We start from the raw sequence: 55,031 nt of genomic DNA, 5'->3' as shown, positions 1-55,031 counted from the left end.
CGGTTCGGCCGCCGAGACGGTGGCCGCCGCGGCAACCGACCCGGCGGCGGCCCGGCGGTCGCTGGCCGGGTTCCTGGAGACCTACGGAGCGCTGGAGGAGAGCCTCGGCGCGCTGGACGACCGGGTGTTCGCGGAGGTGACCGCGGCCAGTGAGCGGGGCCGGGAGACCTCGGAGTCCAGCACGACGTTCATCCAATGGGCGGCCGGCGTGGCGAACCTGTTGACGGTGGTCGTATGCCTGCTGACCATCCGGGCGATCCGCCGGCCACTGCGCGGCATGCGGGAGACGCTGCGCACGCTGGCGAACCGGGATCTGACGGTACGGGCTCCGGTGGTCAACCGGGACGAGTTCGGCGAGATGGCGGAGGCGCTGAACGAGGCCATGACCGCGTTGCAGAGCACGGTCGCGGCGACCGCCGCCCGGGTCGACACGCTGAGTGAGGCGAGCGCCGAGTTGCAAACGCTCGCCGGGGAGCTGGACAGCTCCGCGGAGCGGACCTCGTCCCAGGCCCGTAGCGCCGACAGTTCGGCCGGTCACGTCTCCGGCTCGGTGAGCGACATGATGACCGCGACCGAGCAGCTCTCCGCCTCGATCCGGGAGATCGCGAAGCAGGCGTCGTCGGCCGCGTCCACGACGAACGAGGCCACGCAGAGCGCGAACCAGACCGCCGCGGCGGTGGCCCGGTTGAGCGAGGCGAGCCAGGAGGTCGGCGACATCGTCCGGATGATCACGAAAATCGCGGAGCAGACGAATCTGCTGGCGTTGAACGCCAGCATCGAGGCGGCCCGGGCCGGTCACGCCGGCGCGGGTTTCGCGGTGGTCGCCACCGAGGTGAAGGATCTGGCGCAGGAGACCGCGCAGGCGACCGGCGAGATCACCGCGAAGATCATGGCGATCCAGGAGATGACGACGGGCACCGCCGAGGCGATCCAGGCGATCGGTTCGATCATCAATCGGATCGACGACGGTCAGCGTGCGATCGCCGTCGCGGTCGCGGAGCAGGCAGCCACCACCGATCTGATGGCCCGCAACGTGGGTGCGGTCTCGGCGGCGGCCACCCAGATCAGTGGCACCGTCTCGCACATCACCGAGTCGAGCGCGTTCACCGCGGAGGGCGCGAACACCACCCGGCACTCGGCCGAGCTGGTGAGCGGCGCCGCGGACGACATCCGCTCACTCATCGGTCAGTTCCGCTATCAGGACTTGGAACCGAGCACGCAGAACTCGTTACCTTCGGGGTCGGCGAGTGTCACCCAGCTGACGTCGCCCTGACCGACGTCGACCGGGCGGGCGCCCATGTCTACCAGCCGCTCGACCTCGGACTCCTGGTCGTCCGGGCGCAGGTCGATGTGCAGCCGGTTCTTGACCACCTTGACGTCCGGCACCGGCGTGAACAACAGACCGGGCAGCTCGTCCGGGGTACGGCGGATCTCCACCTCGTCCGGCGCCTCGTTCACGATCACGTAGCCGAGCGCCTCGGCCCACCACCGCGCCAGCCGTGGCGGGTCCTGCGCGTCCACCACAATCTGCTCCCACCGGACGGGCATGAAACCTCCCAGATCGACATTTATGGCGGTCACGTTACGCGACCCGGGCGGGTGACCCGGAACCGAACAGCGCACCCGCCGTGCGACGACGAGTCTCGATGAAGCTCAGGATGACGTTCCGTGATTCCAGGTTCACCGGCGACCGCGTCGATGCGGCGCCTGCTCACCGAATTGGGCGAGTCTGGCCGTACCGGCGCCCTGCATGTCGGCGGCACCCCGGGTGGGGTGCTCTATCTGATCGCCGGGCGCATCACCTACGCCGAGACGCCGGCCCGTCCCGGCCTCGGTGAGCGGCTGGTGTCGTCCGGCCGGCTCGCCCCGCAGACGTGGCGAGCCGCGTACGCCGAGGGCCGGGGCGCCCACCAGGTCGGCCGGGTGCTGCTGCGGGACGGCCGTCTGGGACAGAACGAACTGAGCCTGCGGGTGGCGGCGGTGATCGCCGACGCCACCCACGAGTTGCTGCAACAGGCGCACGCACCGGCCCGGTTCGTGCCGGGTGAACGGCACTGGCTGGGTGAGGTCGCCGCGGTGGAGCTGGGCTCGATCGGGCACGTCACGGCCGTACGGCTGCGGACCGTCCCCGGTCCACGCCGGTCACGCCGCCGTCCACTCGCGAGGACCGGACCATGACGCACAAAACGTGCGACTTGTCGCCGCAGTGTCACCGGAGGATGGCCCACGGTGGCGGCGCGGGAGCACCCGGACGTCACCGGGGCAACGAAGGAGTGAAGTGCCCGGCGTCGACCACTGTCTACAGGAGGCGATGACGATCCCCGGCGCTGTCGGGGCCAGCATCGTCGACTACACCACGGGTTTCCCGGTAGCCACGACCGGAGCCGCCCCCAACTCGGATCACGAGGCCGCGGCAGCCGGTACGGCCGAGGTGGTCCAGGCCGCGAACAGCCGCTCGCTGTTCGTCTCGGCCATACCGCACGACCTGCTCGAAGATCTGATCATCACCACCGCCGGGGGCTACCACCTCCTACGGATCGTCCAGACCGAGTTCGACAGCCGGCTGGTGCTCTACGTGTGGCTGGACCGGGTGCGCGGCAACCTCGCCGTGGCCCGCCGCCAGATGCAACGCCTCGCCGACGAACTGGTAGCGACCTGAACAGGAGCAATCAGGTGACACCCACGAAGGCCGCATCGCTCGGAAGCCTGCTGACGCAGGTGGCCGGTGAGCGGCAGACCGGAGCGCTGGTGGTGGGTGGCCACCCCGGCGGCGCGGTCTACGTCTTCGAGGGCCGGATCATCTACGCCGAGTCACCGGCGGCGCCCGGCGTCGGGGCCATGCTGACCTCCTCCGGGCGGCTGGCCGGGCGTACCTGGCAGAACGCGCTGGACCTGGGCAGCTCCACGGCCCGGGTCGGGCGGCTCCTGGTCGAGCAGGGCCATCTCACGCAGGGCGAGATGGAGCTCTGCATACTCACCGCCACCTACGACGCGGCGTACTTCGTGCTCTGTTCCCCGTCCGCCCCGGTCAAGTTCATGCCCGGCGCGATGCACTGGCTGGGACCGGTAGTGCACATCGACGCGGCCGCGGTGGACCGGGAGGTGCACCGCCGGGTCCGGTTGCTCGACGAGATCCTGCCGAACCCGCGGATCGACAGCGCGGCGGTGATCCCGGTGACCCGGGCACCACGGGAGCGGGTCGTCCTGACCGCGTTCCAGTGGGAACTGCTGGTGCACGCCGACGGCCAGCGCACTCCAGCCGATCTGGCGCTGCTGCTGGGCCGCGCCGGGTTCGCGACCATCCAGGAGCTACGGCGCCTCGCGGCGCAGGGTCTGATCGAGGTGCCCGAGGTACGCGTGACCGACGGCCCCGGCTTCGTCCGGCTCCCCCAGCCGAGGGGCGTGTCGGTCCCGCTGGGCCGGCCGGTCGTGGAGATTCCGCCCGCGCTGCCCGTACCGGTCATCAACGGAGCGGAACCGGCGACGGCCCGGAACCCGCCGCCGAACAGTGAGCCACCGGCCGCCGCCGGCGACAACAACGCGGGGGTGTACCGGCCGCCCCGGCTGGCCCGCCGCAAACCGGGCGCCAAGCTGCCCAAGGAGATGGCGACCGATAACCCGCCGGTGCACCAGGGCACCGACGAAGTCTTGCTGAAGCGCATACGCACCGCGTTGAGGGCACTGCGGTGACGCGCGCACCCCCGACCAGCCGAAGGAGCGAGGAGAGGATGAGGGTCGATCCGGCGGTACTGGAGGAGCTCGGACGCCTGCGCAGCAAGGTGCCCGAACTTTCCGGCAGCGTCCTCGCCACCGCCGACGGGCTCGTCGTCGCGCACGATTCGCACGGCATGGAGCCGGACACCCTGGCCGCGCTCGCGGCGGCGCATCTCGCGCTGGCCAGGCGGTTCGCGCACGCGGTCGATCACGGCGAGCTGCGGGAGTCGGTGGTGGAGTGCGACGGCGGCTACATCACGTCGTACGCCGCCGGCCCGAACGCCCTGCTCACCGTGGTGACCTCGGGTGACGCCAACCTCGCCATGGTCCATCTCGAAGCGCGCCGCTGCGTACGCCGCCTGGTACGCATCCTGGCCCTGGAAGCCGCGCCGCAGGCGCGGCCGGAGATCCCCACGCAGTCCGGTCCATCGACGCCGCTGGCCCGGCGGACCCCGATGGCCACCCTGTCGAACGTCACCCGCCGCCGTCAGGCGGCCGGCTGACCGGCAGACAAACCGCGGCACAGCCGCATCAAGAAGGCGTGGCACCCGCCGCGCCGGATCCGGCGCCGCCGTCCGATCAGGACACGGCTCGCCATCCCACCGCAACGGAGGAACGAATCCCATGCCCGACATGGACACCGCACTCAAGGAAATCATGGAGATCGACGGCTGCATCGGCGTCGCTCTCGTCGATCACACCAGCGGCATGGCCCTGGGCACCCTCGGCGGCGGCAAGGAACTCGACCTGACCGTCGCGGCTGCCGGCAACACCGACGTGGTCCGGGCGAAGCTGCGGGCCATGGAGATGCTCAACCTCTCCGAGAAGATCGAGGACATCCTCATCACGCTGGATACCCAATACCACATGATCCGGCCGCTCACGAGCCGGTCAGGCAAGGGGCTCTTCCTCTACGTGGCGCTGCGCCGAGACCGCGCGAACCTCGCGATGTCCCGCCACCAGCTGCGCCGCATCGAGAACGACCTCGACGTCTAGAGCCCGGCGGCGTGATCGCCACCCCCGGCGGGGAGGGTCCGCACCGCCCTCCCCGCCCTCGCCGGGCCGGCTGAATCCCGACGTACCCCTTGCCGTTCGATCGAGGCGCGTGCATGCTGCTTTGCAGCGCTGCAAAGACCGCACGCACCCTGTGAGGACCCGAGTGAACCTGCCCGACAAACGCTGGTGGGCGGCCGCCCTCAGCGCGGTGCTGATGTCGCTGGTGCCGGCCGCACCGGCCCAGGCGGCGCCGCCGGAGAGTGCCGACCCGATCGCTCACGACCCGACACTGATCAAACAGGGGCGCTGGTACTACGAGATCATCACCGGGGACAGCGCCACCCGGACGTACCTGCCGATCCGCCGCTCCACCGACCTGGTGCACTGGACGTACGTCGGCACCGTCTTCGACACCGCGCCGGCGTGGGTGGTCGAGGAGCTGGGGGTGACCCCGGCCGACTTCTGGGCGCCGGACATCAACTACTTCGACGGCGAGTACCACCTCTACTACGCCGCCTCGTCGTTCGGCACCAACAACTCGGTGATCGGCCTGGCCACCACCGAGTCACTGGAGAACCCGCGGTGGGTGGACCGGGGCATGGTGCTGCGTACCAGGTCCGGGGTGGACGACGTCAACGCGATCGATCCGGACGTCAGCTTCGACCGCGGCGGCCGGGCGTGGCTGTCGTACGGCTCGTTCTGGGACGGCCTCCGGATGCGCCGCCTCGACACCCGCACCGGCCTGCTCGACACCGCGGACGCGACCGAGCATCGGATCGCCTCGCGCGGCGGCGGGGCCATCGAGGGACCGTCGATCACCTACCGCGGCGGCTGGTACTACCTCTTCGTCAGCTTCGACTTCTGCTGCCGGGGCGTGAACAGCGACTACCGCGTCATGGTCGGCCGGTCCCGGAGCATCACCGGCCCGTATCTGGACCGGGACGGCAAGCCGCTGCTCGAAGGCGGCGGCACGCAGATCCTGGCCGGCTACAACGGCTTCACCGGGCCCGGTCACGGCGACGTGTACGGCGACCTGTTCGTCCACCACTACTACGACGCGGCCGACGGCGGAGCACCCAAAGGCTCGGTCCGGCGGATCTCCTGGGTGAACGGCTGGCCGAAGCTCTCCGACCCGATGAGCGGCAACCGCGGCTACGGCCACGGACCGGCCTACGTCGAACTCGTGCACCGCGACAGCGGAGCCGTGCTGGCCAACGCGAGCTGCGGTTACGAGGGCGCGGACATCACCCTCGCGCCGGCCGGCCCGGCGAACCCGTGCCTGCAGTGGCGGCTCGACCCGCGCGGCGGCGGCTACGTGAGCCTGACCAACCGGCAGAGCAACAAGGTCGCCGAGGTGGCCGCCTGCGTCGACGCCGACGGCGCCCGGGTCGCGCAGTGGGGCTGGCTGGCCAACGACTGCCAGCGGTTCCGGCTGACCGCCACCGGCGACGAGGGCTGGTCGCGCATCGTCAACCCGCTCGCCGGCCGGGCGCTGCAACCGGCGGACTGCGCCGGCGCCGGCGCCGCGGTGCAGACCTGGGCGGTCCGCGCCTGTCAGGAGTTCCGCGTGCAGCCGGCCGGTGACGTGCTGATCACCGACCCGGCGAACACCCGGTTGATCGGCCGGAGCTGGCGGTTCACCCACATCGCCGACGGCTGGTACGACATTTCCGATAAATATGGATCAAGGCTCGGTCGTACCCAATGGCGGATCGAGGCCGCCGGAGACGCCTACGACCTGATCGCCCGGTCCGGCACCAGAAAGACGGTGCTGCTACTGACTCCGTGACTGTCCGGCCGCTCGGCGGTCACGGCGCCGGGGTCCTGGCCGGGAACCAGGACCCCGGCAACTACCATCTCCAGACATGGCGACCCGGGAGATCATCGACGGGGTGCGTACCGGGGCGCTGGACTACGAGACCGCCCTTGACGCACTCACCGGCGCTCCCGCCGCAGAGGTCGACGCGGTCCTGCGCGACGCGCTCACCGCGGAGTTCGACCGGCTCTTCGGCAACGGCTGGCAACCGCTCGAGCTGCACCGGGCGGTCGCCCGGCGCGGCAACCCGATCCAGGGCCGGCTGGTCGCCGACGCCGCCTCGGCGTTCCTGCACGGCAAGACGCCGGTGGACGAGCGCTGGCAGGCCCAGGTCACCATGGTCACCAGCCCGCAGACCCGACGACCGGACCGGATCGCCGTCCTGGACGCCTCGCTGGACCTGCTCACCGAGCTCCGCCGGCTCCCGGCGATCGAGATCCTGATCCCGCCACCCGGTACCCCGCTCACCACCGTGCCGCACCACTCGGACAAGCGCATCCTGGACCGGGTGCGTGCGCTGCTGGCCAAGGCGGAGGCCACCGACTTCCCGGCCGAGGCGGAGACGTACAGCGCCAAGGCCCAGGAGCTGATCACCCGCTACCGGATCCAGGAGGTCACCGCGCCGGCCGTGGACGTGACACCGTTCGCGCGACGGATCGGGGTGGACCATCCCTACGAGAGCGAGAAGGCGAGCCTGCTCGACGCGGTGGCCAGCGCCAACACCTGCCGGACCGTCTGGTCACCGGAGCTCGGCTTCAGCACGATCTTCGGCTTCGACACCGACATCGACGCGGTCGAACTGCTCTACACATCGCTGCTGGTCCAGGCCAACCGGGCGATGACCCGGGACGAACCGGCCAAGGGCAAGGCCCGGGTGAAGGCGTTCCGGCGGTCGTTCCTGGTGGCGTACGCGGTCCGGATCGGCGAACGGCTCCGCCAGACCGCCGAGCGCGAGTTCGCCGGCCACGGCGACCTGCTACCGGTGCTGCGCAAGCGGGAGATCCAGGTGCACGCGGCGATGGACAAGGTCTTCCCGCGCACCGTCCGGGCACGCGGCAGCCGGGTGGACAGCCGGGAGGGCTGGGAGTCCGGCCGGGCGGCCGCCGACGAAGCCCAGCTGAGCTGACTCTAAAACCGTGTTGACGGCTGCGGCAGACTGAGGGCATGCACCCGATTTGACGCTGACACCGGCTGTTTTACGTAGTGCGTGCCCTCGAGGAGGGCGTGCTCCTCTACCCGGTCTACGCACTGCTCTTCGCCGACACCGGGCTCACCACCGCGGAGATCTCGTCGCTGTTCGCGATCTGGTCGGTGGTCTCCTTCGCGTGCGAGATCCCGGCCGGCGCGCTCGCTGACGTCTGGTCACGCAAGCGGCTCTACGCGCTCGGCCAGGCCGTCACCGCGGCCGGTTTCGCCTGCTGGCTGATCTGGCCGTCCTATGCCGGGTTCGCACTGGGCTTCGTCCTCTGGGGCGTGGGCGGCGCGCTCGGCTCCGGCACGCTGGAAGCACTCGTCTACGACGAGCTCGGCGAATCCACCGCCTACGCCCGGCTGATCGGCCGGTCCGGCACCGTGGCGCTGCTCGCGATGCTCGCCGCCACCCTGCTCGCCGCACCCGCCTACCGCGCCGGCGGTTATCTCCTGGTCGGCATCGCCAGCATCGCGACGGTCACCCTGGGCGGCTTGCTCGCGCTTCGCCTCCCCGAGAAACCCCGTTTCGGTACGGGTGACGCCGCACCCAACCCCAAGCCCGACCGTCCCCAAACTGCCCGGTGGGACGACGCGTCCGCGAGCGGGCAAGCACCGCAAGCCGGACCGGGCGACCCGGCCGAAGCCGGTGGCGAGCAGGACGCCGTCCACGACGGTTACCTCGCCATGCTGCGGGCCGGAGTGCGGGAGGCGACCGGCAGCGGCCGCGTGGCCCGGGCGCTTCTCATCGCCGCCGCCGTGCCCGGGTTCAGCGCGCTCGACGAGTACCTGCCACTGCTCGCCCGGGACAAGGGTTCGCCGACTTCCGGCGTACCCCTGCTGTTCGCGCTGACCGCGCTCGCGATGGCGGCCGGAAGCGCGCTGGCCGGCCGGCTGCCGCCCACCACGCCGCGTCCGCTCGCCGGCGCTCTCGCCCTGGCGGCGGCGTTGCTGGCGGTGGGCTCGCTCGTCCCGCACCTGGCCGGCATGCTTGCCGTCTCGGCCGCGTTCGGCCTGCTCCAGTTCGCCATGGTGCACGCCGAGACCCGGCTTCAGGAGACCATCACCGGCCCGGCCCGCACCACGGTCCTGTCGATCAGCGGGTTCGCGGCCGAGGTGTGCGCGGTCGCCCTGTACGGCGCGTTCGCCCTGCCCGTGTCACTGCCCCTGCTGTTCGCCGCGGCGCTCGTCCCGCTTCTGGCCACCGCGCTGCTCGCCGCCCGTCGATAGCCGGAGCGATTTCTGTTGTCCCGGCCCGGCCGGCGCATCTACAGCTACGCCTGATCCCAGGTTTCCGGTGGCGCGCGAGCAACCTTTTCAGCGCTGCAAGACACCAATGGGCATCCCCCATCGAAAGGCGATCATCCCCATGCGAGCACGCCTCCGACGAACGCTCCTGGCCGGCATGACCGGTCTGCTGGCCGTGGCGGCCAGCGTGTACGGCTTCAAGATGGCCGACGCCGCGACCTACCCGAATCCCGGTGTGGTCACCGGTTCGACGTTCGCCCACGACCCCACCATGGTGAAGCGCCCAGCCGGCGGCTACCTGCTCGCCTACACGGCGCCGGGCATCGGGCTGAAGACCTCGACGGACCGGACCCGGTTCACCGACGCCGGCAAGGCGTTCCCGAACGGGACCCCGTGGGCCGACCCGTACACCAACGGCGACACGAACCTGTGGGCGCCGGACATCTCGTACCACGGCGGCAAGTACCTGATGTACTACTCGGCCTCGTCGTTCGGCTCCAGCAAGTCGGCGATCTTCCTGGCCGGCAGCACCACCGGCGCGGCCGGCACCTGGACCGACTACGGCAAGGTCGTCGAGAGCACCACGACCAGCGGATACAACGCGATCGACCCGAACCTGACGGTCACGCCGTCCGGCGACTGGTACCTGAGCTTCGGCTCGTTCTGGTCCGGCATCAAGATGATCAAGCTGAACCCGTCGACCGGTAAGCGGGCCGACAGCACGATCCACAACATCGCCGAGCGGCTCGTCAACAGCAAGTCGGTCGAGGCACCGCACATCTACTACCGCGGTGGCTACTACTACCTGTTCGTGGCGTTCGACTTCTGCTGCAAGGGCGCGTCCAGCACGTACCGCACGATGGTCGGCCGGTCCAAGTCGATCACCGGACCGTACGTCGACCGGGCCGGCACCGCGATGACCGCGGGCGGCGGCACCGAGATCCTCGCCTCGCACGACGCCGTCCACGGGCCCGGCCATCCGGCGGTCTTCGCCGACGGCGCCCAGGACGTGCTGGTCTACCACTACTACACCGCCGCCGGCGACGCCCGGCTCGGCATCAACCTGCTCCGCTGGGACTCGGCCGCGTGGCCGGTCGTCTACTGAAAGGGCCCGCCATGTTTCGTCTCCGCGCGGTACTCGCCGTGGTCCTGATGGCCGCGGCGACCTACGTCACGGTCGCCTTCCGCCCGCTCACCAGCGAGGCAGCCGTAGCTTTCACCAATCCGGTGGCGTCCGCTCCGTACGGGGCGGATCCGTGGATGGGGTACGACAACGGTTTCTACTATCTGGCCGCGACCACCTGGAACTCGCAGGTGGTGATCAAGAAGGCGAAGTCGGTGGCGGCGTTGCCGGGCGCGACCGAGTCGGTGGTCTACACCGGGACCGCGGCGGCGAGCTGCTGCAACGTGTGGGCGCCGTCGTTGCACAAGCTGGCCGGGCCGAACGGGACCCGCTGGTATCTGTACTACAGCGCCGGTACCACGGCCTGTTGTGACGGGCAGCGTTCGTTCGTGCTGGAGTCGTCGGGTTCCGATCCGATGGGGCCGTACACGTTCAAGGGCCAGTTGCAGGTGCAGGCGAACAACGGGTGGGCGATCGACGGCAGCGTGGCGACGATCGGCGGGAAGAACTACTTCCTGTACTCGTCGTGGGTAGGGGATCTGCAGTCGCTGTTCATCGCGCCGATGAGCAACCCGTGGACGGTGTCGGCGTACGGCACGCGGATCTCGTATCCGACCCATGACTGGGAGAAGCAGGGCGGCAACACCGAGGAGGGGCCGTACATCCTGCAGCGCAACGGGCAGACCTTCCTGACCTTCTCGGCGTCGTCCTGCAACACCCCGGACTACAAGATCGGCATGCTGACCCTGACCGGATCCAACCCGCTGTCCGCGTCGTCGTGGACGAAGAAGAGCACCCCGATCTTCCAGCGCTCGGATGCCAACAGCGTGTACGGGCCGGGGCACCACTCGTTCTTCACCTCGCCGGACGGTTCGGAGACGTGGATGGCGTACCACGCGAACGAGACCACCGGCCAGGGCTGCGGTGCGACTCGTACGACGCGGATCAAGAAGGTGAACTGGAACTCCGACGGCACCCCGAATCTGGGCGCCCCGGACAAACTGTCCAGTTCGCTCACCGCGCCGGCCGGTGATCCGGGTGGCAGCGTGTCGTTCCCGGTGTCCGGGACGAGGTATCGGCTGGTGAACCAGGCGTCCGGCAAAGTCCTGGACGCGCAGAACTGCGGGACGGCGAACGGCACCGCGATCCAGCAGTGGTCCGGTCTGGGCAACGCCTGCCAGCAGTGGACGTTCACCCGGACCAGCAGCGGCTACTACCGGATCAGCAACGTCAACAGCGGCACCGTGCTGGACTCGGTGAACTGCGGTGCGGCCAACGGCGCCGCGTTGAACCTGTGGGCCAGCCTGGGTAACGCCTGCCAGGAATGGAGCCTGACCCCGATCAACGGCGGCTACCTGATCGCCAACCGGGCCAACGGCCTGGTCCTGGACGTCACCAACTGCGGCACCACCGACGGCGTCGCCGTCCGGCAGTGGGCGTCCCTGGGCAACGCCTGCCAGCAGTGGAACATCACCGTCTGATCCGCATCATCCGAGGCCGAGGCCGCGGCGGGTCGCGTACCCGGCGGCCTCGGTCCGGTTCCGCGAGGTGATCCGGCAGAGAAGCCGTCAGCCGCCGGATTCGTCGGTCTCGGCGCCTTCCGGGACGGTGTCGTCGTCTCGGCTGTCCAGCCAGCCGTGCGGGAGCGAGACCTTGCCGGGAGCGTTCACCCGGCCCCGCGGCTGGCCCAGCGCGTCGGCCGGGAACGGCACCGCCGGGTCCAGCTTGGCGAGCAGGTCGTCCAGCTCGGTCAGCGAGGAGATCATCGCGAGGCTGCGGCGCAGGTCGCCGCCGACCGGGAAACCCTTCAGGTACCAGGCGACGTGCTTGCGGAAGTCGGCGCAGCCGTGCTTCTCGTCCTCCAGCGCCTCGACCAGCAGCTGCGCGTGCCGGGAGATGATCTTCGCAACCTCACCGAGGGTCGGCAGCACCGGCCGGTAGCCGGCGCCCTGGGTGAAAGCGGCCTCCAGGTCGGCGAAGAGCCACGGGCGGCCCAGGCAGCCGCGGCCGACGACCACCCCGTCGACGCCGGTGTGCTGGACCATGCGCAGCGCGTCCGAACCCTCCCAGATGTCGCCGTTGCCGAGCACCGGCACGTCCAGGGCCTGCTTCAGGGTGGCGATCGCATCCCAGTCGGCCTTGCCGGAGTAGCGCTGCTCGGCAGTGCGCGCGTGCAGGGCCACCGCGGCCACACCGGCGTCCTGGGCGGCGAGACCCGCTTCGACGTACGTCAGATGGTCCTCGTCGATGCCCTTGCGCATCTTGATCGTCACCGGAATGCCGTAGGGCTTCGCCGCCTCCACCGCCTGGCCGACGATCCGCGCGAACAGCCGGCGGCGCCACGGCAGAGCCGACCCGCCACCACGCCGCGTCACCTTCGGCACCGGGCATCCGAAGTTCAGGTCGATGTGATCCGCGAGGTTGTCCTCGCCGACCATCCGGACCGCGGCCGCGGTCACGTCCGGATCCACGCCGTAGAGCTGCAGGCTGCGGAAACCCTCGTCCTCGGCGAACGCGATCATCTTGAGCGTCTTGGGGATCCGCTCGACCAGCGCCCGTGTCGTGATCATCTCGCAGACGTAGACACCGCCGCCCTGCTCCCGGCAGAGCCGCCGGAACGCCACGTTGGTGATCCCCGCCATCGGAGCGAGCACGACGGGCGGGTTGACGGCGTGGTCGCCGAGCATGAGTGGTGCGGTCACGCGCTCCAGGGTGACACGCCCGGCCCGACGACCTCGAATCGACCGCGACCTTCTGGCAAAGTCGGGCGGATGAGTGACGCGCTGAGCCCCCGCCGGCTGGTCGCCGTGTTCGAGTCGCCGGTGGCCGAGGCGCTCCTGCGGTTCGGGTCGGAGCTGGGGTTCCAGACCGTGCTGGTGGAGCCGGACCCGACCCGGCTGGGCGGGACGCCGCGGCCGCACGGGGACACGTTCGTGGGTGACCTGGCCGCCGCCGAGCTGGACGAGCACACCGACGTGGTGCTGACCGACCACCACCGCGACGAGATCGGCACCGTGCTGCGGGAGGTCCTCGCCCGGCCGACCCGGTGGATCGGCATCGTGGGGAACCCGCGGCACGAGGGTCCGCACGTCGCGGCGCTGCGCGAGCTGGGCGTGCCGGACGAGGAGATCGCCCGGGTACACCGGCCGATCGGGCTGAACATCGGCAGCCGTACCGGTCCGGAGATCGCCGTCGCGGTGCTGGCCGGACTGATCGCCGATCGCAACCAGCGCCCCGGCGGATTTGAGTTCTGAAACGTAAATGCGCAACGCGTATTCGTTCATTATTGAATAGCCAATAGTCGATTACCCGGCGCATTCGCGCGGCCTACTGTATTCCCTATCAAGGAAATAAAAGAGTCGACAAAGGGGAATACATCATGAAACGAATCGCTCGCGCCGCCGTTCTGCTCGCCGGCCTCGGCACCCTCATCTACACGATCGGTGCGCCCTATCTCAGCGGCGGCTGAGCATGGCCGTCCTCATGCTGGCACCGCTGCTGCTCGCCGTGCCCGCCGGCTACCTCGCCGGCGGGCGGCTGCGGCACCTGATCCACGTCCCACTGCGGCACGCGTGGCTGCTCTGGCTGGCGGCCGTGCTGCAATTCCTGCAACTGCGTCACATCCGGCCCGGATTCTCGCTGCTGATTCCGGTGTTCGGTCTGGCCTTCGCGTTCCTGCTCGCCAACCTGCGCGGACGTGGCCGCGCTCTGCAACTGGCGGTCGGCGCGGTGCTCACCGGCGGAGCTCTCAACGCGGCCGCCATCGCCGTGAACGGCCGCATGCCGCACACCGCCGAGGCGGTTCAGGCAGCCGCCGCCCTGCCGGCCGATCCCGGCGCCGCCAAACACTTCGTCGCCGACGCCGGCACCCGGCTGCTCTGGCTCGGCGACGTGATCCCGGTCCCCGCCATCCACGGCGTCATCTCGATCGGCGACATCGCCCTGCTGCTGGGCGCCGCCGGCATCATCGCGGCCGGCATGCGGCCCAGCGGGGTACGCATTTCACCCGCCGATGACGAGAGTGCCGGAAACGACCGGTGCTCTCGTCATCGACTCAAAGGGTGAAGCAATCAGACGCCACAACCCGGCAGGCGCTTGATCAGGTAGTCCTCGATCTGGTCGAGGGAGACGCGCTCCTGCTTCATGGTGTCGCGGTCGCGGACCGTCACCGCGTTGTCGGTGAGGGTGTCGAAGTCGACCGTGACGCAGAACGGCGTACCGATCTCGTCCTGCCGCCGGTAGCGGCGCCCGATCGCCTGCGAGTCGTCGAACTCGACGATCCAGCGCTTACGCAGGTTCGCGGCCAGCTCACGGGCCTTCGGCGACAGCTCGGGGTTGCGCGACAGGGGCAGCACGGCGACCTTGACCGGCGCGAGCCGCGGGTCGAACCGCATGACCGTACGCTTGTCGACCCCGCCCTTGGTGTTCGGCGCCTCGTCCTCGTCGTACGCCTCCAGCAGGAAGGCCAGCACCGCGCGGGTGAGGCCGGCCGCCGGCTCGATGACGTACGGCACCCAGCGCTCCTGCTTCTCCTGGTCGAAGTAGGAGAGATCGACACCGGAGTGCTTGGAGTGCGTCGACAGATCGAAGTCGGTGCGGTTCGCGATGCCCTCGAGCTCGGCGAACTCGGTGCCGCCGAACTGGAAGCGGTACTCGATGTCGACGGTCCGCTTCGAGTAGTGCGAGAGCTTCTCCTTGGGGTGCTCGAAGAAGCGCAGGTTGCTCTCCGACAGACCCAGATCGCGGTACCAGTCCCAGCGCTGCTGGAGCCAGTACTCGTGCCATTCCTCGTCGCTGCCGGGCGCGACGAAGAATTCCATCTCCATCTGCTCGAACTCACGCGTACGGAAAATGAAGTTGCCCGGGGTGATCTCGTTGCGGAAGCTCTTGCCGACCTGCGCGATGCCGAACGGCGGCTTCTTGCGGGCCGCGGTCGCCACGTTGTTGTAGTTGACGAAGATGCCCTGAGCCGTTTCGGGCCGCAGATAGTGCAGGCCCTCCTGGCTCTCGGTCGGCCCGAGGTAGGTCTTCATCAGGCCGTTGAACATCTTCGGCTCGGTGAAGGTGCCCTTGTTGCCGCAGTTCGGGCAGTTCAGCTCCTGGAGCGAGGCGGGCAGCTTGCCGTGCTTGGCCTCGAACGCCTCCTCCAGGTGGTCGGCCCGGAAGCGCTTGTGGCAGGACTGGCACTCGGTCAGCGGGTCGACGAAGGCGTCGAGGTGACCGGAGGCGGCCCAGACGTCGCGGGCCAGGATGACGGCGGAGTCCAGGCCGACGATGTCGTCGCGCTGCTGGACCATGGTGCGCCACCACTGCCGGCGCACGTTCTCCTTCAGCTCCACGCCGAGCGGACCGTAGTCCCAGGCCGAACGGGTCCCTCCGTAGATCTCGCTGGAGGGGAAGACGAAGCCCCGGCGCTTGGCCAGGCTGACGACGCTGTCGATACGGTCGGCAGGCATGTGCGGTTTCCTCCTACGCCGGCTGGGTGTCGGCGGGGAAATCGTGAGTGACAGGGACGAAAAGTGAGGTTACTCCCCGAGTTCGCACACCTCGAAAGCGCCCGTCGAGGTGTTCTGCTGGATCCGTGCCCGCAGGTCACCGACATCGCCGTCGGTGTACGTCACCCGGACCGGGACGTTCCAGGTGAGCGCGTTGAAATCGCCGATCTGGTACGACTGGATCGGCTCGCTGGCGGACAACTCGGCCGTGTACTCGGACTGGCTCACGTCGTCCTTGGTGTCCTGGCACAACTGCCGGTACGCCTTGTCGAAGTCCCGCTTCTGCACCGCGTCCACATACCGGCTCACGACCACGGTGGCCTGCTCGTTCAGGGCGTCGTCGGCCGCCGAGAACACGCCGAACAGCGCGGCCGCGCCGCCACCGCAGACCAGCAGCAGCACACCGCCGCCGATGCCGAAGCCCAGGCCGATCCGCCGGCCCTTTCCCTCGACCGGGGGAGCCGGAAAGGGTGGGTGCACGCCCGGACCGGGTGGCGGTGGCGGGACGGACCCGTCGAAGGGCGGCGGTGCGTAGGGCGCCGAGCTCATGTTCAAAGCCTAGTGCTCAGCGCCAGGGCTCGGCCGCCCGGTCGCTGGCGGTGATCACCACCGGCTCGCCCGGCGCGGCGGCGGCGAGCGTCTCGAACGCGGACGGCTCGTCGAGGCATTCCGCGAGCAGCGGAGTGGCGTGCACCTTCACGTCGAACCCGCCGAGGGCACGCCGGTAGGCTCCGACCGACTCCCACTCGGTGGCCAGGGTCCAGGCGGACGGGTCCTCCAGGGCCCGGGCGAGCCGGCCGGACCGGTAGCCCGGACAGCGCGCCAGGGCGGCGAGCGCGGCATGCGCCCGCTCGAGGAATCCGTCCTGCGTGTCCGGTGGGACGTGGAAGCGGTTGAGCACGAGCATGTGACGAGAGTACGCACGCGACAGGGAGCCGCCAGTGACACCGTCCGACCGTGGTTTCAGCGAGCGCGGATTGCGCCGCCTGTCCCGGGTGAGCCCGACGGCGGCGTTCGTCGGTGCGCTCGTCCTGCTGCTGGCCGGGCTCTTCCTGCCGGGCATCATCGGGGCGCTGCTCCTCGGCATGCTCGCCGCCGGACTGGGCGCGCTCACCTTCACCACCTGGCCGGTGCAGTCGCCACCGACCCGGGTGGTCCGGGTGGTCCTGCTCACCCTCCTGCTCGTCGCGGCGGTGTCGAAGGCGCTGTGAAGGATCCATGCGCTTTTGACAATCATTGTCATTATCGACGACAGTTGCTGTCATGATGCGTCGCCTGCTTCCCGCCCTGCTCCTTCTGGTGGCCCTCAGCGGCTGTGGCGGGACGTCGAGCGCCGACGGCAAGCTCGCCGTCGTCACCGCCTTCTACCCGCTCCAGTTCGTCAGCGAGCGGGTCGGCGGGGACGTGGTGACCGTCACCAACCTGACCAAGCCCGGTGCCGAGCCGCACGACGTGGAGCTGAACGCACGCCAGGTCGGGGAGATCACCGAGGCCGGCCTGGTCGTCTACCTGAGCGGCTTTCAGCCCGCGGTGGACGACGCCGTGAAGCAGAACGGCGGTGACCACACCTTCGACGCCGGCACCGCGGTTCAGCTGCTGACCGCGCAGGCGGCCGACGCCCACGGGCACGAGGGTGAGGGCGAGGAGGAACACGCCGAGGAGAGCAGCGGCGGCACCGACCCGCACGTCTGGCTGGACCCGACCCGGCTCGCCACGATCGCGGACAAGCTCGCCGAGCGGCTCGGCCAGGCCGACCCGGACCACGCCGCCGACTACACCGCCCGTGCGGCCACCCTGCACACCGAGCTGACCAAGCTGGACGAGGAGTACCAGGCGGGGCTGAAGACCTGCGAGCGGCGCGAGCTGGTGACCAGCCACACGGCGTTCCACTACCTCGCCGACCGCTACGACCTCACCCAGATCGGCATCACCGGCATCGACCCGGAGGCCGAGCCGTCGCCGCAGCGGCTGGCCGCGGTGGCCGCCGAGGCCAAGGAGCACGGCACCACCACGATCTTCTTCGAGACGCTCGTCAGTCCGGCCGTCGCCGAGACCATCGCCCGCGAGGTGGGCGCACAGACCGCGGTGCTGGACCCGATCGAGGGCCTCACCGACACGAACGCGGATTATTTCTCGGTGATGCGCGCCAACCTGGCCGCGCTCACCAAGGCGTTGGGGTGTACGTCATGAGCATGAGTGTGGTTGAGGTCCGGCACCTGGCGGCCGGCTACGACGGCCGGGAGATCCTGCGCGACGTCTCGCTGAGCGTGTCCCCCGGCGACGTGGTGGCGGTGCTCGGCGCCAACGGCTCCGGCAAGTCCACCCTGATCCGGACCATCCTCGGCCTGGTGCCGCTGAGCCGCGGCGAGATCGAGCTGTTCGGCACCCCGCAGCCCCGGTTCCGGCAGTGGGCCCGGATCGGGTACGTGCCGCAGCGACTCGGCGCCGGCAGTGGCGTACCGGCCACGGTCGGCGAGGTGGTGGCGTCCGGGCGGCTGGCCCGGCGCGGCATCTTCCGGCTGCCCGGCGCGGCGGACCGGACCGCGGTCCGGGAAGCGCTGACCGACGTCGGCCTGCTCGACCGGATCAACGACCCGGTGGCCACCCTCTCCGGCGGCCAGCAGCAGCGCACCCTGATCGCCCGGGCGCTGGCCGGCAAGCCCGACCTGCTGGTGCTGGACGAGCCGAACGCCGGCGTGGACGCGGCCAGCCAGGAGGCCTTCGCCGCGGCGCTGACCCGGTTCGCCGGCAACGGTGGCACCATCGTGCTGGTCCTGCACGAGCTGGGGCCGCTGCGCCCGCTGATCGGCCGCACCGTGGTGGTGCACGACGGGCGGATCGCGCACGAGGGGCCACCGCCCGAGCCGGCCGGCCATCACGCCGAGCCGGACCACGACCACGTGCACCCGCACGCCGACGAGGTGAAGGCCGGCATCTGCGAGTGGGCGCCGACCGAGGGGGCCAAGTCCTACTAATGGAGCTGTTCGCGTACCCCTTCATGCTGCGTGCCTTGGCCGGCGCCTTGATCATCGGTCTCGCCGCGCCGGCGCTCGGCATCTACCTGGTGCAGCGGCGCCTTTCGCTGATCGGCGACGGGATCGGGCACGTCGCGCTCACCGGCGTCGGGGTGGGCCTGCTCACCAACAACTCGCCGGTGCTCACCGCGGTGGTGGTCGCCACGATCGGCGCGGTCGGCGTCGAGCTGATCCGCGAACGCGGGCGCACCTCCGGCGACCTGGCCCTGGCGCTGCTTTTCTACGGCGGGATCGCCGGCGGGGTGGTGCTGGTCGGGCTCTCCGACGACAAGGGCAACTCGAACCTGATGCAGTACCTGTTCGGCTCGCTGATCACCACGTCGCCGCAGGACATCGTGGTGATCGGCGGACTGGCCGCGGCGGTGCTGGCGGCCATGCTGCTGCTGCGGCCGGCGCTCTTCGCACTCTGCAACGACGAGGAGTACGCCCGGGTCAGCGGGCTTCCCGTGCGTACCCTCAACATCCTGCTCGCGGTGACCACCGCGGTGACCGTCACCATCGCGATGCGCACCGTCGGCCTGCTGCTGGTCTCCGCGCTGATGGTGGTCCCGGTCGCCGCCGCCCAGCAGGTCACCCGGGGCTTCCGCACCACCATGGCGGCGGCCATGCTGATCGGCCTGGCCTCCGCCGGCCTCGGCGTCGTGGTCTCGGCCGAGGCGGACACCGCACCGGGCGCCACCACGGTCCTGATGGCACTTGTCGCGTTCCTCGGCGCCACGATCGGTGGGATGATCCGGCGTAACCTGCGTCGCCGGCACAACCGCCCGCCGGTGACCACCGAACCCCCGGACGTGGTGCTCCATGGCTGACCCGCACACGACCGCCGCCGGCTACGAGTCGTACGAGTCGGCGGGGGCACTGCTGCGCGCGCTCTCCGCGCCGATCCGCGTAGCGATCGTGGTGGAACTGGGCGAGGGCGAACGATGCGTGCATGATTTGGTAGCGAAACTGGGCGCCCCGCAGCCGCTGGTCTCCCAGCACCTGCGGGTTCTGCGTGGCGCCGGCGTGGTGCGGGGTGTGCGGCGCGGTCGGGAGATCGCATACTCCCTGGTGGACGAACACGTCGCCCACATCGTCACCGACGCCGTGAGCCACGCCAGGGAGAGCCGATAGTGAACCCCACAGTGCCTTCTGAGACCGGAGCACCCCGCAACACCAAGCAGCGCAGCGCGGTCAGCGCCGTCCTCGCCGAGACCGAGGGTTTCCACAGCGCACAGGACCTGCACGCGATGCTCCGCGACCGGGGTGAGCGGGTGGGCCTGACCACGGTGTACCGGACGTTGCAGGGACTCGCCGACGCCGGTGAGATCGACGTGATGCGGCCGCCCGGCGGGGAGCACCTGTACCGGCGGTGTAGCCAGGGGCATCACCATCACCTGGTGTGCCGGTCCTGCGGGCGGACCGTCGAGGTGGCCGGCCCGGCGGTGGAGTCCTGGGCCGACAAGGTGGCCGGTCAGCACGGCTTCGTCGACGTCTCGCACACGATGGAGATCTTCGGTACCTGCCCGGAATGCGCCGCCAAGAGCTGAGTGGGAACCTTCCGGGGTGAAGTTCTACGCCGACCGCGTCCCCGTCGCCCTCCGTCAGCTGATCACCGACATCCTCGTCGTCCTCTGGGTCTACCTGTGGATCCGGGTCGCGTTCTGGATCCACGACATGGTCGAGAAGCTGGCCGTACCGGGCCAGAAGCTGGAGGGGGCCGGTAGCGGCATCGCCGACAATCTGGCCGACGCCGGCAACAAGGTCGGTGACGTGCCGGTGGTCGGCGACGACCTCACCGAACCGTTCACGAAGGCCGCGGACGCCGCCCGGGCGATCGCCGACGCCGGCCGGCAGCAGCAGGAGTTCGTCGACCAGCTGGCCCTGGTCCTGCCGCTGGTCGCGATCGCGGTACCGCTGGCGCTGGTGCTCTTCCTCTGGCTGCCGCTGCGGCTGCGCTGGATCCGCCGGGCCGGGGTGGCCGCCGCGGTCCGCGACGACCCGGCCGGCCGGGACCTGCTGGCGCTCCGGGCCCTGGCCGGCCGCCCGCTGAACGAGCTGGCCAAGCTGGGCCCGGACATCGCGCAGAGCTGGCGGGCCGGCGACGCCGAAGCGGTGGACGCGCTCGCCGCACTGGAGCTCCGCCAGCTCGGCCTACGAGGAAGTCGCCGGTGAGCCCTCGTCGTACTCGTCGCCTTCCTCTTCCTCGCCCCATTCGCGGTGTGCGAACGGCAGCAGGGCCCAGTAGGTGAGGAACCACCCGGCGGTGATCACGGTCAGCGGGATGGCCCACTTCCAGTTCAGCACGTAGTCGGTGATCAGCAGGACGCTGCTGACCATCGAGATCAACATGAAGGCGAGGCCGCCGGAGGCCATCTTGTGGGCGTACCGGACCAGCTCGGGCTTGCGGCCCTGCCGGAACAGCGCCCGGTGGAAGGCGACCGGCGAGATGATCATCGCGGTGGCGAACGCCGCGCTGATCAGCGCCACGATGTAGGTGTCCTTCTGGAAGTTCGTGGCCTGCGGGAAACCGCTGCTGAACGGCAGGGTCAGCAGGAAGGCGAAGAGGATCTGCACACCGGTCTGCGCGACCCGCAGTTCCTGCAACAGGTCTGCGAAGTTGCGATCCCAGCGCTCCTTCTCGGTCTCACGGGATTGATTTTTGCGGGAGGAAGGTGTTTCGACTGCCATACCGCGGCAGCGTTCCCCCACGCGCTTATGGTCAAACGCCGATGCGTGCCAGCACCGCGTCAGCCAGTTCACGTGGCGCCTGTTCCGGCACCCAGTGACTGACGCCTTTCATCGCCACCAGCTGATAGTCACCTTCCACCCAGTCCGCGGTACGCAACGCGGCGGTCAGCCCGACCACACCGTCCCGATCACTCCACACATAGGTGGTCGGCACCTTCACCACACCGGTCGTGGCCAGCTGATCGGCGGAGATGGCGCGGTACCAGTTCAGCCCGCCGGTGAGCCGCCCCGGCTCGTGCATCGCCTCGACGTACTGCTCGGCGTGGTGCAGCGGGCGCAGCATCCAGCGCAGCATCGTGCCGTTGCGGGCCAGCAGCAGCCGCTCGGCGATCGGCGACCGGAACACCTGGGTGTAGGCGAACCGGGCCTTCTGCGACGGGCGGACACGCAGGGCCAGCATCAGCGCGCGCGGGTGCGGCACCGAGATCGCGGTGAGCGTCCGCACCCGGTCCGGGTGCCGGGCGGCGAGCAGCCAGCCGATGTTCGCGCCCCAGTCGTGGCCGACCACGTGCGCCCGGTCGGCGCCGACGGCGTCCAGCACGGCGAGGGCGTCGGCGACCATCTCGCTGATCCGGTACGCGGACACCTCGGCCGGCCGGGCGCCGGGTGAGTAGCCACGCTGGTCCATGGCGTACGTGCGCAGGCCGGCCGCCTGGAGCCGGGGAACCAGCAGGTCGAATTCGCGGTGGTCCTGTGGGAAGCCGTGCAGCAGCAGTACCGGATCGCCGTCCTCGGGTCCGCCCTCGTACACGTCGAACGTCAGCCCACGGGCCTTGATCTCCATGTGACCTTCCCTCCCTGTGCCACGCCGCTACCTGGGTGTTAGCGTCATCGAAGCACATCCAACGAGACTTGTTCTCGTTCCGACAGGGGAGCGCACAGCGCTGAGAGTGCGGGCCAGCCCGCAGACCCTCGCACCTGATCTGGGTAATGCCAGCGCAGGAAGTTCGGTCTTTCCCAGCCGCGCCGTCTCCGGGCACCGCCGCCCGGGGTCGCGGCGTGCGTCTCCTCCCGGTACCCGCTGGGAGGCGTTTAATGAAAAATACCGACTCGAACCGTTGGCGCACGATAGACGTCGTGATCGCCTCGGTCATCGCCGTCGCGTTCGGCGTGATCTTCTGGGCCTGGAACACGGTCTGGAGCGTCACCGAGAGCGCCTTCGCCTTTTTCCCGCCCGCGCAGACGCTGCTCTACGGCGTCTGGCTGATGCCGGCGGTCCTGGGCGGCCTGATCATCCGCAAGCCGGGCGCCTCGATCTACACCGAGCTGGTCGCGGCGATCATCTCCGCCCTGCTCGGCAACGCCTGGGGCGCGACCGTCATCCCGCAGGGCCTGCTCCAGGGTCTCGGCGCCGAGCTGGCCTTCGCGGCCCTGCGCTACCGCTCGTTCCGGCTGCCGGCCGCGCTGCTCGCCGGCGCGCTGACCGGCCTGAGCGCGGCGATCTTCGACTTCTTCGCGTGGAACTCGGAGACCGCGCTCTGGTCGTACCGGATCCCCTACGCGCTGCTGACCGTGGTCAGCGGTGCCGTGCTCGCCGGCCTGGGCAGCTGGGCGCTGGTCCGGGCGCTGGCGCCGACCGGGGTGCTCGATCGGTTCGGAGCGGGCCGGGACCGGGCACTGATCTGATTCATGAGTGAGGTTCAGCTCCGCGGCTTCGGGTGGCGGCACGCCGGGCGCCGCGCCTGGGCGGTGCGCGAGCTCGACCTGCACATCCGGCACGGCGAGCGGGTGCTGCTGCTCGGTCCCTCCGGGGCCGGCAAGAGCACCCTGCTCGCCGCGCTGGCCGGCCTGCTGCCGGAGGACTCCGGCGAGTCCGAGGGAACCATCGAGATCGACGGGATCAGTCCGCTCAAGGCTTTCCGGTCGTCGGGTTTCCCTCGCCGTCCGGAGGACCAGGCGTCAGCGGCAGCACAGTTCCAGGTCGGCATCGTCTTCCAGGATCCGCAGACCCAGCTGGTGATGGCCCGCAGCGGCGATGACGTGGCGTTCGGGTGTGAGAACCGGGGAGTGCCGGCCGGGGAGATCTGGCCGCGGGTCAGCGACGCGCTCGATCGCGTCGGCTTCCCGTACCCGATCACTCGCTCCACCTCGGCGCTCTCCGGCGGCGAGGCGCAGCGCCTCGCCCTCGCCGGGGTCCTCGCCCTGCGCCCCGGTCTCCTGCTGCTCGACGAGCCGACCGCCAACCTGGACCCGTCCGGCGCCGAACTGATCCGCGAAGCGGTGGCCCGGGCCACCGGCCCGGAAACCACGCTGATCATCGTGGAACACCGGGTGGCCGAGGCACTCACGCTGGTCGACCGCGTGGTGGTCCTGGAACCGGGCGGCGGCGTGCGCGCCGACGGCGCGCCTGAAATGATCTTCGCCGCCTACGGCGACAAGCTGGCGGACGAAGGCGTCTGGGTGCCCGGGTTCAGCACCCCGCCGGTCAAGGCCACCACAAAAGCAGACCCCGATCTGGTACGCGCGGAGCACGTCACCGTGCCCGGTCGGCTCGCCCCCGTCTCGATCGCCGCCGGAGCGGGTGAGGTGGTGGCCGTCACCGGACCCAACGGCGCCGGCAAGTCCACCCTGGCGCTGCTGCTGGGCGGCCTGCTGGCGCCCGCTTCGGGCCGGATCGAGGCGTTCGGGGACAGGCAGCCCCCGCACCGGTGGCGGGCCGCGACGCTGACCCAGCGGATCGGATCGGTCTTTCAGAACCCGGAGCACCAGTTCGTCACCAGCCGGGTCGCCGACGAGCTGGCACTCGGACCGCGCCGGGTCGGCAGATCCCCGGACGAGGTGCGGCGGATCGTGGACGATCTGCTGGACCGGCTCCGGCTGACGAAACTGGCGGCGGCCAACCCGTACACGCTTTCCGGCGGTGAGGCCCGGCGGCTGAGCGTCGCCACCGCGCTGGCCACCGCGCCGCGGCTGCTGGTCCTCGACGAACCGACCTTCGGACAGGACCGCCGCACCTGGCGGGAGCTGGTCGATCTGCTGGCCGGCCTGCGTGCGGAGGGGCACGGGATCGTCGCGGTCACGCACGATGACGCGTTCGTGCGTACGCTCGCCGACCGCGTCGTTCCGCTCGGCGCCGCGGAGCCGGCGCCGCTGCCGCGGAGGTTGCTTCCGTGACGCTCGTCTTCGAACCGGTGGCCGACCCGTCGGCGCCGCTCGCCCGCCGCAATCCGGTCGCCAAGCTGGGCGCCGCGCTGCTCTTCTCGCTGCCGCTGGTCTCCACGGTCGATCCCCTGACGCCGGCGATCGCCCTGCTCGTGGAGCTGGTACTGCTCCCGTTCTTCGGCGTCCGCTACCGGGTGCTGGCCCGCCGGGCGGCACCGCTGCTGCTCGCCGCGGTCGGTGTGCTGGTCACGATGGTGCTGTTCGCCGCCGACCGGAGCGGCGAGCTGCTGTTCTCCGCCGGGCCGTTCGAGGTCACCACCGGAGTGCTCGCCACCGCCACCGGGCTGATCCTGCGGATCTTCGCGGTGGCGCTGCCGGGCATCATCGTGTTCGCCACCACCGATCCCACCGACCTGGCCGACGCGCTGGTGCAGAACGCGAAGGCGCCGGCCCGCTTCGCGCTCGGCGCGCTTGCCGCGTTCCGGCTGCTGCCGCTGCTGGCCCAGGAGTGGCACGCGCTCACCCTGGCCCGGCGGGCCCGGGGCGTGGACGCCGGCCGCAACCCCGTCGCGAAAGTGCGGCTGTTCGCCTCGACGGCGTTCGCGTTGCTGGTCGGGGCGTTGCGGCGCGGGGTCCGGCTCTCGGTGGCGATGGACGCGCGCGGCTTCGACTCCGGCGTGCCCCGGACGTACGCCCGCCGGCAGCACTTCACCGGCGCCGACACCGCCCTGCTGGCCTGCGCCGGCGTGGCGTCCGCCGCGATCCTGGCGGTCACCGTGGCGCTTGGCGTTTTCCGGCCGATTGTCGGCTGACCGTTCGCCGGGCGGTTACGAGATCGACAGCGGGTGTTGTCCTGTTCGGACGAGGGTGACGCCGACACCCGAGCGATCTTCGTAGGAGAACACCTCCATGGGTCACGGCCACGACCACCATCACCACACGTCCGACGCCAGCGGGGGCGACCTTCCTGAGGCCCTCGATCTCTCCGTTCCCGCTGCTGAGCTGTCCCCGTCCGAGGCGACCCGCCGCCGTTTCCTGCTCGGCGCCGGCCTGCTCGGCGCCGGAGCCGCCGCTTCCGTGCTCGGTCGGCCGGGTGCCGCCGCGGCCGCCGGGCTGCCGCACACCCACGGCGACGTCGGTGGAGGCAGCGAGAAGGGCGGCTTCCGCTGGCTCGCCGGCGATCACCACATCCACACCCAGTACAGCTCGGACGCCCAGTACCGGGTGATCGACCAGGCCCGTCACGGGCAAGCCTTCGGGCTGGACTGGATCGTCATCACCGACCACGGCAGCGCCACCCACGCGAAGATCGGCGTGGACAAGGTCAACCCGGACATCGTGAAGACCCGCTCTTCACTTCCCGGCCTGCTGACCTTCCAGGGTCTGGAGTGGAACATCCCGGCCGCCGAGCACGCCACCGTCTTCGTGCACCCGGGCAAGAACGAGGTCGAGGTTCTCAAGGCGTTCGAGAACGCCTACGACGGCTCGCTGCTGCCCGCCACCAACACCACCGCCCAGAACGAGGCCATGGCGATCGCCGGCATCCAGTTCCTCGGCGAGCAGGTGCGCAAGCGCAAGATCGACGGCGCGCTGTTCCTCGCCAACCACCCCGCCCGGCGCGGCATCGACTCGCCGCACGAGATCCGCAACTGGCGCGACGCCGACCCGACCGTCGCCATCGGCTTCGAGGGCGCGCCCGGCCACCAGGCCGCCGGCATTCCCGCCCCGAACGGTCGCGGCGGCGCCCGCGGTTACTACGACAACAACCCGTCGGCCGCGTCGTTCGCCGGCTACCCGCTGGAGAGCTACCGCACCTGGGGCGGCTTCGACTGGATGACCGCCACGGTCGGCGGCCTCTGGGACAGCCTGCTCGCCGAGGGCAAGGCGTGGTGGATCACCGTCAACTCGGACAGCCACGTCAACTACCTGGACCAGACCGACCGCGGGCCGGGCAGCGACTTCAACGCCAACGGCAAGTACAACGACCCGGTCTACACCGGGACGGTCAACACTCAGGCCGGCGACTTCTGGCCGGGCTACTACGGGCGTACCAACGTGGGCTCGTCGTCGTTCTCGTACAAGGCGGTCATGGACGGGCTGCGCGCCGGCCGCGTCTGGGTCGACCACGGCCGGCTGGTCAAGGCCCTGGACGCCCGGGTACGCGTCACCGGCGACCGCCGCCCGGCCACCGGCACGCCGCTCGGCGGTGTCCTCCAGGTGAAGCGGGGCACGTCGACCGAACTCGTCCTCGACATCGACCTCCAGGACATCCCGAACTGGGCCGGCTTCATCCCGGTCCTGAAGCGGGTCGACGTGATCGTCGGCACGGTCACCGGTCCGGTCGCCGACAAGGACGCCTTCACCACGCCGGACACGCGCGTGGTCAAGTCGTTCGAGATCTCCAAGACCAGCGGGCGGATCTCGCTCAGCCACGACCTGGGCCGCCTCGACAAGCCCTTCTACCTCCGGGTACGCGGCACCGACGGCAACCGCACCCAGCCCGGTCTGCTCGGCGCCTCGGTCGACCCGTACGGTCCCCAGCTCGACGTGGTCGGTGCCGCCGACCCGTGGGGTGACCTGTGGTTCTACACCAACCCCATCTGGGTCCTGCCTCGATGAGTTCCGCCTCGCGGATCATCGGTGTCAGCCTCGGCCATCGCACGCTGGCCGAGGCTGACCACTGGATCCAGTCGCTCGACCCGGCGCCGGTGCTGGCCTGCACGCACCTGGTCGCCGTGCCTTTCCCGCACGTGGCGATCAGCCTGCTGACCGCCGGTTCATTCGCCACCGACGCTGCGCTCCAGGTCGCCGCGGACGCCGCCTCGGCCGGGCGGTCCGGGCGCGCCGTACGCTTCCCCGGCGCCGAGCGGCTCACCGGCGAACTCGTCGTCGGCGAGATCCTGCGGCGCAGCTCGATCTCCCGGGTCGAGGTGTTGGGCAGCGGCCCGGCCGACCCGGCGACCGTGGTCGAGACCGGCGACTTCGTCCGGCCGCAGTTCCGCGACGGTGAACTGGTTCTGGTCACCACCCCGGCGGCCGGCGGGCGGCTGGTCCCGTTCGAAAGGCGGGATCCGACCCCCTGCTGTGCCGACCACTGATCCGGCGCTTCCTAAGGTGGTGACCATGTCTCGCCCCCGCCTGCAACATCTGCTCGCCGAGGCGCGCAGCGGCGTGCTGCTCTTCAGCATCACGCCGCCGCGGCGCAGTGCCACCGAGGAACGGATCAAGGAGATCGCCGAGGTCACCCTGGACCGTCTCAGCGCGCTCGATCTGGACGGCCTGATCCTGTACGACATCGACGACGAGTCCGACCGCAACCCGGACGAGCGGCCGTTCCCGTACCTGCCCACCCTCGACCCGGCGCACTTCTACCAGGGGTACCTGAGTGGATGGCGGCAGCCGGTGATCATCTACCGCTGCGTCGGCAAGTACCCCGAGGACCAGCTCCGCGACTGGATCGCCGATGCCGGCCCCGACGTCCTCGGCGTCTTCGTCGGCGCCTCGTCCGGCAGCAAACAGGTCCGCACCGGCCTGCGCCGCGCCCAGGAGCTACGCGCCGAAGTCCGCCCCGACCTGCCGCTCGGTGCGGTGACGATCGGCGAGCGCCGGGACGAGCACCTGCGCATGCTGGCCAAGCAGGAGCGCGGCGCCTCGTTCTTCATCTCCCAGGTGATCTACCACGTCAACGAGACGAAGAACCTGATCTCCGACTACTTCTACGAGTCCCGGGCACGCGGCGTCGAACCCCGCACGATCATCTTCACGCTCTCGCTCTGCGGCTCGCTGAAGACCCTGGAGTTCGTCCGCTGGCTCGGCGTCGACGTCCCCCGCTGGCTGGAGAACTCGATCCGGCACTCCCCCGATCCGCTGGCCGAGTCCTACCGCCAGTGCGTCGCGATCGCCAACGACCTGGCCGACTTCTGCGAACATCTCGGCGTGCCGTACGGCTTCAACGTGGAGAGCGTCTCCATCCGCAAGGCCGAAATCGAGGCAAGCACCCAGCTGGCCAAGGACATCGCCATCCTCCTGAACGCCCGCACCAACCGGCTACCGTGATCGCGCCGCAGTGGTGTCCACCCTTCAGCGAGGCACCACCCAGCGGTCAGGCTTCCAACCTCCGCTGGACCGCGACGACCTCACGAAGCGCCGCGTTGACGGTGTCCTCCGTGTCGGTGGTTCCCAAGATTCTGCTCGCTACCACGAGGGCCTCGTCATCGAGATTGATGCGCCGCTCCGTCACAACAGCCTCCATGAATCTTGTCTACTGCCTGGACTAGTCGCGTGCATTGATCGACTCAATGGTGATCCGGCTGCGAGGATGGCCGCATGCTGGTTGCCTTCTCTGTCACGCCGATCGGGTCCGGGGACTCCGTCGGTGACGCGGTCGCCGAGGCCGTCCGGGTCGTCCGCGCCTCCGGGCTGCCCAACCGGACCGACGCCATGTTCACCACCATCGAGGGTGAGTGGGACGAGGTGATGGCCGTGGTCAAGCAGGCCGTCGACGCGGTCGCGGCGGTCTCACCCCGGGTCAGCCTCTCCCTCAAGGCCGACGTCCGGCCCGGTGTCACCGGCGCGCTCACCGCCAAGGTCGAGCACATCGAGCGGGTGCTGAACCAGTCGTGAGACGCCTCGTGATGTGGGACATCGACTACACGTTGCTGCGCGGCGGTGGGGTCGCGGCCCGGGCCTGGAAGGCGGCGTTCACCGAGCTGACCGGGGTCGCCTGGCGGGACACACCGGTCTTCGGCGGGCGTACCGACCTGGACATCTGCGCCGAGGTGTTCGCGTCGCACGGGGTGACCGACTGCACCCCGGAGCGGTTCTTCGCCCGGTACGTGCAGATCGTCCACGAGGTCAAGCACGAGTTCGCCGAGCAGGGCGCGCTGATGCCGGGCGTACGCGAGGTGCTCACCCGCCTCGGCGACGATCCTCGGGTAGTGCAGACCCTGGTCACCGGCAACGTCCCGGAGGTGGCGGCGGCGAAGGTCGCGGCGTTCGGGCTGGCCGGTTCGTTCGACGCCGAGGTGGGCGGTTACGGCACGGACGACAGCGTGCGGGCCACCCTGGTACGCCGCAGCCTGGACCGGGCGCAGGCGAAGTACGGCGAGGCGTTCCGCCCGGTGGTCGTCGGCGACACCGTGCACGACGTCACAGCGGCCCTGGCGAACGGCGCGCTCGCGATCGGCGTGGCGACCGGTTCGACGGGCGCCGACGACCTGGTGGCGGCCGGGGCACACGTCGTACTGCCGGATCTGAGCGACCCGAATGCCGTGGTGGCGGCGCTCACGGACGAAGATCGGGTGGCAGGCCGGTCCAGCGCAGGTCCGCCGGCAGGTGGCTGAGGTCCCCGACCATGATCACTCGAGGTGGTTCGCCGGCCGGGTAGCGGATCAGCGTCAGCCCGGTATTGCCGAAGTTGAGCACACCGAAGCGCTCGGGCGGCGCCAGGTACGCCTCCCGCACGAACCATCCGGCCTGGAAATTGTGGGTGACAACCAGCTCGTGGGTCTCCTCGGGCACCGGACCGGTGAACCGAGCGATCATGGCGCTCATCGCCGGGAGATCGTCGGTGGGGATCCGGTCGTTCAGCTCCGCGGCCTCTTTCACGGCGGCTTCCGGAAGATGCGCCGCCACCAGGGCAGCCGTCTTCACCGCCCGAGGCTTCGGGCTATGACTGATCGCAGTGATCGGCAGCCCGGCCAGCCGGGCGCCGAGCAGATCAGCCTGCCGGCGGCCGGCTTCGGTGAGGTTGGACTGGTCGCGGGTGGCCTCCGCGTGCCGCACGATCCAGAGATGCCGGACGCTCATCGCCGCACCATGACAGAGGCCGGCGAGCGGCGCATCAGGGACGTCGGAACGACGACACCGGTCAGGTCGGGCTGACCGGGTTGGGCAGGGCACCGCCGAAGCGCCGGTCACGCTGTGCGTACAGCTCGCAGGCATACCACAGGTGGCGGCGGTCGAAGTCCGGCCAGAGGGTGTCCAGGTAGACCATCTCCGCGTACGCCGACTGCCAGAGGAGGAAGTTCGACGTGCGCTGCTCGCCGGAGGGGCGCAGGAACATGTCCACCTCCGGAACCTCGGGGTGGTAGAGGTACTTGGCGATGGTCTTCTCGTTGACCTTGTCGGCCTTGAGCCGGCCGGCCGCCACGTCCCGGGCGATCGCCGCGGCCGCGTCCGCGATCTCGGCTTGGCCCCCGTAGTTCACACAGAACTGGAGGGTGAGCGTCGAGTTGCCCCGGCTCATCTCCTCGGCGGTCTGCAGCTCGGAGATGACGCTCTTCCACAGCCGGCCGGCCCGCCCCGACCAGACCACCCGGACACCGAGGTCGACGAGCTGGTCACGCCGGCGACGGATCACGTCCCGGTTGAAGCCCATCAGGAAGCGCACCTCCTCGGGGGAACGCTTCCAGTTCTCGGTGGAGAACGCGTACGCCGAGAGGTAGGGAATGCCCAGCTCGATGGCGCCCTCGATGGTGTCGAAGAGCGAATACTCGCCCTGCTCGTGCCCCTTGGTGCGGGACAGGCCCCGCTCCTTGGCCCAGCGGCCGTTGCCGTCCATCACGATCGCCACGTGGCGCGGGATCGCGGCGGACGGCAACTTCGGCGGCCGGGCACCGGAGATGTGCGGGGTGGGCGGACGCGGCGTCAAGGGTTCAGCTCCCGTCGATCGACAAGCGGCAGCGAGCGCAGCGCCCGCTCCATGTGCCATTGCAGGTGGGCGGCGACCAGGCCGCTGCACTCCCGGCGCACCGGCGACTCGGTGGCGTCCGCGAACGCCCAGTCGCCGCTGGTCAGGGCGGCCATCAGGGTCAGCGTGGCCGGGCTGGGGTGGGCAGCGCCAGGCGGCCGGCAGTCCGGGCAGACCGCGCCGCCGGCCGGCACGGCGAAGGCCGCGTGCTGCCCGGGGGTGCCGCAGACGGCACACTCGGTGACGGCGGGCGCCCAGCCGGCGAAGGCCATGGCGCGCAACAGGTACGCGTCCAGCACCAGGCTGCCGGCGTGCTCACCGGCCGCGAGGGCCTTGAGCGCGCCCAGGGTGAGCTGGAAGAGCCGCAGCGCGGGCTCCCGCTCGACCGGGGTGAGCCGCTCGGCGGTCTCACAGATGGCGCTGGCCGCCGTGTATCGCGGATAGTCGCCGAGGAAGCTCTTGCCGAACAGGGCCACCGCCTCGACCTGGCTGACCGAGTGCAGCGAACTGCCCAGCCCCTCCGGAGAGCCGGCGAGCTGGAGGTCGATGTGACCGAACGGCTCCAGCCGGGCGCCGAAGCGGGAAGTGGTGCGGCGCACCCCACGGGCGACCGCGCGCAGCCGGCCGTGCCGCCGGGTCAGCAGGGTGACGATCCGGTCGCTCTCGCCGAGTTTCTGCACGCGCAGGACCACCGCGTCGTCGCGGTAGAGCTGGCGTCGGTATCCGGCGGGCACCCCGTCATTCTGCCCGGTGCCTACGACAAACCCTGACCCGGATCTCAGGGTCGCCTCCGGGACGGGACCGATGGTGCGGGCCCAGCGCCGGAAATAGCGTCAGGGGCATGAGCGAGTGCACCGAGCCGCACCCCGAGGTAGGGCCCCGCAGGCGAGGATCCGGCAAACCCCGGGGAGTCGCCCTGATCCTGGCCGCCGTCTCGGTGGGCGCCCTGGCCGCCTGTGACGGCGTGGTGGGCGCACGGATGACCTTCGAAGACACCGAGACCACGAAGATCACCGAGGTCGTGCTGACCGGCGGCCACGGCGACGTCGTGGTCCACGGCAACGCCTCGGCCACCGAGACCCGGATCCGGCGGGTCATCCGCGGCGAGACCAACCCGGGCGCGTCCTACCAGCGGTCGGGTGGCGTCCTCACGCTCGCCACCGACTGCGGCCGCGACTGCAGCCTCTCCTACGAGATCACCGCACCGGCCGGAGTGGCCGTAAGCGGCGAGATGACCTCCGGCGACCTCACCCTGGCCGGAACCGGAGCGGTCGATCTGAAGCTCACCTCCGGCGACGTGATGGTGGAACGTGCCACCGGCCCGGTGAAGGTGAAGGCCACCTCCGGCGATCTCAACGTGATCGGCGGAACCGACGTCTCGCTGGAGACCCAGTCCGGCGACCTCATGGTGGACGACGTCACCGGCCCGATCGCGGTACGGACCACGTCCGGCGACGCGACCCTGCGACTCGCCGCCCCCTCCTCGGTGACCGCCACGGTGACCAGCGGTGACGTCAACCTGATCGTGCCGCCCGGCGCCTACCGGGTCCGCGCCGACGTCCACGGCGGCGGTGACCAGCAGGTCATCGGCATCACCCACGACCCGAAGTCGGCAAACGTCCTGGATCTGCGGACCACCAGCGGCGACCTGTCGATCAGCGCAGGCTAGGCACCGGCTGGGCGAGGGGTTCGGCCGGTGCCGGCGAGACCGGCACTGGAACCCGCCGGCCGGGCAGCAACACCGGCCGGCGCCCGGCCGCCACGTCCTCCACCCAGCCGACCGCCGCGACCACCAGGCCGAGCAACAGGAAGACGACGACGGTCCGCCACCCGATCCCGGCGAAGCCGTGGACCGGCAGCCCGAAGCGTTCACCGGTCTGGGTCACCGCGACGATCAGCGGTACGTGCCAGAGGTAGATGGTCAGCGCCCGGCCGTTCAGCACGGTCAGCAGCCGGTGCTCCCGGACCATGGGCGTGAAGCCGAGCGCGACCAGGATGAACGCGGCCGACCAGAGCGCGTTGCCGAGCGGGATGTCGTTGAGGTCGTACCCGCGCGGCCCGGGATGCGTGAGCACCCACGCCATCGCCGGCACGGCCAGCGCCACGGCCGTGCCGACCAGGCGCTTGCGGCCGAGCCGGCTCAGATGGCCGTCGTGGTGTGCGAAGCCGAGCAGCCACGCGCCGCCGTACAGGGCCAGGTCGCGCGCCACCGGCGGCACGGTCAGGTCACCCAGTTCGATGACCGCCAGCGCCACGTAGGGTGCCAGCACCGAAGCGAGCGGGAACCGCCGGAAGACCGGCAGCGCGAGCGGTGAGAGCAGCACCAGCCACAGGAAGTCCCGCAGGTACCAGGCGTGGCTCAGCGACTGCATCCACCAGCCGGTGGCCTCCGGGTCGACGATCGGAAAGCCCCAGAACAGCAGGCGGACGTCCCACGGGGTCCCGGCCAGCAACATGGCCGGGACCGCGATCAACGCGATGACCCAGAGGGACGGCAGGAGCCGGCGCAGGCGGCGCTCCACCGCCCACACCCCGAACCGGTCCAGCGACACCGCGATCAGCGAGCCGGCCAGCGCGAACATCACCGACATCGCCGGGAACACGACGGTGAGCGCGGTCCAGCCGGTCAGGTGATAGATCACCACCCGGACGGTTGCCACGGCGCGCAGGAGATCCAGGTACCGGTTACGCATGGCTGAAGGTGTTACCCGCGTTCGGCCAAAAAGCGCAAACTCCGGTGAACTATCCCATAGTCAACGAATGTCCAATTATCGATTAAAAGCCGAGTTTACGCAGTTGTTTAGGATCTCGTTGCCATTCTTTGGCGACACGTACGTGAAGATCCAGATAAACCCGGGAGCCGATCAGCTCCTCGATCTCGGCGCGAGCCCGCGAGCCGACCTCCTTGAGGCGCGCCCCCCGGCTCCCGATCACGATCGACTTCTGGCTGTCGCGCTCCACGTACAGATCCGCGTAGATCTTGGTGAGCTTGCCCTCGACCATCATCTCCTCGACGAGCACCGCGATCGAGTGCGGCAACTCGTCGCGTACGCCCTCGAGCGCCGCCTCCCGGATCAGCTCCGCGATCAGCACCTGCTCCGGCTCGTCGGTCAGCACGTCGTCCGGGTACAGCTGCGGCGACTCCGGCAGAAACCGCACCATCGCGTCGGTCAGGTTCTCCACCTGGTGCCCGGAGACCGCGCTGACCGGGATGATCTCCGCGAAGTCGTACAGCTCGGCGACGGCGAGCAGCCGCTGGGCCAGGGTGGCCGGGTCGACCAGGTCGACCTTCGTGACCACCGCGATCACCTTGGCCTTGAGCGCGCTGATCTCCGTCGAGATGAACCGGTCGCCGCGCCCGATCGGCTCGTCCGCCGGGAAGCACACCCCGATCACGTCGACCTCGCTCCACGTCTCGCGGACCAGGTCGTTGAGCCGCTCGCCGAGCAGCGTCCGCGGCCGGTGCAGACCGGGCGTGTCGACCAGCACCAGCTGCGAGTCCGGCCGGTGCAGAATGCCCCGGATGATGTGCCGGGTGGTCTGCGGCTTGTTCGAGGTGATCGCGATCTTCTGCCCGACGATCGCGTTCGTCAGCGTCGACTTGCCGGCATTCGGCCGGCCGACGAAACAAGCGAAACCAGCCCGATAGACACCATCCTCGGCCTTTGCCGCACGCGCGGCCTTGTGCTGGTGCACTCTCTGATTTTCGGTACGCGTAACCGGCCGCTCCGCGGCCGTACCAGATCGTCCCCGCTTGCTCCCGGACGTCCCGGCCGCACCCCGGCCACCCTGGTCCCCGCCCCGGCGGCCGTCACGATCCCCCGGACCGCCCGCGCCGCCGCGGGGCCGCTCGCCCCGCGTGCCGGAAACTCCCGCCGCCGAGCTGCCCGGCTGGCGTCCGCGCTGGTCAGCACCCTGCTCACCGGCACGCCGAGCGGCCCGCCGCTCCTGCCGGCGCAGCTCGTTACGCTCCCCAGCCGTCAGGCGCCGCTCCGGCGCGCCCTGTTCCTGCGCCCCACGCTCCTGCGCCCCACGCTCCTGCGCCCCACGCGCCCGCGATCCGCCCTCTTGCGCCCCACGCTCACGCGATCCACGCTCTTGCGCCCCACGCTCTCGGGTCGCGCGCTCTTGCGGGCCGCGCTCCTGGCGTGCCCGCTTCTGCTCCCGCGGCCCGCGCTCCTGGCGCTCCCGCTTCTGCGGCTCCTGCTCCCGCGGCTGCTGGTCCTGCCCCATCAGGCGGTGACCGTGCCGAGCAGCGAACCGTCCGGGCCCGCCACATGGATCGGCGCGTCCGTGGAGAGGTCACGCACAGCCGCGTGCCCCGCGCCGTCCAGCGTCGACGCCTCGGTCACCACCGCGGCCGCCTCCAGCCGGGTCGCCCCGGACGACGCGGCCTGCGCGACCGCGAGCTGCAACGCCGTCACCGTCAGGCTGGGCAGCGCCACCGACGCCGCGGCGTAGGTTCGGCCGTCCTGGTCGCGTACCGCTGCTCCGTCAACCGCGCCCACCCGGGCGCGCGAGCTACGCGCGAGGGTGACCAGCTTGGCGTCCTCGGCGCTCAACACGGCGCCGCCGTCCGCGCTCGGCACAGGGGAAGCGTCGAAGATCTGCTCAGGCATCTGCGGGTTGTCTTTCCTCGGTCTCGGCAACGTTCTCATCAGTTTCGTCGGCTCGCGGTTCCGGCTGCACCCGGCGCACCAGCACCGAGTCGATCCGGTTACGCCGGCCGGTGGCGCCCTCGGCGGTCAGGTGCAGGCCACCCACCTCCGCCTTGGCGCCGGGAATCGGCACCCGGCCCAGCGTCTGCCCGAGCAGGCCGCCGACCGTCTCCACCTCGTCGGCGGGCAGCTCCACGCCGAACACCTCGCCCAGGTCCTCGATCGGCAGCCGCGCGGCCACCCGGACCGAGCCGTCCTCGAGGTGCTCGATCGGCGGGCGCTCGACGTCGTACTCGTCGGTGATCTCGCCGACGATCTCCTCGAGGATGTCCTCGATCGTCACGAGGCCGGCCGTGCCACCGTACTCGTCCACGACGATCACCAGGTGGTTGCGGGCGGCCTGCATCTCGGACAGCAGGTCGTCCACCGGTTTCGACTCCGGCACGAACGTCGCCGGGCGCATCGCGTCGGCCACCGCCTGAGCGGTCACCGCCGGATCACCCGACTGGGTCCGCCGGATCACGTCCTTCAGGTAAAGCACGCCGAGCACGTCGTCGACGCTCTCGCCGATCACCGGAATCCGCGAGAAACCGGACCGCAGGAAGAGGAAGAGCGCCTGCTGAAGGGTTTTCGGCGCCTCGATCCACACCATCTCGGTACGCGGCACCATCACCTCGCGGGCGATGGTGTCACCCAGCGCGAAGACCGAGTGGATCATCTCGCGCTCGCCGTGCTCGACCACGCCCCGCTGCTCCGCCAGGTCGACCAGTTCGCGCAGCTCCACCTGGCTGCCGAACGGACCCTCCGGGAAGCCCTTGCCGGGCGTCACCGCGTTACCGATCAAGATCAGCAGCTTGGCGAGCGGGTTCAGCACCTTGCCGAGCCAGCGCACCAGGGGCGCGGTCGCCCGGCCCACCGCGTACGCGTGCTGGCGCCCCACCGTCCGCGGCGCCACCCCGACCACCACGAAGCTGACCAGGGTCATCGTGCCCGCCGCGACCAGAGCCGCCTGCCAGCCGACACCCCAGGTGTCCACCGCCACCAGCGTCACCATGGTGGTCGCCGTGAGCTCGCAGAGCAGCCGCAGCAGCAGGAGCAGATTGACGTAGCGCACCACGTCGGAGGCGACCACGGCGAGCGCACCGGCGCCTCGCTGACCCTCCCGGGCCATCTCGGCCGCCCGCGCCGGCGAGACCGTGGCCAGCGCGGCGTCGGTCATCGACGCCAGGCCGGCCAGCAGCACCAGCAGCACCGCGACGACGATCAGCTGCAGGTCCGGCAGGCCCACCGAGGAGGCGGCCGCCGACAGATGAGCCGGGTCCACGGGCTCAGCCGGCCCGGCGGCCGGCGCGCCAGCTCTGCAGAAGCTTGTTCTGCAGAGCGAACATCTCCCGCTCCTCCTCCGGCTCGGCGTGGTCGTAGCCGAGCAGGTGCAACGCTCCGTGCACGGTGAGCAGGTGCAGCTCGTCCGCGGCCGAGTGGCCGGCGACGGCGGCCTGTTTCGACGCCACCTCGGGCGCCAGCACGATGTCGCCCAGCAGCGCCGGCTCGCCGCTGCCGGACTCGCCGGGACCGTGGTCGACGCTGCCCTCGTCCATCGGGAACGCCAGCACGTCGGTGGGGCCGTCGCCGCCCATCCACCGATGGTTCAGCTCGGCCATGTAGTCGATGTCGACGAGCAGGATGGACAACTCGGCGAGGGGGTTGACCCCCATCTCGTCCAGGGCGTGCCGGGCAACCGCGAGGATCGCGTCGGTGTCGACCTCGACTCCCGACTCGTTGGCGATCTCGATGGACATAGTGGTGCGATTACCCCTTGCGACTAGCGCCGGCGCCCTGGCGACCGGCCACCACTGGCGGCCCGGCCCGGCACGGCGTGAACGGATTGTGCTGCCTGTTGCTCCTGCTCGGAGTCGAACCGCGCGTACGCGTCGACGATCTCCGCGACCAGCCGGTGCCGCACCACGTCGGAGCTGGACAGCTCCGCGAAGTGCACGTCCTCCACGTCGCGCAGGATCTCCCGCACGACCTTGAGCCCGCTGCTCGTCCCGCCGGGCAGGTCGACCTGGGTGACGTCACCGGTCACCACGATCTTCGCCCCGAAGCCGAGCCGGGTCAGGAACATCTTCATCTGCTCGGGCGTGGTGTTCTGTGCCTCGTCCAGGATGATGAAGGCGTCGTTGAGCGTGCGGCCGCGCATGTAGGCCAACGGCGCGACCTCGATCGTGCCGGCCGCCATCAGGCGCGGGATCGACTCCGGATCGAGCATGTCGTGCAGCGCGTCGTAGAGCGGCCGCAGGTACGGATCGATCTTCTCGGTCAGCGTGCCGGGCAGGAAGCCGAGCCGCTCCCCCGCCTCGACCGCCGGCCGGGTCAGGATGATCCGGCTGATCTGCTTGGCCGTGAGTGCCTGCACGGCCTTGGCCATCGCCAGGTACGTCTTACCGGTACCGGCTGGGCCGATGCCGAAGACGATCGTGTTCTCGTCGATCGCGTCGACGTAGCGTTTCTGCCCCAGCGTCTTGGGCCGGATGGTGCGTCCGCGCCGGGACAGGATGTTGAGGGTGAGCACCTCGGCCGGGCGCTCGACGGTGTTGGCCTCGAGCATGTCGAGAGTACGGCGGACCGCGTCGACGGTGAGCGTCTCACCCTTTTCGATGAGCTCGATCAACTCGGAGAAGAGCCGCTCGGCAGTGGCGTTGTCGGCTGGCTCACCGGTGATGGTGATCTCGTTGCCGCGCACATGCACGTCACTGTCGACGGACCGCTCGATGAGACGGAGGATCTCGTCCTTGGCGCCGAGCAGGTTCACCATGATCTTCGGGTCACTCACCGAGATCTTGGTCTGCGCCCGCACCGGGCTGGACGAGCCAGTGCTGGAAGGATTCGGCGTACCGGTCATAGGGCGGCCCTGAGGGCCTCCGCCACCTGCTCTCTTTATCTGCGTCGTCCCGGTCGGGGCGGCGTGCTCAAGGATCGTGCCATCCTATCCGCTCACGTGCCCGCCCGCCGATGCCATTATCGCCAGGCCGCTCCGCAGATCACTCTGCGGAGCGCCGGTGTTCACCGGGGTTCGGGGCCGGCCGAGGCGGGGCCTCCGTCGAAGGCCTCCTGGATGCGGGTGAAGCGATACGTCGCCCAGTGCATCCGGATCACCGAACCGCTCTCGTCACGGGTGAGTCGCAGCAGCTCACCGGCTTCCCGGCCGGAGACCGTGCGGAGCACGTCCGGCTCGTCGGGCAGCGGCTCGAAGACCGCCGGCGGCCGGTCGGCCGGCGCCCCGGCGACCCGGGCCTGGAGTTGCCCGTCGTGCCAGCCGAAGACGAACTCGGAACCCTCACTCCACCAGCGGCCCAGCACCGAGCGATAGGACACCGGCGCGGGCGGCGCCGGGCGCCACGGCTTGATGTCGGCCGGGTCGAGCTCGACGGCGAGCCGGAGCAGTTCGTGGACCAGCTCGTTGGTCTGTCCGGCGGTTCCGGAGGAGCCGAGCACCGCGCAGCCGAGCGCGCCCGGGTTGCCCTCGCCGCCGCGCCGGCCGTACACACCGGCCAGGAAGCCGGGCATGGCGCCGTCGTGGCCGACGTGCACGACCCGCTTCGGCTCGGGCATCAGGATCAGGCCGAGGCCGAACCCGGCGCCCCAGAGCGTCTCGTCGGTGGGGGTGAGCGGCCAGCGCATCTCGTCGAGGGTGGCCGCGGCGAGGACCCGGCCGCCCGGATCGACGGCGCGCGGGTCGGCCAGGAAGGCGGCCCACTTCGCCATGTCGGCGGCGGTGCTCCAGAGCTGGGCGGCCGGTCCGACCCCGGCCAGGTCGACCGGCGGCTCCGGGCGGGCGGCGTCGGAGTACGCGTCCACCAGGTACCCGACGACCGCCTCGGGCGGTGTCTCCACCGTGGTGGTGGCCAGGCCGAGCGGGTTGAGAACGCGTTCGGTGACGATCTCCGCCCAGGTGCCGCCGCGCAGCTTCGCGACGAGCTGGCCGAGCACCGCGAGGCCGAGGTTGGAGTAGTGGAAGCGGCGGGCGTTGGGCAGCACCCGCTCGACCCGGTCCAGTTCGGCGATCATCCGGCCGGCGTCCGGGGTGATCAGGGTGTCCCAGACGTCACCGTACGGCTCGCGCTGGAAACCGGCCGTGTGCGAGAGGAGCCGGCGCAGCGTGGCGTCGCCGTGCGCCGGCACGTCGAGGTACGCGGAGACCGGCGCGTCCAGGTCGACCAGACCCTCGTCACGGGCCTGCATGACCAGGACCGCGGTGAACGTCTTGGTGACCGACCCGATGCGGAACCGGCTGCCGGGTCCGAGCGGCCGGGCCGGGACGCCGGACTCACCGACGGTGAAGACCCACGGCTCTCGGTCGGCTCGGTGCAGGGCGACGGAGAGCGCCGGGATGCGCCCGTCCGCCTGGGCCTTGCGGGCGGCGCGCTCGTACCGGCCGACGGCTGCGCTCACCGGCCGGCCAGCATCGGGCCGAGCGGAGCGCCGCCGAGCACGTGCGCGTGGACGTGGAAGACCTCCTGGCCGGAGTGCGGGCCGGTGTTGAAGATCACCCGGAAGCCGTCGCCCAGGCCCTCCTGCTCGGCCACGGCGGCCGCGGCGGCCAGCACGTCGGCGGCCGCGGACGGTTCGGCGGCGAGGGCGATCACGTCGGCGTAATGGCTGGTCGGGATGACCAGGACATGGGTCGGCGCCTTCGGGTCGATGTCGCGGAAGGCGATGGTGGTCTCGGTCCGGTGCACGACTGTCGCGGGGATCTCACCGGCGACGATGCGGCAGAAAAGGCAGGAGGTTTCCACCTGTCGGATCTTATGTCTTCGCTATTAGATGGACGGCGGATCCTCAGACCGACCCGTGGGAGCGCTCTCATGCCCGAAATTGACCATCTCGTCCAGCAGTTGACCCTGGAGGAGAAGGTGTCCCTGCTGACCGGACAGGACTTCTGGTCGCTACCGGCCATCCCGCGCATCGGCCTGCGCTCCCTGGTGATGTCGGACGGCCCGGTCGGCGTACGCGGCACCGGCTACACCCCCGACGACCCGTCCGTGGCCCTGCCCAGCCCGACCGCGCTGGCCGCCGGCTGGGACGTGGCCCTGGCCCAGCGCGCCGGCCGGCTGCTCGGGCAGGAGTCCCGGCGCAAGGGCGTGCACGTCCTGCTCGGCCCCACGGTGAACCTGCACCGCACCCCGCTGGGCGGCCGGCACTTCGAGTGCTACTCGGAGGATCCGCTGCTCACCGGTGAGATCGCGGCCGGTTTCGTGGCCGGCGTCCAGGCGCACGGCGTCGGCACCACGGTGAAGCACCTGGTGGGCAACGACTTCGAGACGGACCGGATGACCGTGGACGTACGCATCCCGGAGCGGGCCCTCCGCGAGCTGTACCTGGCGCCGTTCGAGCGGGTCGCCGAAGCCGGCGGGTGGGGCGTGATGAGCGCGTACAACGGGGTCAACGGGGAACCGATGGCCTCGAACGGGCGGATCCAGGACGAGATCCTGAAGCGGGAGTGGGGCTTCGACGGGGCGGTGGTGTCGGACTGGCGGGCCGCCCGGGACACGGTCGCGGCGGCGGTCGGCGGGCTGGACATCGCGATGCCGGCGATGGACAACCCGTGGGGACCGAAACTGGTCGAAGCGGTACGCGCCGGCAAGGTGGCGGAGGAGCTGATCGACGACAAGGTGCGCCGGGTGCTGCGGCTGGCCGCGCGTACCGGGGCGTTGGAAGGCTTCCCGGCACCGGACGTCCCGCTTGACGAGGACGGTCCGGCGGTGGCGCACGAGGTGGCGGTCCGCTCGTTCGTCCTGGCCCGCAACGAGAACGACACCCTGCCCCTGTCCATCAAGTCCCTGAAACGGGTCGCGGTGATCGGCGCGCTGGCCACCGACGCCCGGGTGCTCGGCGGCGGCAGCGCGCAGGTCACCCCGCAGCACGTGATCTCCCCGCTGGACGGGATCCGCCGGGCGCTGCCGGGCGCCGACGTGGCGTACGCGATCGGCGCCGACCCCCGCCCGTTCCTGCCCGCCGCGCAGGGCCCGGACTGGGCGCCGTTCCGCTTCCGCATCTCCGACCACGAGTTCGGGGTGGAGACCGCGACCGTCCGCTGGATCGGTGACCTGCCCGGCGGCCTGGACGTCGCGCACGTCACCAGCCTGGAGCTGCGCACCGAGCTGACGCCCGAGGCCGCGGGCGAGCACGTGCTGGCGATCTCCGGGTTCGGCGCGTTCGAGCTGATTGTCGGCGGCGAGGTGCTCTACCAGGGCGCGCTGCACCCGCCCGGCACCGGACGGGCCGACCTGCTGCTGCACCCGCGCGAGCAGCGATTTTCGGTCACGCTGCCGGTCGGCGTACCGGTCCCGGTGGTCCTGCGGCAGACGTTCGAGCCGGGCATGGCGCACTCGGTCTCCACCACGCTCGGTCACCGGGCGCCCGGCCCGGACGAGGAGGGTCTGATCGCCGAGGCGGTCGAACTGGCGGCCCGCTCCGACGTGGCCGTGGTCGTCGTCGGCACCACCGAGCAGGTCGAGTCGGAGGGGTTCGACCGGGCCTCCCTCGCTCTGCCGGGACGCCAGGACGAGCTGGTGAGACGGGTAGCCGCGGCGAATCCGCGTACCGTCGTGGTGGTCAACGCCGGTTCGCCGGTGCTGCTGCCCTGGTCGGACGAGGCGGCCGCGGTGCTGCTCACCTGGTTCCCCGGGCAGGAGGCCGGCGCCGCGCTGGCCGACGTGCTGCTCGGCGTCGCCGAGCCGGGCGGCCGGCTGCCCACCACGTGGCCGCGGCGGGAGTCGGACTGCCCGGTGCTCGAGGTGCGCCCTTCGGGCGGCACGCTCGGCTACGACGAGGACATCTTCATCGGCTATCGCGGTTGGTTGCGCTCGGCGGCCACCCCACTGTTCGCTTTCGGTCACGGTCTCGGTTACACCACATGGGCGTACGCGGAACTGGCCGTCACCGGCTCCGACGAGGCGGTGGTGACCCTGACCAACACCGGCGAGCGCACGGGCCGTGAGGTGGTCCAGGTGTACCTGTCCGGCGACGGCGACCGGGTGCCGCGGCCGGAACGCTGGCTGGCCGGCTTCGCCAACGTGCAGGCCGCGCCGGGCGAGACGGTCACGGTGCGGGTGCCGCTGCCGAAGCGCGCGTTCCAGGTGTGGGACGGCGGCTGGCGTACGATCCCCGGCTCCTACACGGTGATCGCCGCACACGCCCTCGACGACCCGCGGCTCACCGCAAAGATCACAGTCGACTGACGCGAAGCGTCGCCCGGGGCGTGGTCATGATCACGCCCCGGGCGGTTCGCACACAGCCGTCACCAGCGGCCGAGGCGGGCCGAGAGCACGGCGAGCGCCGCGACACCGGCCGTCGAGGTTCGCAGCACCGCGTCACCCAGTCGCACCGGAACCGCCCCGGCCTCCCGGAAAGCCGTCAGCTCCGCGTCACTGATGCCACCCTCCGGGCCCACCACCAGCACGATCTCCCCGGACTCCGGCAACGGAACCACGCTCAGCCGCTCGGTCTCCTCCTCGTGCAGCACGAACGCCGCCGCCGCGCCGCCGATCCGGGCGGCCACCTGCTTCGTCGAACAGTCCGGCTCGCCGGTGATCTGCGGAAGCCACGAACGCCGCGCCTGCTTCGCGGCCTCCCGCGCGGTGGTCGCCCACTTGTCGCGCGCCTTGAAGCCACGGTCACCACGCCACTGCGCGACCGACCGGGACGCCGCCCACGGCAGGATCTCGTCCACGCCGGTCTCGGTCATCGCCTGCACGGCCAGCTCGCCCCGGTCACCCTTGGCGATACCCTGGACCACGACCAGCCGTGGATCCGCGGCCGGCTCCTCGGCCCAGCTCAGCATCATGACGTCAACGCTGCCCCGGCCGACGGCGGTCACCTCGCCCCGCGCCGTGCCACCCCGCCCGTCGGCGAGAATCAGCGCCTCCCCCACGCGCAGCCGCTGCACGGTGGCGGCATGATGCCCTTCCGGACCGTCCAGGGTGAACGACGAACCGGCGGGCAGGCTCTCGACCAGGAACAGCGGTGCGGACATCCCCGCACGCTACCGGTTCCGCCGGCACGCGCACGCCCGCCGGGACGTTCCGCACGCCCGCGACCCACAAGGCGGGGTTGTGCGGGGCCGCGCTGGGCCTGGCCGAGCCGGGCCCAACGTCGGTGCTGTCTGGCGGCCGTTGAGACAGCATTGAGCGTGGGCCAAGCAAGATCACCGCTTGGGGACCTGACTACGGAAGCCCTTTAGCTCGGCGGAGGTGAGCCGGTGAGCATCACGGTGCCGCCGGCGGGCCGGAGCGTCGGCCCGGATCCGGCATCTCCCGGCTCCATTTCCCGGCGGTCGCGCTGGGGCCTGGGGTGGCGCCCGGCTCGCGCGCGCCGCCGGGGGACGGACCGGATCCGGCGGGACGGTCGATTACGCGTACCCCGCCGGTTTTCAGTGGCCGTTGAAAGCGTCGCGCATGCGGCTGAAGAAGCCGCCCTGCTTGCTCAGCTCGGCCACGTCCTCGCCGCGGGTCTTGGCGAACTCGCGCAGCATCCGCTCCTGGTCGGCGGTGAGCTTGGTCGGCGTCTTGACGTCGAGGTGCACGTAGAGCTCGCCGCGGCCCTGGCCGCGCAGGTGCGGTACGCCCTTGCCGCGGATTCGCAGCGTGCTGGCCGGCTGGGTGCCCGGCTTGACCTCGATGTTCTCCTCGCCGTCGAGGGTCTTGATGGTCATCCGGGTGCCGAGCGCGGCCGCGGTCATCGGCAGGGTGACCCGGCAGTGCAGGTCGTCGCCCTTGCGGGAGTAGACGTCGTGCGGGCGTTCGTGGATCTCCACGTAGAGGTCGCCGGCGGTGCCGCCGCCGGGGCCGACCTCGCCCTGCTGGGCCAGGCGGATGCGCATGCCGTCCTCGACGCCCGCCGGGATCTTCACGGTGAGTGACCGGCGGGTGCGGATGCGGCCGTCGCCGGCGCAGGTGGGGCAGGGGGTCGGGATGACCGTGCCGTGGCCCTGGCAGTTCTGGCAGGGGCGGGACGAGACGACCTGGCCGAGGAAGGTGCGCTGCACCGACTGGACCTCGCCTCGGCCGGCGCACACCTCGCAGGTGGCCAGGTGGGTGCCGGGCGCGGTGCCGGCGCCGGAGCACTGGGTGCAGAGGACCGCGGTGTCGACGGTGATCGGCGCCTCGACGCCGAAGGCGGTCTCCACCAGGTCGAGCTCGAGGCGCAGGATGGCGTCGGCGCCGGGCCGGGTGCGTGGTCGCGGGCCCCGCGAGCCGCCGCCGGCCGCGGTGCCGAAGAACGCGTCCATGATGTCCTGGAAGCCGACGAACGGGCCGGCGCCGCCGGGGCCGGGCGCGCCGCCGCCGGGCGCCAACGGGTCACCGCCGAGATCGACGATCTGGCGCTTCTGGTCGTCGGAGAGGACCTCGTACGCCGCGTTGATCTCTTTGAACTTCTCGTGCGCCTCGGGGTCCGGGTTGATGTCCGGGTGGTACTGCCGAGCCAGTTTGCGGTAGGCGCGCTTGATCTCGTCGTCGGTGGCTTCCCGGCTCACGCCGAGAATTCCGTAGTAGTCCTTGGCCACGGGGTTTGGAGTCCTCAATGTCTGCGCGAATCCGTCAATTCTGTGCCAACAGGTCGCCAACGTAGCGTGCCACTGCACGAACAGTAGCGATGGTGCCCGGGTAATCCATGCGGGTGGGCCCCAGCACACCGAGCCCACCAACGATCGTCGCACCCGGTCCGTAACCGCTGCTCACCACGGACGCCGACCGCAGGTTGTCGATCTCGTTCTCGTCGCCGATCCGGACCCGGGTGGTGCTGGGCTCGAGGTCGCCGATGAGCTTGAGCAGGATGACCTCCTCCTCGAGGGCTTCCAGGACGGGGCGCAGCGTGCCCTGGAAGTCCAGCACACCGCCGCGTGTCAAGTTGGCAGTACCCGCCAGCGCGAGGCGCTCCTCACTGCGCTCGACGAGGGTCTCCAGGAGCACCGAGGCGAGACAGGCCATGTCGCCACGGCGCTCGGGCGCGCACTCGTCGACCAGGTTCTGCACCAGCGGTGGCGCGTCGGCGAGTCGTTGACCAGCAAGTTTCTCATTCACCCGGCGCCGCAGCTCCCACACGTCGTCGGCCGGGAGCGGGCCGGGCATCTCCACCAGGCGCTGCTCGACCCGGCCGGTATCGGTGATCATCACGAGCATCAGCCGGGTGGTGGAGATCGGGACGAGTTCCAGATGGCGCACAGCGGAGCGGGACAAGCTCGGGTACTGCACCACGGCGACCTGCCGGGTGAGCTGAGCGAGCAGCCGGACTGTGCGGTGCACCACGTCGTCGAGGTCGACCACGCCGATCATGAAGCGCTCGATGGCGCGGCGCTCGGCCGGGCTGAGCGGCTTGATCCGGGTCAACCGGTCGACGAAGAGCCGGTAACCGGCGTCGGTGGGCACCCGGCCGGCACTGGTGTGCGGCTGTCGGATGTAGCCCTCCTCCTCCAGCACCGCCATGTCGTTGCGGACCGTGGCCGACGAGACGCCGAGCTGGTGGCGCTCGACAAGTGCCTTGCTGCCGACCGGCTCGCGGGTCTCGACGTAGTCCTCGACGATCGCCCGGAGCACCTCGAGCTTGCGGTCATCCAGACTCACAATGACCCCTCCCCCCTGCTGGCACTCCCACGGATAGAGTGCCAGTCTACGTCGCACCGGGCGGCAGCGCGATGATCGAAAGGACCGATCTGGCGTCAGAGCACGTCGCGGACGACCGCATCGGCCAGAAGACGTCCCCGCAGGGTCAGCGCCAGCCGCCCGTCCCGGTACGCCGCCGGATCGAGCAGCCCGTCCGCCAGGGCCCGCGCGGCGCCCGCCCGGTTGACCCGGTCCAGCGGGATCCCGTCCCGCAGCCGGACCCGCAACATGACGTCCTCCATGTGCCGGTCCTCGCCGGTCAGCAGTTCCCGGCCGTGGCCGGGTGACTCGCCGGCGGCCAGGCGCTTCGCGTACGCCGCCGGATGCTTGACGTTCCACCAGCGCACCCCGCCCACGTGGCTGTGCGCGCCCGGACCCAGACCCCACCAGTCGGCGCCGGTCCAATAGAGCTCGTTGTGCCGGCATCTCGCGTTGTTCTTCGCCCAGTTGGAGACCTCGTACCACTCGAAGCCGGCACCGGTCAGGGCTTCCTCGGCGGCGAGGTAGCGGTCCGCCGCGACGTCGTCCTCCGGGAACGGCAGCTCGCCGCGGCGCATCCGGGCGGCCATCCGGGTGCCGTCCTCGACGATCAGGGCGTACGCGCTGACGTGATCCACTCCCGCGCCGATCACCGTTTCGAGGGATTTCGCGAAGTCGTCCGCGGTCTCCCCCGGCGTGCCGTAGATCAGGTCGAGGTTGACGTGCTCGAAGCCGGCCTCCCGGGCCTCCAGCGCCGCCTGCGGTGCCCGTCCCGCGGTGTGCTTGCGATCCAGGACGCGGAGAACGTTCTCGGCGGCCGACTGCATGCCGAGCGAGATCCGGGTGAAGCCTCTTCTCCGCAGGTCAGATAAATACTTCTTGTCTACCGATTCGGGGTTGGCCTCGGTGGTCACCTCGGCACCCGGCGCGAGGCCCCACGTCCGGTCGATGCCGTCCAGGATCCGAGCCAGGTCGTCCGCGGCGAGCAGGGTGGGTGTGCCGCCGCCGACGAACACGGTGTCCACCGCGGCCGGCTCGATGACCCGCGCGGCCAGGGCCAGCTCGCTCAGGACCGCGTCCGCATATTCCTCGCGGCTCGCGCCGCCGCCCAGTTCACCCGGGGTGTAGGTGTTGAAGTCGCAGTAACCGCACCGGCTGGCGCAGAACGGCACGTGGACGTAGACGGCGAAGCCGTTCTTGCCCACCTGCTGGGTGGCTTCGTCGGGGAGCGAACCGTCGGAAGGAACGGGTTCGCCATCGGGGAGTGCGCCGGCCATCGGTCAAGCGTAGTTAAGGTTCCCGACATGGATCCGGTCCGCACCCTGACTCTGGACAACCCCGCCAGCCGCAACGCGCTCTCCACCGCCGTGCTGCGGGGCATGCTCGACGACCTGGCCGCGGCCGCCGCCGATCCGGCGTGCCGGGTGGTCGTCCTCACCCACACCGGCCCGGTGTTCTCCTCCGGGGTCGATCTCAAGGAGACCGCTGCCGCTCGCCCCGGCGACAAGCTGCCCGCCGAGATGCTCGCCGACGTGCTCGCCGCGCTCTGGGAATTCCCCAAGCCGGTGGTGGCCCGCATCGGCGGGCCGGCGCGGGCCGGAGGCCTCGGACTGATCGGCGCCGCCGACATCGCGGTCTGTGTCCGGGACGCGACCTTCGCGTTCACCGAGGTCCGGCTCGGCGTGATCCCGGCGGTGATCAGCTCGACCGTTCTGCCGCGGCTGTCGCCGCGAGCGGCGGCCGAGCTCTACCTGACCGGCGACGTCTTCGACGGCGTTCGCGCGGCCGAGATCGGGCTGGTCACGGCCGCTGTCGCGGCGGAGGAACTGGACGAAACGGTGAACCGCTACTGCGCTTCGCTCATCCGCGGTGGGCCGCTCGCGCTGGCCGGGACCAAACAACTGCTGCGGCGTACGCGTAAGGACCCGATCCGCGCCGAGCTGGCGGACCTCGCCGAACGCTCCGCCGGATACTTCAAATCGGCCGAGGGCCGGGAGGGGGTCGCCGCCGCCCGGGAGAAGCGCGACGCGTCCTGGCTTGTGTGATCGACACCGTTGGGTGCCCCGGAAGCAGTCACGCCGGGCGGCGAGCGCTCGTTGTCTAGGCTTGGCGTCCGGCAACTTCAGGAGGTGAGGGTGCGAGCGAAGCCGCTTGTGGGGATCATCACCCTGCTCGCTCTCGTCGGAGTGATCGGTGTGGTCGTGCTGGTGAACAATCTGGCCGGCAACCTCAAGCTGCCCCGGCTCGGCCCGGAGTGCACGGTCAGCGCCGACGGCGAGGTCACCCTCGACACGGTGCAGATGGCCAACGCGGCGACGATCGCCGCGATCGGCGTCCGCCGCGGGATGCCCGAGCAGGCCGTGGTCGTCGCGCTCGCCACCGCCTTCCAGGAGTCGAAACTGGAGAACCTGGACGACGGCGACCGCGACTCGGTCGGCCTGTTCCAGCAGCGGCCCAGCCAGGGCTGGGGCACGGTCGAGCAGATCAAGGATCCGAGGTACGCGGCCGGCAAGTTCTACTCCGCCCTGAAAAAGGTGAAGGGCTGGCAGGAGATGCGGGTCACCGACGCCGCGCAGACGGTGCAGCGCTCGGCGTACCCAGAGGCGTACGAGAAGTGGGCCGACGAGTCCCGGGTGCTCGCCGCCGCGCTGACCGGCCGGGCCACCGGCGCGGTGGAGTGCACGGTGAGCGGGACGCCGGCCCTGCGCGGTGCGGAAGCGGCGACCGCGCTGCTGGCGAGTCTCAAGCTGGACTGGGGCAAGAAGCTGCCGAGCACGGCGGCCGCCCAGGCGGCCGGCCTCACGGTCGACGTGGCGAACGTCAACACCGGCTGGCGGTACGCACACTGGCTGGTCTCGCACGCCTCGTCGAGCGGCCTCGAACGGGTACGTTTCGGCGAACTGGAATGGCACGCACCGGACGGAAAGTGGCAGCCGGTCACGGACGGCAGCGGCAGCAACACCGGCCAGGTCGTCGCGGAGGTCTTCAGTTAGATCCCTCCGAAACTATCGGTGACTACCCGTCATGTTTCGGTGCGGAGTGGCCAGGTTGCGCTGCGTATACATCGACATGGACACCGTACGACCCGCCCTGGTACTAAGTAGAGCGTGCTGATGGCGACCCAATGGATCGTGCTGGGAGCGGGGAGCGTCGTCGCAGTTCTGATCGGCATCCACCGGCACCGGCCGGCCCGGAAAGCGCCGTGGCTGCTGCTCGCCGGAGCCATCGCCGCGCTCGCCGCGGGCGACGTCTTCTACGGACTCCGGCGCATGGACCTCGCCGACGCGTGCTACCTGCTGATGTTCGGCCTGGTCGCGTTGAGCCTGCTGCAGTTCACCCGGGGCGGCGCGCTGCTCGTCGACCGGGCCCGCCTCATCGACCTGCTCGCGTTCGCCTGCTCGACCCTGCTGGTCGTCTGGGTCTTCGTGATCGGCTCGGGTGGGCAGTTCGGGGCGGTCAACGCCGCCGACGTCATCGGCAGCCTTCTGCTGATCGCCGTGGCCAGCCGCCTGGTCGCCGCCGACCGGCGCAACATCTCGGCGATCCTGCTGCTCACCGGCGCGGTCGGCCTGCTCGTCGGCGACATCGCGTACCCGCTCGCCCCGAGCCGGCTCACCGAGTCGGCGTACGTGGTGCTGTACCTCGCCTGGGGCCTGTCCGCCCTGCACCCGTCGATGGTCCGGCTCACCGAGCCGCGCGCCCCCGAGCCGACACCGTGGCGGTTCCGGTGGAGTGTGCTGCTCGCCGCGTCCGCCGCCACACCACCGCTGGTGCTGCTGATCGAGGCGCTCTCCGGGACGATCCGCGACGGCGTGGTCATCGCCGTCACCACCGCGGTCACGCTGCTGCTCACCATCACCCGCCTGGCCGATTCGATCCACCAGCACAGTCAGGCGCTGACCCGGGAGTACGGCCTGCGTACCGCCAACACCGCCCTGGTCGCGGCAGCCGACCCGCCCGCCGTCGACGCCGCGGTCCGCGCGGCCGTCAACCGCCTGCTGCCGCCGAACACGGTGCGCCGGGTGGTGCTCGCCACCGACGACGGGCAGCTCGCCCGGGAACATCTGCCACCCGCCCCGGCCGGCTCCGAGTCCCGCAGCTGGTGGGCACCCGCCGATGAAGCGGACGAGCGCATGCTGATCTGCCCGCTCCGGCTGGAACCTCTCGCCGTGGCCCGGCCCAGCGGCGGCGCCCTGATCCTGACCGGCCGCCTGGACGCCCTGATCGCCGGGCGTGACGCCCTGGAAGTGCTGGCCGGTGAGGCCGCACTCGCCCTCGACCGGATCACCCTGGTCGAGGCGATGGGCCGCCGGGACAGCGACATCTACCTGCGCACGGTCATCCCGAACACCGCGGAGAGCATGGCGGTCATCGACTCCGACCAGCGCATCCGCTATGCCAGCCCGGCGCTGCGGCGCCTGCTGGGCGGCGGCGAGCTGCCGCCGCTCATCGCACTCGACGACCTGGTCCATCCGGACGACCGAGATCGGGTACGCCGTGCGCTGAGCGCCGAAGGCGACGGGTCGATGTTCTGTGCCCTCCGCCGTCTTGATCACACGCAGGTGCTGGTCGAGATGACGTACCGGGATCTGCGCGCGGACCGTCTCGTGCAGGGGCTGGTAGTGACGATGTCAGACATCACCGACCGGCACGACCCTTCGGAACGGCGACCGTTCCGGGAAGACGACAGCGGACAGCCGGCTCAAATCAACCGGCGCAGCGCCCAGCACAAATTCCGCTATTAATGGCGTTGTGTTCGCTGCCTTTGCACCCTTGACGCCTTTCCGCCCCGGGTACGGCGAAACGCCGGACCTTTGGGGGTAGGTCCGGCGTTTCTCGCGGTGCGATCCGATTACCGGGTCAGGCGGCGACGGCCACCGATACCGGCGACCAGGGCCACACCGATCGCGGCCAGGACCACCTGGAAGAAGAACTCGATCCAGTCGAAACCGGCGGTGTCAGCGACACCGGCGGCACGCGCGATCACGGTGCCCAGCAGAGCCGCGACCACACCGACGACCATGGTCAGCCAGATCGGAATGTTCTGCCGGCCCGGTACCACAAGCCGGCCGAGCGCGCCGATGACGAGACCGACGATGAGCGCCACGATGATTCCGGTGAGCGTGAGTTCCATGAGGTTCCTCCTCGGGGGTGGAGCAAAGGGTTGCGTCCGTCGAGCCCCTGTGTTCCCGAGCCCCCGAGAAATCAAACCGCCTTATTTTTTACTGGACCCCTTCGGGTCAGCCGCCTCAGAAGTGGACAGCGCGGCGATGAAGGCTTCCTGCGGAACCTCCACCCGGCCGACCATCTTCATCCGCTTCTTGCCTTCCTTCTGCTTCTCCAGCAACTTCCGCTTCCGGCTGATGTCACCGCCGTAGCACTTCGCGAGCACGTCCTTACGGATGGCGCGGATGGTCTCGCGGGCGATGATCCGGCTTCCGATGGCCGCCTGGATGGGCACCTCGAACTGCTGCCGCGGGATCAGCTTCTGCAGCTTGGCGGCGATCGTCGTGCCATACGAGTACGCCTTGTCCTTGTGCACGATCGCGCTGAACGCGTCCACCGGCTCACCGTGCAGCAGGATGTCCACCTTCACCAGGTCCGCGACCTGCTCGCCGGAGGGCTCGTAGTCCAGCGAGGCGTACCCCTTGGTCTTGCTCTTCAACTGGTCGAAGAAGTCGAAGATGATCTCCGCGAGCGGCAGCGTGTAGCGGAGCTCCACCCGTTCGGCGGACAGGTACTCCATGCCGAGCAGGCTGCCGCGCCGGCTCTGGCACAGCTCCATGACTGCGCCCACGTACTCGTTCGGCACCAGGACCGTGGCGCGCACCACCGGCTCGTGGATCTCAGCGATCTTGCCGGTCGGGAACTCACTCGGGTTGGTGACCACCGACTCCTGGGCGTCGTCGGTGTAGACCCGGTACACCACGTTCGGCGCGGTGGAGATCAGGTCGAGGCCGAACTCGCGCTCCAGCCGCTCGCCGATGATCTCCAGGTGCAGCAGGCCCAGGTAGCCGACGCGGAACCCGAAGCCCAGTGCCGCCGACGTCTCCGGCTCATAGGTGAGCGCCGCGTCGTTGAGCTTCAGCTTGTCGAGCGCGTCACGCAGCGCCGGATAGTCCGAACCGTCGATCGGGTAGAGGCCCGAGTAGACCATCGGCTTCGGGTCCTTGTAGCCGCCCAGCGCTTCCTTCGCCGGCCGGTTGTTGCCGGTGACGGTGTCACCGACCCGGGACTGGCGGACGTCCTTCACACCGGTGATCAGGTAGCCGACCTCGCCGACGCCGAGCGCTCCGGCCTTCTCCATCTCGGGCGAGACGACGCCGATCTCGAGCAACTCGTGCACCGCACCGGTGGACATCATCTTGATCCGGTCGCGCGCCTCGATCCGGCCGTCGATGACCCGGACGTAGGTGACGACGCCGCGATACACGTCGTACACCGAGTCGAAGATCATCGCCCGGGCCGGGGCGGCCGCGTCGCCGACCGGAGCCTGGAACTGCCGGACGATCTCGTCGAGCAGGTGGCCCACGCCGACGCCGGTCTTGCCGGACACCCGCAGCACGTCGGACGGCTCGCAGCCGATCAGCTTGGCGAGCTCCTCGGCGTACTTCTCCGGCTGTGCCGCCGGCAGGTCGATCTTGTTGAGCACCGGGATGATGTGCAGGTCGTTCTCCATCGCCAGGTACAGGTTGGCGAGAGTTTGCGCCTCGATGCCCTGCGCGGCGTCGACCAGCAGGACCGCGCCCTCACAGGCGGCCAGGCTGCGGGAGACCTCGTAGGTGAAGTCGACGTGCCCCGGGGTGTCGATCATGTTGAGGACGGCGGTGTCGCCCTGTTTTTCGCCCTCGCGAACCGTCCAGGGCATGCGCACGGCCTGCGACTTGATGGTGATGCCGCGCTCGCGTTCGATGTCCATCCGGTCGAGGTACTGCGCGCGCATCTGGCGCGGGTCGACCACCCCGGTGATCTGCAGCATCCGGTCGGCCAGCGTCGACTTACCGTGGTCGATGTGGGCGATGATGCAGAAGTTGCGGATGCGGCTGGGATCGGTCGATCCGATCACGTTCACGCCGGGGTCGAGCGGTCCAGGCACGGTCTTCCGTTCTTCTCGGGCTGATGTTCTCGGGCTGGTCTACGCGGGTGTTCTCGGGCTGGTCTGCGCGGGTCGGTCTTTCCGGGCCGGCTCAGAACCGGCCCCTCCGGCCTCGCGGCCGCTGGTCATCGCCAGTGGGCCCGCACCGGGCCGGCGACGCCGGCGGCCAAGCCGGCGTCTCCTATCGTCCCACGTCCGCGCGGGGCGGTCCGATCACACCCGTTCCAGCGGCCCGTGCGGACCAGGAGGCACCTCGACGGTGACCGGATCCCCCGGACGAATCGGCCCTCCGCGCAGCACAACGGCCATCACGCCGGCCTTCCGCACAAGGTTGCCGTCCTCGTCGCGGCCCAGCACCTCCTTGAGCAGCCCGGACCGGAACCCGTTGATCTGAGCGCACGGGTTGCGCAACCCGGCCACCACGATCGCCGGCCGCCCATCGCCACTCGCGGTGTCCCGCTGAACAGCGGCCTCCACGGCCTCCGCGGCCCGTGCCGTCGCCTCATCCAGATCGGCCGCCCGGGCCGCCGCAAGCACCCCAGCCACCGGATGCGCCGCGTTCTCCCCACCCGTGCCGTGCAGCGCCGCGCTCTCCCCGCCCGGGCCCGTGCCGTGCAGCGCCGCGCTCTCCCCGCCCGGGCCCGTGCCGTGCAGCGCCGCGCTCTCCCCGCCCGGGCCCGTGCCGTGCAGCGCCGCGCTCTCACTGCCCGGTCGCTGCGCTGGCTGCCCGTCAGCCCGCTGGGAGACGCTTCCGCCGCCCGGTTGCCCCGCAGCGGCGGCGGGGCTCACGCCGGAGCCGCCCGGCCGGCCGAATCGCAGAATCGTGCCGCGCGGCAGAGCGAGCAGGTCGATCCCGCTCGTGGTCACGTTCTCTCCCAGGCCGCCCGGAGGAACGTCGTAACCCTTCCCGGCCACCTCGTCGAACAGCTCGGCATGAATCAGATGCACCTGCCGCAGATTCGGCTGGCGGGGATCCTCCGCGACCCGGCTGCGGTGCCGCACCCGCACTCCCGCGTGCGTGTCCCCCTCCACTCCGATGCCCGCCACCAGCACAATCTCGTCCCGGTTCGGCTTGGTGAACGTGTAGGCGTCGTTCCGGCTGACTGCGGTGACCGTTCCCTCAGCATTCATGCCGCTGAGTCTGCGCGATCTCCGCACCCGCCCACGACACCGTTTCCCGCACTTCGGCACATCGGCCGGCACTCCGGACCACCGCCCGCGCCCCGGCCATCTCAATCACGGTCTCGCCGAAAGACGGCGACCGAGCCAGGTTCGCCGGGACATCCCCGCCGGCCAACGCCATGTTCAGCGGCGCCCTAGATGTAATGACCATGAGCGTTGTTGACTGCGGCGTGGCTGCTTGAGATGTGAAGAGACCTCCGGCGAGGTGGAAGTTGCGACGCTTTCACCGGAACCGGAGGTCTCATGGCCCACCGTAACGCCCGACTGACCGTGCACGGCCGACGGCTGCTCATCACGCGTGTCGTGCACGACGAGCG

The 55,031-nt window shown here is 70.5% G+C and carries 60 protein-coding genes and 1 riboswitch (1 of these 61 running past the window's edge); of the genes, 34 read left to right on the top strand and 26 right to left on the bottom strand.

The genetic code is table 11. The annotated features are described in order from the left end of the window. Window positions 1-1,273: the 3' portion of a methyl-accepting chemotaxis protein gene (locus tag I4J89_RS29775; RefSeq protein ID WP_196417429.1), read on the top strand. The gene continues 386 nt to the left of window position 1, outside the view; 1,273 of the gene's 1,659 nt are visible here — the last part of the coding sequence; its start codon lies off the left edge, out of view; its stop codon occupies window positions 1,271-1,273. Here the strand turns inward: I4J89_RS29775 and I4J89_RS29770 are convergent. Next, entirely contained in the window at window positions 1,198-1,548 is a 351-nt protein-coding gene (locus I4J89_RS29770) for a VOC family protein (RefSeq protein ID WP_196417428.1), read from the bottom strand. The genes I4J89_RS29775 and I4J89_RS29770 overlap by 76 nt on opposite strands. Window positions 1,549-1,668: 120 nt before the next feature. Here I4J89_RS29770 and I4J89_RS29765 point away from each other — a divergent pair, with 120 nt between their 5' ends. From I4J89_RS29765 to I4J89_RS29720, 10 genes are all read left to right on the top strand, one after another. Next, the gene (locus tag I4J89_RS29765; protein WP_196417427.1) at window positions 1,669-2,178 is read left to right on the top strand and encodes a DUF4388 domain-containing protein; all 510 of its coding nucleotides are present in this window, start codon (window positions 1,669-1,671) and stop codon (window positions 2,176-2,178) included. Window positions 2,179-2,278: 100 nt separating this feature from the next. Beyond that, window positions 2,279-2,659, top strand: coding sequence for a roadblock/LC7 domain-containing protein (locus I4J89_RS29760; protein WP_196417426.1), 381 nt, complete (start codon window positions 2,279-2,281; stop codon window positions 2,657-2,659). Between the two features lie 14 nt (window positions 2,660-2,673). Next, entirely contained in the window at window positions 2,674-3,690 is a 1,017-nt protein-coding gene (locus tag I4J89_RS29755) for a DUF4388 domain-containing protein (protein ID WP_196417425.1), read from the top strand. A gap of 38 nt (window positions 3,691-3,728) precedes the next feature. Beyond that, window positions 3,729-4,217, top strand: coding sequence for a roadblock/LC7 domain-containing protein (locus I4J89_RS29750; RefSeq protein ID WP_196417424.1), 489 nt, complete (start codon window positions 3,729-3,731; stop codon window positions 4,215-4,217). Between the two features lie 121 nt (window positions 4,218-4,338). Further along, complete coding sequence (locus I4J89_RS29745; RefSeq protein WP_109591698.1) at window positions 4,339-4,710, top strand: hypothetical protein; 372 nt, start codon at window positions 4,339-4,341, stop codon at window positions 4,708-4,710. Window positions 4,711-4,873: 163 nt separating this feature from the next. After that, on the top strand, window positions 4,874-6,499 hold the full coding sequence (locus I4J89_RS29740; RefSeq protein ID WP_196417423.1) for a family 43 glycosylhydrolase: 1,626 nt from the start codon (window positions 4,874-4,876) through the stop codon (window positions 6,497-6,499). A 76-nt stretch (window positions 6,500-6,575) separates the two neighbouring features. Continuing rightward, the gene (locus I4J89_RS29735; protein WP_196417422.1) at window positions 6,576-7,652 is read left to right on the top strand and encodes a DUF2786 domain-containing protein; all 1,077 of its coding nucleotides are present in this window, start codon (window positions 6,576-6,578) and stop codon (window positions 7,650-7,652) included. A gap of 77 nt (window positions 7,653-7,729) precedes the next feature. Continuing rightward, window positions 7,730-8,944, top strand: a complete 1,215-nt coding sequence (locus I4J89_RS29730; protein ID WP_196417421.1) for an MFS transporter — start codon at window positions 7,730-7,732, stop codon at window positions 8,942-8,944. 139 nt (window positions 8,945-9,083) lie between these two features. Then, on the top strand, window positions 9,084-10,067 hold the full coding sequence (locus I4J89_RS29725; RefSeq protein WP_230859818.1) for an arabinan endo-1,5-alpha-L-arabinosidase: 984 nt from the start codon (window positions 9,084-9,086) through the stop codon (window positions 10,065-10,067). A gap of 11 nt (window positions 10,068-10,078) precedes the next feature. Then, window positions 10,079-11,566, top strand: a complete 1,488-nt coding sequence (locus I4J89_RS29720; RefSeq protein WP_196417420.1) for a family 43 glycosylhydrolase — start codon at window positions 10,079-10,081, stop codon at window positions 11,564-11,566. Between the two features lie 87 nt (window positions 11,567-11,653). Here the strand turns inward: I4J89_RS29720 and dusB are convergent, their stop codons facing one another. Then, entirely contained in the window at window positions 11,654-12,772 is a 1,119-nt protein-coding gene (dusB, locus tag I4J89_RS29715; protein WP_196417570.1) for a tRNA dihydrouridine synthase DusB, read from the bottom strand. An 84-nt stretch (window positions 12,773-12,856) separates the two neighbouring features. Between dusB and I4J89_RS29710 the strand changes: the two genes are divergently transcribed. Together I4J89_RS29710 and I4J89_RS29705 are read left to right on the top strand one after the other, a co-directional pair. Then, window positions 12,857-13,339 carry an XdhC family protein gene (locus I4J89_RS29710; protein ID WP_196417419.1) on the top strand — a complete coding sequence of 161 codons (483 nt, stop codon included), beginning with the start codon at window positions 12,857-12,859 and terminating at the stop codon, window positions 13,337-13,339. Window positions 13,340-13,556: 217 nt separating this feature from the next. Then, entirely contained in the window at window positions 13,557-14,150 is a 594-nt protein-coding gene (locus I4J89_RS29705) for a DUF5317 family protein (protein WP_196417418.1), read from the top strand. Between the two features lie 5 nt (window positions 14,151-14,155). On the opposite strand, the gene I4J89_RS29700 is transcribed toward I4J89_RS29705, so the two are convergent. The 3 genes from I4J89_RS29700 to I4J89_RS29690 all read right to left on the bottom strand — a co-directional run bounded on the left by I4J89_RS29700 (window position 14,156) and on the right by I4J89_RS29690 (window position 16,487). Next, window positions 14,156-15,541, bottom strand: coding sequence for a glycine--tRNA ligase (locus I4J89_RS29700; RefSeq protein WP_196417417.1), 1,386 nt, complete (start codon window positions 15,539-15,541; stop codon window positions 14,156-14,158). Between the two features lie 69 nt (window positions 15,542-15,610). Continuing rightward, on the bottom strand, window positions 15,611-16,129 hold the full coding sequence (locus I4J89_RS29695; protein WP_196417416.1) for a hypothetical protein: 519 nt from the start codon (window positions 16,127-16,129) through the stop codon (window positions 15,611-15,613). 16 nt (window positions 16,130-16,145) lie between these two features. Next, window positions 16,146-16,487 (bottom strand): antibiotic biosynthesis monooxygenase family protein, encoded by a 342-nt coding sequence (locus tag I4J89_RS29690; protein ID WP_196417415.1) that lies wholly within the window; start codon window positions 16,485-16,487, stop codon window positions 16,146-16,148. A gap of 34 nt (window positions 16,488-16,521) precedes the next feature. Here I4J89_RS29690 and I4J89_RS29685 point away from each other — a divergent pair, with 34 nt between their 5' ends. Genes I4J89_RS29685 through I4J89_RS29655 form a run of 7 tightly spaced genes read left to right on the top strand, consistent with a single transcriptional unit; the run spans window position 16,522 to window position 20,769 of the window. Continuing rightward, the gene (locus I4J89_RS29685) at window positions 16,522-16,791 is read left to right on the top strand and encodes a DUF6703 family protein (RefSeq protein ID WP_309238526.1); all 270 of its coding nucleotides are present in this window, start codon (window positions 16,522-16,524) and stop codon (window positions 16,789-16,791) included. Window positions 16,792-16,843: 52 nt separating this feature from the next. Further along, on the top strand, window positions 16,844-17,770 hold the full coding sequence (locus I4J89_RS29680) for a metal ABC transporter substrate-binding protein (RefSeq protein ID WP_196417414.1): 927 nt from the start codon (window positions 16,844-16,846) through the stop codon (window positions 17,768-17,770). Between the two features lie 2 nt (window positions 17,771-17,772). Next, entirely contained in the window at window positions 17,773-18,555 is a 783-nt protein-coding gene (locus I4J89_RS29675) for a metal ABC transporter ATP-binding protein (protein ID WP_373688173.1), read from the top strand. Further along, entirely contained in the window at window positions 18,555-19,424 is an 870-nt protein-coding gene (locus I4J89_RS29670; RefSeq protein WP_196417412.1) for a metal ABC transporter permease, read from the top strand. The genes I4J89_RS29675 and I4J89_RS29670 overlap by 1 nt, the downstream gene beginning before the upstream one ends. Then, the gene (locus I4J89_RS29665; RefSeq protein WP_196417411.1) at window positions 19,417-19,728 is read left to right on the top strand and encodes an ArsR/SmtB family transcription factor; all 312 of its coding nucleotides are present in this window, start codon (window positions 19,417-19,419) and stop codon (window positions 19,726-19,728) included. The genes I4J89_RS29670 and I4J89_RS29665 overlap by 8 nt, the downstream gene beginning before the upstream one ends. Next, on the top strand, window positions 19,725-20,144 hold the full coding sequence (locus I4J89_RS29660) for a Fur family transcriptional regulator (protein ID WP_309238532.1): 420 nt from the start codon (window positions 19,725-19,727) through the stop codon (window positions 20,142-20,144). The genes I4J89_RS29665 and I4J89_RS29660 overlap by 4 nt, the downstream gene beginning before the upstream one ends. 16 nt (window positions 20,145-20,160) lie before the next feature. Then, the gene (locus tag I4J89_RS29655; protein WP_196417410.1) at window positions 20,161-20,769 is read left to right on the top strand and encodes a hypothetical protein; all 609 of its coding nucleotides are present in this window, start codon (window positions 20,161-20,163) and stop codon (window positions 20,767-20,769) included. Here I4J89_RS29655 and I4J89_RS29650 read toward each other — a convergent pair. Further along, window positions 20,749-21,285, bottom strand: coding sequence for a DUF6328 family protein (locus I4J89_RS29650; protein ID WP_196417409.1), 537 nt, complete (start codon window positions 21,283-21,285; stop codon window positions 20,749-20,751). The genes I4J89_RS29655 and I4J89_RS29650 overlap by 21 nt on opposite strands. A 31-nt stretch (window positions 21,286-21,316) precedes the next feature. Further along, window positions 21,317-22,129, bottom strand: a complete 813-nt coding sequence (locus I4J89_RS29645) for an alpha/beta fold hydrolase (RefSeq protein WP_196417408.1) — start codon at window positions 22,127-22,129, stop codon at window positions 21,317-21,319. 74 nt (window positions 22,130-22,203) lie between these two features. Further along, window positions 22,204-22,308, top strand: a riboswitch (TPP riboswitch). 72 nt (window positions 22,309-22,380) lie between these two features. Here I4J89_RS29645 and I4J89_RS29640 point away from each other — a divergent pair. The 6 genes from I4J89_RS29640 (at window position 22,381) to I4J89_RS29615 (ending at window position 28,503) form a co-directional block, all read left to right on the top strand. Beyond that, on the top strand, window positions 22,381-22,971 hold the full coding sequence (locus tag I4J89_RS29640; protein WP_196417407.1) for an ECF transporter S component: 591 nt from the start codon (window positions 22,381-22,383) through the stop codon (window positions 22,969-22,971). A gap of 3 nt (window positions 22,972-22,974) precedes the next feature. Then, a complete protein-coding gene (locus I4J89_RS29635) occupies window positions 22,975-24,459 on the top strand; it encodes an ABC transporter ATP-binding protein (protein ID WP_196417406.1) in 1,485 nt (494 codons plus the stop codon). Then, complete coding sequence (locus tag I4J89_RS29630; protein WP_196417405.1) at window positions 24,456-25,259, top strand: energy-coupling factor transporter transmembrane component T family protein; 804 nt, start codon at window positions 24,456-24,458, stop codon at window positions 25,257-25,259. Before I4J89_RS29635 ends, I4J89_RS29630 begins: the two co-directional genes overlap by 4 nt. A 97-nt stretch (window positions 25,260-25,356) precedes the next feature. Next, window positions 25,357-27,066, top strand: a complete 1,710-nt coding sequence (locus I4J89_RS29625) for a CehA/McbA family metallohydrolase domain-containing protein (protein ID WP_196417404.1) — start codon at window positions 25,357-25,359, stop codon at window positions 27,064-27,066. Then, the gene (locus I4J89_RS29620) at window positions 27,063-27,545 is read left to right on the top strand and encodes a hypothetical protein (RefSeq protein WP_196417403.1); all 483 of its coding nucleotides are present in this window, start codon (window positions 27,063-27,065) and stop codon (window positions 27,543-27,545) included. Before I4J89_RS29625 ends, I4J89_RS29620 begins: the two co-directional genes overlap by 4 nt. A 25-nt stretch (window positions 27,546-27,570) precedes the next feature. Further along, window positions 27,571-28,503 carry a 5,10-methylenetetrahydrofolate reductase gene (locus I4J89_RS29615; RefSeq protein WP_196417402.1) on the top strand — a complete coding sequence of 311 codons (933 nt, stop codon included), beginning with the start codon at window positions 27,571-27,573 and terminating at the stop codon, window positions 28,501-28,503. 46 nt (window positions 28,504-28,549) lie between these two features. On the opposite strand, the gene I4J89_RS29610 is transcribed toward I4J89_RS29615, so the two are convergent. Beyond that, window positions 28,550-28,699 carry a type II toxin-antitoxin system VapB family antitoxin gene (locus I4J89_RS29610; protein ID WP_196417401.1) on the bottom strand — a complete coding sequence of 50 codons (150 nt, stop codon included), beginning with the start codon at window positions 28,697-28,699 and terminating at the stop codon, window positions 28,550-28,552. 74 nt (window positions 28,700-28,773) lie between these two features. Between I4J89_RS29610 and I4J89_RS29605 the strand changes: the two genes are divergently transcribed. Beyond that, window positions 28,774-29,070: an MTH1187 family thiamine-binding protein gene (locus I4J89_RS29605; protein ID WP_196417400.1), complete on the top strand. Its 297-nt coding sequence runs from the start codon at window positions 28,774-28,776 to the stop codon at window positions 29,068-29,070. Then, on the top strand, window positions 29,067-29,789 hold the full coding sequence (locus tag I4J89_RS29600) for an HAD family hydrolase (protein WP_309238525.1): 723 nt from the start codon (window positions 29,067-29,069) through the stop codon (window positions 29,787-29,789). Before I4J89_RS29605 ends, I4J89_RS29600 begins: the two co-directional genes overlap by 4 nt. Here the strand turns inward: I4J89_RS29600 and I4J89_RS29595 are convergent. The 3 genes from I4J89_RS29595 to recO form a co-directional block, all read right to left on the bottom strand. After that, window positions 29,731-30,255 (bottom strand): phosphoglycerate mutase family protein, encoded by a 525-nt coding sequence (locus I4J89_RS29595; RefSeq protein WP_196417399.1) that lies wholly within the window; start codon window positions 30,253-30,255, stop codon window positions 29,731-29,733. The two genes, I4J89_RS29600 and I4J89_RS29595, sit on opposite strands and share 59 nt — an antisense overlap. Before the next feature lie 61 nt (window positions 30,256-30,316). After that, window positions 30,317-31,099, bottom strand: a complete 783-nt coding sequence (locus I4J89_RS29590) for an isoprenyl transferase (protein WP_196417398.1) — start codon at window positions 31,097-31,099, stop codon at window positions 30,317-30,319. Next, complete coding sequence (recO, locus tag I4J89_RS29585; RefSeq protein ID WP_196417397.1) at window positions 31,096-31,872, bottom strand: DNA repair protein RecO; 777 nt, start codon at window positions 31,870-31,872, stop codon at window positions 31,096-31,098. Before recO ends, I4J89_RS29590 begins: the two co-directional genes overlap by 4 nt. Window positions 31,873-31,979: 107 nt before the next feature. On the opposite strand from recO, the gene I4J89_RS29580 reads away from it, so the two are divergent. Next, complete coding sequence (locus I4J89_RS29580) at window positions 31,980-32,807, top strand: DUF4097 family beta strand repeat-containing protein (RefSeq protein WP_196417396.1); 828 nt, start codon at window positions 31,980-31,982, stop codon at window positions 32,805-32,807. On the opposite strand, the gene I4J89_RS29575 is transcribed toward I4J89_RS29580, so the two are convergent. From I4J89_RS29575 to I4J89_RS29540, 8 genes are all read right to left on the bottom strand, one after another. Beyond that, window positions 32,794-33,831 carry an acyltransferase family protein gene (locus I4J89_RS29575; protein WP_196417395.1) on the bottom strand — a complete coding sequence of 346 codons (1,038 nt, stop codon included), beginning with the start codon at window positions 33,829-33,831 and terminating at the stop codon, window positions 32,794-32,796. The two genes, I4J89_RS29580 and I4J89_RS29575, sit on opposite strands and share 14 nt — an antisense overlap. An 82-nt stretch (window positions 33,832-33,913) precedes the next feature. After that, on the bottom strand, window positions 33,914-34,834 hold the full coding sequence (era, locus tag I4J89_RS29570; RefSeq protein WP_196417394.1) for a GTPase Era: 921 nt from the start codon (window positions 34,832-34,834) through the stop codon (window positions 33,914-33,916). Between the two features lie 536 nt (window positions 34,835-35,370). Beyond that, entirely contained in the window at window positions 35,371-35,757 is a 387-nt protein-coding gene (locus I4J89_RS29565; protein WP_196417393.1) for a cytidine deaminase-like protein, read from the bottom strand. Further along, entirely contained in the window at window positions 35,750-37,120 is a 1,371-nt protein-coding gene (locus tag I4J89_RS29560; RefSeq protein ID WP_196417392.1) for a hemolysin family protein, read from the bottom strand. Before I4J89_RS29560 ends, I4J89_RS29565 begins: the two co-directional genes overlap by 8 nt. 4 nt (window positions 37,121-37,124) lie before the next feature. Continuing rightward, window positions 37,125-37,595: an rRNA maturation RNase YbeY gene (gene ybeY, locus I4J89_RS29555; protein ID WP_196417391.1), complete on the bottom strand. Its 471-nt coding sequence runs from the start codon at window positions 37,593-37,595 to the stop codon at window positions 37,125-37,127. Window positions 37,596-37,618: 23 nt separating this feature from the next. Then, window positions 37,619-38,698 (bottom strand): PhoH family protein, encoded by a 1,080-nt coding sequence (locus tag I4J89_RS29550; protein WP_196417390.1) that lies wholly within the window; start codon window positions 38,696-38,698, stop codon window positions 37,619-37,621. A 161-nt stretch (window positions 38,699-38,859) separates the two neighbouring features. Then, window positions 38,860-40,248, bottom strand: coding sequence for a serine hydrolase domain-containing protein (locus I4J89_RS29545; protein ID WP_196417389.1), 1,389 nt, complete (start codon window positions 40,246-40,248; stop codon window positions 38,860-38,862). After that, entirely contained in the window at window positions 40,245-40,592 is a 348-nt protein-coding gene (locus tag I4J89_RS29540) for an HIT domain-containing protein (RefSeq protein WP_196417388.1), read from the bottom strand. The genes I4J89_RS29545 and I4J89_RS29540 overlap by 4 nt, the downstream gene beginning before the upstream one ends. A 69-nt stretch (window positions 40,593-40,661) precedes the next feature. On the opposite strand from I4J89_RS29540, the gene I4J89_RS29535 reads away from it, so the two are divergent. Then, the gene (locus I4J89_RS29535) at window positions 40,662-43,037 is read left to right on the top strand and encodes a beta-glucosidase family protein (protein ID WP_196417387.1); all 2,376 of its coding nucleotides are present in this window, start codon (window positions 40,662-40,664) and stop codon (window positions 43,035-43,037) included. Window positions 43,038-43,096: 59 nt separating this feature from the next. Here the strand turns inward: I4J89_RS29535 and I4J89_RS29530 are convergent, their stop codons facing one another. The 4 genes from I4J89_RS29530 to hemW all read right to left on the bottom strand — a co-directional run bounded on the left by I4J89_RS29530 (window position 43,097) and on the right by hemW (window position 47,713). Further along, window positions 43,097-43,831: a 16S rRNA (uracil(1498)-N(3))-methyltransferase gene (locus tag I4J89_RS29530; protein ID WP_196417386.1), complete on the bottom strand. Its 735-nt coding sequence runs from the start codon at window positions 43,829-43,831 to the stop codon at window positions 43,097-43,099. A 396-nt stretch (window positions 43,832-44,227) separates the two neighbouring features. Further along, the gene (gene dnaJ, locus I4J89_RS29525; RefSeq protein WP_196417385.1) at window positions 44,228-45,361 is read right to left on the bottom strand and encodes a molecular chaperone DnaJ; all 1,134 of its coding nucleotides are present in this window, start codon (window positions 45,359-45,361) and stop codon (window positions 44,228-44,230) included. Between the two features lie 34 nt (window positions 45,362-45,395). Beyond that, entirely contained in the window at window positions 45,396-46,418 is a 1,023-nt protein-coding gene (gene hrcA, locus I4J89_RS29520; protein ID WP_196417384.1) for a heat-inducible transcriptional repressor HrcA, read from the bottom strand. A gap of 95 nt (window positions 46,419-46,513) precedes the next feature. Beyond that, the gene (hemW, locus tag I4J89_RS29515; RefSeq protein ID WP_196417383.1) at window positions 46,514-47,713 is read right to left on the bottom strand and encodes a radical SAM family heme chaperone HemW; all 1,200 of its coding nucleotides are present in this window, start codon (window positions 47,711-47,713) and stop codon (window positions 46,514-46,516) included. 27 nt (window positions 47,714-47,740) lie between these two features. Here hemW and I4J89_RS29510 point away from each other — a divergent pair, with 27 nt between their 5' ends. From I4J89_RS29510 to I4J89_RS29500, 3 genes are all read left to right on the top strand, one after another. After that, complete coding sequence (locus tag I4J89_RS29510; protein WP_196417382.1) at window positions 47,741-48,481, top strand: enoyl-CoA hydratase-related protein; 741 nt, start codon at window positions 47,741-47,743, stop codon at window positions 48,479-48,481. Between the two features lie 84 nt (window positions 48,482-48,565). Beyond that, entirely contained in the window at window positions 48,566-49,429 is an 864-nt protein-coding gene (locus I4J89_RS29505; protein WP_196417381.1) for a hypothetical protein, read from the top strand. Window positions 49,430-49,549: 120 nt separating this feature from the next. Next, the gene (locus I4J89_RS29500) at window positions 49,550-51,181 is read left to right on the top strand and encodes a PAS domain-containing protein (protein ID WP_230859815.1); all 1,632 of its coding nucleotides are present in this window, start codon (window positions 49,550-49,552) and stop codon (window positions 51,179-51,181) included. Between the two features lie 107 nt (window positions 51,182-51,288). Here I4J89_RS29500 and I4J89_RS29495 read toward each other — a convergent pair whose 3' ends face one another. The 3 genes from I4J89_RS29495 to I4J89_RS29485 all read right to left on the bottom strand — a co-directional run bounded on the left by I4J89_RS29495 (window position 51,289) and on the right by I4J89_RS29485 (window position 54,663). Next, window positions 51,289-51,570, bottom strand: a complete 282-nt coding sequence (locus tag I4J89_RS29495) for a GlsB/YeaQ/YmgE family stress response membrane protein (protein ID WP_196417379.1) — start codon at window positions 51,568-51,570, stop codon at window positions 51,289-51,291. Window positions 51,571-51,651: 81 nt separating this feature from the next. After that, complete coding sequence (gene lepA / locus I4J89_RS29490; protein ID WP_196417378.1) at window positions 51,652-53,532, bottom strand: translation elongation factor 4; 1,881 nt, start codon at window positions 53,530-53,532, stop codon at window positions 51,652-51,654. A gap of 213 nt (window positions 53,533-53,745) precedes the next feature. Beyond that, complete coding sequence (locus tag I4J89_RS29485) at window positions 53,746-54,663, bottom strand: MOSC domain-containing protein (protein ID WP_196417377.1); 918 nt, start codon at window positions 54,661-54,663, stop codon at window positions 53,746-53,748. Between the two features lie 294 nt (window positions 54,664-54,957). Here I4J89_RS29485 and I4J89_RS52240 point away from each other — a divergent pair. Then, window positions 54,958-55,031 (top strand): leucine zipper domain-containing protein (locus I4J89_RS52240; protein ID WP_196417566.1); only part of this gene is annotated, 74 nt, incomplete at its 3' end.

It is taken from the genome of Actinoplanes aureus, from assembly GCF_015704865.1.
Classification (GTDB): Bacteria; Actinomycetota; Actinomycetes; order Mycobacteriales; family Micromonosporaceae; genus Actinoplanes; species Actinoplanes aureus.
This window is presented reverse-complemented; position numbering and strand designations above follow the sequence as displayed.

Excerpts from the sequence above, each read along its gene's own strand:
- I4J89_RS29605 (WP_196417400.1), top strand. The coding sequence starts at position 28,774 with ATGCTGGTTGCCTTCTCTGTCACGCCGATCGGGTCCGGGGACTCCGTC.
- I4J89_RS29650 (WP_196417409.1), bottom strand. The coding sequence starts at position 21,285 with ATGGCAGTCGAAACACCTTCCTCCCGCAAAAATCAATCCCGTGAGACC.
- I4J89_RS29615 (WP_196417402.1), top strand. The coding sequence starts at position 27,571 with ATGTCTCGCCCCCGCCTGCAACATCTGCTCGCCGAGGCGCGCAGCGGC.
- I4J89_RS29510 (WP_196417382.1), top strand. The coding sequence starts at position 47,741 with ATGGATCCGGTCCGCACCCTGACTCTGGACAACCCCGCCAGCCGCAAC.
- I4J89_RS29675 (WP_373688173.1), top strand. The coding sequence starts at position 17,773 with ATGAGTGTGGTTGAGGTCCGGCACCTGGCGGCCGGCTACGACGGCCGG.
- I4J89_RS29700 (WP_196417417.1), bottom strand. The coding sequence starts at position 15,541 with ATGCCTGCCGACCGTATCGACAGCGTCGTCAGCCTGGCCAAGCGCCGG.
- I4J89_RS29640 (WP_196417407.1), top strand. The coding sequence starts at position 22,381 with ATGAAAAATACCGACTCGAACCGTTGGCGCACGATAGACGTCGTGATC.
- I4J89_RS29565 (WP_196417393.1), bottom strand. The coding sequence starts at position 35,757 with ATGCCTGAGCAGATCTTCGACGCTTCCCCTGTGCCGAGCGCGGACGGC.
- I4J89_RS29485 (WP_196417377.1), bottom strand. The coding sequence starts at position 54,663 with ATGAATGCTGAGGGAACGGTCACCGCAGTCAGCCGGAACGACGCCTAC.
- I4J89_RS29550 (WP_196417390.1), bottom strand. The coding sequence starts at position 38,698 with ATGACCGGTACGCCGAATCCTTCCAGCACTGGCTCGTCCAGCCCGGTG.
- I4J89_RS29770 (WP_196417428.1), bottom strand. The coding sequence starts at position 1,548 with ATGCCCGTCCGGTGGGAGCAGATTGTGGTGGACGCGCAGGACCCGCCA.
- hemW (WP_196417383.1), bottom strand. The coding sequence starts at position 47,713 with ATGGCCGGCGCACTCCCCGATGGCGAACCCGTTCCTTCCGACGGTTCG.
- I4J89_RS29500 (WP_230859815.1), top strand. The coding sequence starts at position 49,550 with ATGGCGACCCAATGGATCGTGCTGGGAGCGGGGAGCGTCGTCGCAGTT.
- I4J89_RS29705 (WP_196417418.1), top strand. The coding sequence starts at position 13,557 with ATGGCCGTCCTCATGCTGGCACCGCTGCTGCTCGCCGTGCCCGCCGGC.
- I4J89_RS29620 (WP_196417403.1), top strand. The coding sequence starts at position 27,063 with ATGAGTTCCGCCTCGCGGATCATCGGTGTCAGCCTCGGCCATCGCACG.
- I4J89_RS29495 (WP_196417379.1), bottom strand. The coding sequence starts at position 51,570 with ATGGAACTCACGCTCACCGGAATCATCGTGGCGCTCATCGTCGGTCTC.
- I4J89_RS29750 (WP_196417424.1), top strand. The coding sequence starts at position 3,729 with ATGAGGGTCGATCCGGCGGTACTGGAGGAGCTCGGACGCCTGCGCAGC.
- I4J89_RS29720 (WP_196417420.1), top strand. The coding sequence starts at position 10,079 with ATGTTTCGTCTCCGCGCGGTACTCGCCGTGGTCCTGATGGCCGCGGCG.
- I4J89_RS29645 (WP_196417408.1), bottom strand. The coding sequence starts at position 22,129 with ATGGAGATCAAGGCCCGTGGGCTGACGTTCGACGTGTACGAGGGCGGA.
- I4J89_RS29670 (WP_196417412.1), top strand. The coding sequence starts at position 18,555 with ATGGAGCTGTTCGCGTACCCCTTCATGCTGCGTGCCTTGGCCGGCGCC.
- I4J89_RS29735 (WP_196417422.1), top strand. The coding sequence starts at position 6,576 with ATGGCGACCCGGGAGATCATCGACGGGGTGCGTACCGGGGCGCTGGAC.
- I4J89_RS29530 (WP_196417386.1), bottom strand. The coding sequence starts at position 43,831 with ATGTCCGCACCGCTGTTCCTGGTCGAGAGCCTGCCCGCCGGTTCGTCG.
- I4J89_RS29690 (WP_196417415.1), bottom strand. The coding sequence starts at position 16,487 with ATGCTCGTGCTCAACCGCTTCCACGTCCCACCGGACACGCAGGACGGA.
- I4J89_RS29680 (WP_196417414.1), top strand. The coding sequence starts at position 16,844 with ATGATGCGTCGCCTGCTTCCCGCCCTGCTCCTTCTGGTGGCCCTCAGC.
- I4J89_RS29575 (WP_196417395.1), bottom strand. The coding sequence starts at position 33,831 with ATGCGTAACCGGTACCTGGATCTCCTGCGCGCCGTGGCAACCGTCCGG.
- I4J89_RS29635 (WP_196417406.1), top strand. The coding sequence starts at position 22,975 with ATGAGTGAGGTTCAGCTCCGCGGCTTCGGGTGGCGGCACGCCGGGCGC.
- I4J89_RS29695 (WP_196417416.1), bottom strand. The coding sequence starts at position 16,129 with ATGAGCTCGGCGCCCTACGCACCGCCGCCCTTCGACGGGTCCGTCCCG.
- I4J89_RS29535 (WP_196417387.1), top strand. The coding sequence starts at position 40,662 with ATGCCCGAAATTGACCATCTCGTCCAGCAGTTGACCCTGGAGGAGAAG.
- I4J89_RS29710 (WP_196417419.1), top strand. The coding sequence starts at position 12,857 with ATGAGTGACGCGCTGAGCCCCCGCCGGCTGGTCGCCGTGTTCGAGTCG.
- I4J89_RS29610 (WP_196417401.1), bottom strand. The coding sequence starts at position 28,699 with ATGGAGGCTGTTGTGACGGAGCGGCGCATCAATCTCGATGACGAGGCC.
- I4J89_RS29595 (WP_196417399.1), bottom strand. The coding sequence starts at position 30,255 with ATGAGCGTCCGGCATCTCTGGATCGTGCGGCACGCGGAGGCCACCCGC.
- dusB (WP_196417570.1), bottom strand. The coding sequence starts at position 12,772 with ATGCTCGGCGACCACGCCGTCAACCCGCCCGTCGTGCTCGCTCCGATG.
- I4J89_RS29665 (WP_196417411.1), top strand. The coding sequence starts at position 19,417 with ATGGCTGACCCGCACACGACCGCCGCCGGCTACGAGTCGTACGAGTCG.
- I4J89_RS29580 (WP_196417396.1), top strand. The coding sequence starts at position 31,980 with ATGAGCGAGTGCACCGAGCCGCACCCCGAGGTAGGGCCCCGCAGGCGA.
- I4J89_RS29725 (WP_230859818.1), top strand. The coding sequence starts at position 9,084 with ATGCGAGCACGCCTCCGACGAACGCTCCTGGCCGGCATGACCGGTCTG.
- ybeY (WP_196417391.1), bottom strand. The coding sequence starts at position 37,595 with ATGTCCATCGAGATCGCCAACGAGTCGGGAGTCGAGGTCGACACCGAC.
- I4J89_RS29625 (WP_196417404.1), top strand. The coding sequence starts at position 25,357 with ATGGGTCACGGCCACGACCACCATCACCACACGTCCGACGCCAGCGGG.
- I4J89_RS29745 (WP_109591698.1), top strand. The coding sequence starts at position 4,339 with ATGCCCGACATGGACACCGCACTCAAGGAAATCATGGAGATCGACGGC.